The sequence below is a fragment of the Paenibacillus sp. J22P90 genome, from assembly GCF_059692195.1.
Genome location: NZ_JCAUAY010000007.1, coordinates 115,343 through 171,938 on the forward strand (window position 1 = coordinate 115,343; position 56,596 = coordinate 171,938).

Genomic DNA, 56,596 nt, shown 5'->3' on the forward strand with positions numbered 1-56,596 from the left:
TCTCGCACACAGCCCCCCACCAGATAGGCTTCATACCCTGCTTCTGTTAATTTTTCTAGAACCGCAGTCGCACCAGCATCATTGATCATTCGTTTACTTGCTTCCAATGTCGTTCTCCTAGCTAGCTCGCATCCTTATTGACAGGACGAGGCTGAAATACGATGTGATTCAGGGAGCTCTCTCCCCAACACACGGTAATAAATTTCTTCATATTGAACCGTTGTAATATCGTTACAGAACGTATACCGCGCACGATTCAAACAATTTTGGGCAACTTGCTCATATAAAACTTGATTACTTAGCAAATGAATCGCATGCTTCGCCATTTGATCCGTATCTCCCACATCTGCCAAATACCCAGTTTCACCGTGTGTGATTAGCTCAGGAATACCTCCTGCATTGGACCCGATTGTCGGTACGCCGCAAGCCATCGCTTCAAGCGCAACTAGTCCGAAGCTTTCTTTTTCAGAAGGAAGCAGCATGAGGTCTGCTAAGGAAATCACTTGCGCCACATCATCCTGTTTACCGCAGAATGTGACTTTATCCGAGAGTCCGAGTTCCTTCACCTTCGAAATCATTTTCGAAAGATCAGGACCTTCCCCTACAAATAACAGTCGGGATGGCACTTCCTTGCTAACCTTAGCGAAAATATCAACAACATCCTGCACGCGTTTCACAGGTCGGAAGTTGGAAATATGAATTAGAATTTTCTCATCCGGACGTGCGAATTCGCCTCTTAACTTCGATATATCGCGCGGGTAGTACACCCGTTTATCTACAAAGTTATAGGTCAGATCGATATCTCGATCAATAGCTAGTAATTCCCGTGTTTCTTTGATTAGATCCTTGGAAACGGCAGTAACGGCATCACTTTCATTAATCGCATAACGGATGAGATCTGAAATGGACTGGTCTTGCCCCAATACTGTAATATCGGTGCCGTGCAGCGTCGTAACTACCTTAAGGTTCGAACCCACCATCTGCTTGGCAAGCAATGCACAGACAGCATGGGGAATCGCATAGTGCACGTGCAGCAAATCAAGCTCTTCCATTTTGGCAACTTGAGCTAATTTACTTGCAAGTGAAAGATCATATGGCGGATAACGGAATACGTAATATTGACTAACTTCAACTTCGTGATAATAAATATTTTTGTGGAATTTACCCAAACGAAACGGCATGCTATGCGTAATAAAATGAACCTCATGTCCTTTTTCAGCCAGCAGCTTACCTAGCTCTGTAGCAACAACACCTGAACCGCCTAGGGTCGGGTAACAAGTAATACCAATCTTTAATTTGTCTTTCATTTTCACACCTCTTTCCGATCAATCAAAATGGTCTATCACCAAGGGGAGTTTGGAAACGAACCCTTCCGCGTACGTCAATTGACGCTTTTGACCCATGAGTCGGTCACGGGCTTCTACACGTTCGACATAACCTTGATTGAGTGGCGTCGCTACCGTATTTGCACCTGTTACGAATTGTGACCGGTACGCGCGCAGTGCTGCCATTTTTTTATCATACGTATCTGTTACATCTACAATTGCACTAGCTTCATACACATCATTAATAAAATAGAACAAGAACTGCTCCACATTCACTGCTTCTGAGTCCGGTAAGTATTTGCGCAGCTTCGCATTGAAAACAGCTTCCTGAACGAGCGTTGAACACGCAATATGATCGGGATGCCGATCTTGCCAATATGGGGCAAAAACAATTCTAGGACGAAATTTTCGTATCTCTTGCGTAATTCGTTCTATGTTAGCTGCGTTAACAAACAAACCGCGATCGGGTAAGCCAAGATTGGTGCGGGTCGCTACCCCAAGAATGCTCGCTGCCTCGGCTGCTTCTTCTAGTCTAGTTTCCACAGTCCCATTCGATGACATTTCGGCATACGTCAGCTCGCAAAGACCAACTCGAAGACCACGTTGTGTATGTTTGGCTATGGTTGCTCCCATGCCAATCTCAGCATCATCAGCATGGGCACCAAATATGAGAATATCCAGTTGTTCACTCATTGGAGTCAATTCCTGGCTTATATTTATGTACGAGTTCTCTCCAAGCAAAATCCCCGCGATCCAATGCCCTTACAAGCAACTCAGCCGTTGCAATATTCGTGGCACATGGAATTCCCTGCACGTCACAAAGACGCAGTAAAGCGATAATATCAGGCTCATGCGGTTGAGCCATTAATGGATCACGTAAGAAAATAATAAAATCCATTTCATTCTCTGCAACTAACGCACCGATCTGCTGATCTCCACCAAGTGGTCCTGACATAAATCGATGAATACTTAGTTTCGTATTTGCCATGATTCGCGTGCCTGTCGTACCCGTTGCATATAGTTTGTGACCTTCGAAAACAAGCTCATAAGCCGTTACGAAATTCACCATCTCATCTTTTTTCCGATCATGGGCAATAAGTGCGATGCTTAACATCTGACTTCCACTCTCCTAGGGGTCCTTAATCTATAAAATGCTCAAATCCATAAATCATTCCCGTGTAGGTCATGACTTTACGAACCGCAATCGCTACACCTGGCATGTAGGCAGCACGATCATAAGAGTCATGTCGAATTTTGAGCGCTTGGCCTTGCTCCGCCATAATCACTTCCTGTTGTGCAAATACACCTGGCAAACGGACACTATGTATTCTGAATCCATTGTAATACCCACCGCGTGAACCTTCAATTGTTTCTTCTTCTTTCGGATTGCCTTGCTTAATTTCTTCACGTACTTCGGAAATCAGCTCAGCCGTTTTCACAGCTGTACCTGATGGTGCATCAAGCTTCTGATCGCCATGATATTCGATAATTTCCAAATGCGGGAAATATTTCGAAGCCTGCGCAGCAAATCTCATCATGAGAATAGCGCCGATCGAGAAATTGGGGGCAATTAATCCGCCAATATTGTTATCTCGGCATAGCATGTCCAAATCAGCAATAGCCTGCGGCGTGAATCCCGTCGTCCCCATCACGGGACGAATTCCTAAGCGAATCGCTAGATTTGTATGTGAAACCGCCGTTTGCGGCCCTGTAAAATCAACTAAAACATCAGGCTTCGATTCGATAAGTATCTTCTCAATGTCGCTGCCCATGAGAACTCCGCATTCGTCCAGCCCAACCATTCTTCCTAGATCAATTGGGCCGGAGGTGCGGCTAACGCCTGCAACTAATTCCATATCGGGTTCGCGCAAAACGGTCTTGACGACCTCCCGCCCCATTCTTCCACTTGCTCCGATTACTGCTACTCGTATTCTACGCTCCATATTGTGATGATCTCCTTTATTTTTGTTTCGGGCCTATCTTTATTTCATCTTGTTCTGGTACATCGCAGCATGCTGCTTGGCAAGCTCATGATGCGGCTCTAAACGAACAGCCTCCATGATGGTTTGGTACGCTCTTGTATAATCTTTTCGCATAGCAAAGGCTTCGCCTAGAATCAAATACGCTTCAATCGCCAAGGGATCCAGAACAATCGCTTCTTTCAACAGGAAAATAGCGCGTTCCGCATGCTCCGACTGATTACTCAGTTCTTTTCTGGCTTGTTCAACCAGCTCTCGTGCATTCAACACCTGCAATTGAAAGCGATACGTCTCATTCGTCGGTTCAAGTTCTATAGCTCTTGACGCATGCTCCACCGCTTTACCCAGTTTATTACTTCTCGCGCAAGTTATGGATAGTTTGTGGTGATAGGCAGCATTGTTTGGTTCTTCGGCTATCGCTTTTTCAAACCATTCAATGGCCTTTTCAAAATCATGCCCAAGTATGGATTCGTATGCTTTCTGTATTGGATTTTCTTCATTCATCTGCCCATCCTCCTTTGCCATAAGCGGTTTTCCCGTTTAGTGGGGATGGTTTAGTTTATGAAGGTTAGGGAGTTTCGGTGTTAATTTTAGTCCAACGCCCCGCGTCGCGGGTATTAAACTTATGCATAATTTTGTCATGAGCTTCCGTTAAATCAATGCCTAAAGAATTCGCAAAACAGATCGTAATGAACAAAATGTCACCTAACTCCAGCTCAATTGAGTTATCCGCTTCTGTACTTTTTTTAGGCTTTTCACCGAAAGAATGATTCACCTCACGCGCCAATTCACCGACTTCTTCCGACATTCTCGCCAGCATCGACAGAGGACTGAAATATCCTTCCTTAAACTGGGAAATATAAGTATCAACCTCTTGTTGCAGGTCTTTAAGTGTACGCTCTGACATCAGCATCCTTCTTTCCATCTTCTTCACAAAGGTTATCCTCCTTATGTTAAACTAAACGAGAAAAGTTGACAAATTTTTTGTTATTCAGAAAGTAACTTAGGCTTGGAGGAATTGGCATGATTTTCAAAGAAAGGTTCGCTGATCAGTTTCTAAATGTGCTAGGAATTGGGATAGGAACCGCAATCTATGCGTTTGGTTTACATTATTTTGTCATTTCAAATGAGCTGATGGAAGGCGGATTAACAGGTATCTCCCTTTTGCTCAAATACGTACTCAATGTTCCCCCTTCTTACTCCACGCTGATCTTTAATATCCCATTGTTTTACTTAGGATGGCGTAATTTCGGTAAGGGTCCCATGTTATATACGATTTTCGGCGTAGTATGCCTCTCGTTTTTCCTATGGGTCATGGAATGGCTAATTCACATGGGGTGGTTAAGCCCGTTTCACACGACACAAGATTATTTCCTGGCTACGCTCTACGCTGGGATTACACTGGGAACAGGACTAGGGCTTGTTTTCCGCTTCGGTGGAACTACAGGCGGTTCTGATATACTAGCTCGCATTGGTCATAAAAAAAGAGGTTGGAGCGTCGGACAGGTTATCCTTATTATCGACGTCATCGTGATTGGCTCATCTTTCATCTATTTACCGAAAGAAAAAGTGCTCTACTCCCTCGTTGCCGTATTCGTCACATCACGAATTATTGATTACATATCGGAAGGCGCTTATGCCGCGAAAGCTTTCACGATTATTAGTGAACAACCCAGTGTCTTAGCCGAGACCATCACCACAGCACTAGATCGCGGAGTAACGCTTTTTCCTGCCAGAGGTGCCTACTCGGGTAATACCAAGGAAGTTGTCTATTGTGTCGTTTATCGACATGAAACAAGGCGGATGCGCGAGCTCATTCACGCCGTTGATCCGCGGGCTTTCATTATCGTTGGGGATGTGCATGAAGTCATTGGCGAGGGCTTTAAAACACATTAAGTTTGCAAAAAAAAGGGTTAAGCAGCTCAATCTGAGCTTGCTTAACCCTTTTTGCTTATCTGTTTTTACTTTCCTTGGCTTGCTTCACGGGGACGATATGTCGACCTGATTGGTACATCCGCCAGCCAACATAGCTTAGAACCCCTACAATGATGACACCCATGCTAAGCGACCAGATGATCGGCTGCTTCGGATCTGTGAAAGGCACGTAGGCCACTGCATCTTTGTGTTTCATAAAGAGCTCATCCAGCACTTGATTCAAAGTAACGATACCTGCTTCTAGCTGCTTTACAGGCATTGGTTTTGCATTCACATTTGTTCTAATAAAAGCAACTAATGAATCTAACTTCTCAACCGAAGACGCATCTCGGCTAATAATGAGTGAAGGATGAATAATGGCGATATGCTGTGACAGCTTACCGAATTCCTCTATAGCTTCCGGTTGTTTATTTGATTTAACTTGTTGGCTTAGTAATTGACTATCATTTTGCAGCACCTTGTAGTATTGCAACCACATCGGCTGGTTCTTATGCGTAAGCGCATCGGTGGCCAGACGAATTTTGGCGACTGCTATTTGTCCCTCTGCGGGTGAATAGTTGGCTGCATTATATACCCGCTTGGCCCCAGTCACGGTTTCTGTCAATGCATTCAAGCCCTCGACGGACGTAATTCCTTCGAACGAAATTTTCGGAATTTGATCAGATAGTTGAATCAGCTTATTTCTAGCTTCAACAACTTGTCCGGACATCGTCAACGTATACATTTCTTCCGCAATTTGATTCAAGAACGTGACCCGCTCAAGTTGGGCAGGATCTACGGGTTTACTAGCTTGTCCAACTGTGTGTCGTTCTGCACCGCAAGCCGCAAGTATACAAAGAACAACACCGAATACGATCGTAACGGCTGTCACTCTGATCGCTCTCTCTACTACAAACATGGGACATCCCCTCCTTCACATTCATCATATGGAGGTTTGTCCCTGTTTAGACCATCAAGCGCTCGGTTTCAGCTTACTTTTCTCTCTCACCATTAAACACGTAATGGCAATCCAGATGCCAATAATACTCATGCATATCGTGAAAAATTGAATCATTCCTAAGTAAGGATGAAGCTCACGCTGCAACCTTGGAAAGACACCTCTTTCATAGTCCATGAAATCGTTCCAGAACGTCCAGATCGCCACCAGTGCAATCGCAGGTAATCGGTAAGAAAACCAACGGACAAATAACAGCGCTTCCACTGCCATAGCCAAATGCGAAGCTGTTAGCATCCATCCATCCCATCCGACCTCAGCACCGAGCCCCGCTCCTGCCCAGATCATCGTAACAGCCCAAATCCCATACTTAAATGAGGTAATAAGTCCGAAAGCTTCAATAAAGCCACGAATCGCCTTACCCAGCTTGCTCGATGGTCCTTTTGAAGATTGATCCAAAATCAAATAAACTACTGAAAGTGTGAAAAACAAACTTGCGGTCGGGCTATCTGGTACAAAGAAGACATACCATATGGGACTCTCTGCCAGGGTATCTACCATTTGAAGCCAGTACCATTCATAGCCATACACGGTCCCTAGCAAATTGCTAATAAAAAGCAGCCATAACATCTTCTTATTGAGTAAGAAGTCTTTGCTCCACAAATAGGAAACGGACAACTCGGCCCCTCCTTTACAATCAATATTGAATCATACACATGCGAAAATTTCCAAAAAAAACCTGATCACTTTCGCGACCAGGTTCCGTTATTATTGAGTTTTTTGTTTGGATAACCAATCAGCCAATTTATCAATATCGGCATCAGTTAAACCTTTATCAATGTTAGGCTTATACATGGCAGGCATGTTGCCTTTACCATTTTTGATGATACCCATAATGTCTTCCTTCGTATGTGTATCGCCAGTTCCTAACAATGCTGGTACACCAGAAGCTGGCATCCCTTTAAGCTGTGCGCCATGGCAAGACAAGCAAGTTGCTTTCGCATAGATCGCAGCACCTGGATCATCTGCAGCAACGATTTCAGCAGCTTTTTTCGTTTCTTTCTTCGCGCCTTCTCCAGCCGCGCCACCTTTGTTAGCGTGCATTTCTTCTTCACGCTTGATGTGCTCTGGAATGATGTTTTTCTCTTTAAGCTCGAGTTGGTAATGTGCCCAAGACGTGTACGTAAGGTATGTACAAGCGATCAAAGATAGAATCATTAGGCTTGAAGCAATTGGTCTTCTATAGAAGCGACGCTCTTTGCCTGTATCCAAGAATGGAGCCAGCAACAAACCGCCAAATAGTAAACCTGGAACTACAACCGCACCAAGAACTACGTAATCACCCGATGTGTATGGATACTTCAGCAATTGATACATGAACAAGAAGTACCAGTCTGGCATCGGAATAAATGCCGTGTTCTTCGGATCCGCAGGATAACCAAGCGGAGCTGGGTCAGACATTACTAGAACTAACATACCAACCAGGACAACAACCCCAACCATCCACTCTTTCAACAAGAAGTTTGGAATGAATGCCTCAGACTTACCAGGGTAAGCCGAGTAATCTCTAGGTATGAGACGTTGCTCTGGAGTTTTTTTAATTACGCGGGAATCCCCTACGTAAACGATTTTTTCATCAGACTTATGACCATGCGCCACGCTACTCGCCCCTCCCTAAATTATAGCGGTCCGGAAATACCTTGTTTGCGAATCATGAAGAAGTGTCCGGCAAGCAAAGCTAGAAGAACGCCAGGCAGGAAGAACACATGAATAGCAAAGAATCGTGTTAGTGTTTGTGCACCAACAATGCTTCCGCCTTGCAGCAATGTTTCGATGTACGGACCTGCAAATGGTACCGCTGCTGCAATTTTCATACCTACTTGTGTTGCAAAGTAAGCTTTGTTATCCCATGGAAGCAGGTATCCCGTAAAACCAAGACCTAACATAACGAAGAAAATGAGCATGCCTACAACCCAGTTCATTTCACGTGGAGCTTTGTAAGATCCTGTGAAGAACACGCGCAGGGTATGTAAGAACATCATTACGATAACCAAACTAGCTCCCCAGTGGTGCATACCTCTGACGATAACACCGAAAGCTACTTTATGTTGTAGGTAATCAACACTTGCATAAGCGTTGATAATATCAGGTGTGTAATACATCGTTAGGAACATACCTGACAAAATTTGAATTACTGTGATGAAAAACGTCAATCCGCCAAAACAGTAAACGAACGCAGAAAAATGATGAGCAGGGTTAACGTGTTCAGGAACCTCGTGATCTGCTACATCTCTCCACATAGGCGTAATATCAAGACGTTCGTCAATCCAGTTGTATACGTTTTTAAACATCTGATCGTGACGCCCCCTTATACTCTAGTGTTAGCATGAAGTTGTCCAACATACACGAAACCATTCTCTACTTTTGTTGTGTATTCGTCTAGCGGTTTAGGTGCTACAGCAAGGTTCTTACCATCTTGCGTATAGTGCGCACCGTGACATGGACAGAAATACTGATCTTTGTAAGCAGGGTTATCGTTCCAGTTAACTGTACAACCAAGATGCTTACAAGTCGGATTTAACGCAAATATAGCACCTTTGCTGTCTTTGGAAATCCATGCTACCAGCTCAGCATCACTTTCGTACCAACCATCTACCTGATGGACTTGGAACGTAAACGCTTGTGGAACATTCGTAATTTTACTTTCTTCGACAACTTTAACCCAGTCCGATGCTGCTTTAGACTGAAGAACCGGATCAACGGCAAAGCGAATCATCGGAACCAAAATTCCTGCTGCCATGAATCCACCAGCGCCACCAAGGGTATAAGAAAGAAATTGTCGACGAGACATTTCGCGTTTGGTCCCGGGTTTCTTCCCATGCTGTTTTTCATTGTGATTGTTATGATCACTCATTCTCAGGTCTACCCTCCTACATTTGCCAAAGTCCGAACCCTCTCGAACTGCGGCTACCTCTATCACGTGTCGTTCGACATTACACTACATAACTAGGACATTTCTAATAATAGCCTACGACTACTAGGTCGTCAAGAATTCATAACTCCTTTTATTGGATTGAAATCTTCGCTTTCGGACAAATTTTAACGAAATTGTCACAACTTTTTGGAAGCCACATTCATCCATTACTAACCTTATCTTGCACATTTTTTTTCCATTAATACGCGACATCGCCAAAGTTAATCTACAGGGTACCACAGTTTCTGTACTTGTTTGGAAATACCTGTTTTTATCGCATCCGATTGTTGCGCCCATTGCTCTGTATCGACAACAATCAACAAGTCAGTCGTATCTGATTTCCAAGTGAGAGCTTCCCCATGTAACGTAAGCACAATTATGTATCGAAACCCTGATTGTTTCAGTCGAAGAGCGATCCCCTCCAATTGCTCGCCAGTCTCACCACCTGCTATGTAATGAAGTGCTGGATAGGTGACGACTCTTCCTTTATAAGGAATCTCAATAACTTCCATGACATCTCGGAGCTGCTCCAAGGCTGTAGTTACTTGCATCGGATTTTCATCACCAGTTAACCCTGTAACCGGCAGAAGACACGTATCCAAGTAGGGTTTCAACTCTGTCCATTCTTGCGAAGCAATATCATTAAACTTCAAGGTGTAGCGCCTCCCTATCATTTACCAAAACACTAACGGCTATGTAGCATACATTTAACTTGTACTTTAATCCGTCCGCTCTTAGCTGTCAATGAATCAAGACAGAGAAAAAGACATGGGATCGGCATCCTCATGTCTTCATCTTTACCTTGACTTGCTCATGCGCAGCTAATGATTACCCTAGTGATTGTAAAATCCTTAACTCAGAAGTTAGCGCTAAAAAGGATGTTTGATCTCCCTTTGCCAATGCGCTATCAATTTCTTTATAAAGATTTTCTTCTCTATATTTGCGTAATGCATTATCCCAAATCATTTCCGCGAAAAGTGCCAGCAGCGCATCGTTAGATACATTCATTTTTCCCATGAGACCTACCTCCAAATGTTGTCCGCGGTTTGTCAGGAGCTTCTTTTTCGCAAAAATATGTGTCTGCATTTTGGTGTACGCCAACCCGGTGTTTTGCTCCTAGTACATCATATTCACTAGCTATTTCAACGCTTCCTTCAAAAGCCCGTATCTACGGGAATGTGTTAATACCCAGTTTTCAGAAAAGTACAACTTTATCTTCCTCAGCAATTTTGATCCCTTGAATGACTTTGGCCCCAAGCTTTGTGACTTGAATGACCGCACCATACGTGTGATCTTCCCCAATTCGGATCAAGCCCATGTGCATCATCATTTGTATAATTCGCTGCTCGACGATGGATTCTGAGCTATCATAATAGAAAGGTTTCACTAATTGACTAAACAATTCTACAAGAGAGGCCATCGTCACCCATTGATCACAAAGTCGCCCCATCCAGACCGATAAACTTTGAATATTGGGTATCGGATTTTTGTACAGCCTAAGCCAGAATGTGTAGACGTCGGTAAGCGACTCTTTCTTCCCTTCCAGCAATCGCGCTTTGCCTGCCTCCGTTAGTCGAAGTACGAGATCATGTTCGCTTATAAACTGGTGGTAGTAGCAATAGTCGTAAATTAAGGAGAACCGATTAGGATATTCCTTAAACATACGTCCGTAGCCGAATCTCCACGTCCCTTTAGGCACCATAGCTTCTTGTACGGATAAAATACTAAGGAGCTGCCCGAGCTGTCTTTTGTACATAAAGCCTTCCGCTGTTAGTGGCATGTCCTGTTGTGCAACGGCGGTTAAGAAATGAAAGATGTCGTCGGCTAGAAGTAATTGTTCATCTCGGTAGACGCTAGGCTCCTCAGTTTTCACCAGAGCTTGTCTGAATTGATTCGCCAACACATCACCAAATCTTCGTTTTAAATCCGATGGTACGTGAAACAGGTACTTCGTTTGCTGCGAGTAACCGTTGAAAAGCCAGCCTAGTTTCTTGAATTTGAGGATCATATCCCGAGGATTCCAAGCTTCTGTCGACTCTTCCTTTTGAAAACGCGACTGCTGAACTCTAGCGATGAGCTCCTCCATACTAAACGCGTTGCGAGGATCGGAGAGCAAGGAATTGAGAAATCGAATATTCTCCATACTAAGACTTTGAATGTGCTTTTCGAAAATGTCTTTGCGCATGGCCGTGCTCAGGATTGATTGAATCAATTCATTCTTCGAATGACCATTACACTCACACTCGTAGGTATGTGCAATTCGGCCTAATTCATGGATATCGGCATAGCTGAGCATATCCGCTAGGTTCATTTCCATCCCTACAACTCCCATCTGGCGGAGCTTTCTACTCCGATGTTTCTAGTAACCATTATGGGAGTTTTTCCCGAAAATATTCCGTCGCAAACAAAAAAACATGACTCTTTTTGAGTCATGCTTTCATTTAAACCATCGTATCCGATGGGGTTTGTAGATGTGTTAGACAATTATACAATTGAAGCTCCCATTGCTCTCCGTGACGCAATAATAGAGTCAATGACGTATTTTGCAAAAATTCCTCTTGATTTAACTTCAATACACGCAGCACTTGAACAATAAAGCCGCCATGTGAGATAAGAAGTACTTTCTTGTTCGGGTAGTCGTTTAATAGCTCTGTCTCCAACGCCATCCATCTAGCCCAAAGCTCGCTATCCTTCTCCTGTCCCAAATCCTGAAGCTTCCAATCGCCCCCCCAGCGCTCTTCACGTTCAGCGACGGTAGTCCCTTCTACTAAACCATATTTGCGCTCTCTCAGGCGCTTATCTGTACGTAGAAGCGGAATACCGGACATGTCAGCGATGATCTGTGCCGTTTCATTTGCACGTTTAAGATCACTGCTGATGATCCCATCCCATTGTTCCTGTGCCAAACGCAGTCCAAGCAACCTCGCTTGCTCTCTGCCTTCGTCCGTTAGATCCGTATCCAATTGCCCCTGAAGCTTGCCAAGTTGATTCCATTCCGTGCTTCCATGACGTATAAATCCAATTGTTGTCATTCTTTGACCTCCAGCGCTAAAAATGAGAAAACCTCTATCGAAGCCATTCAATGATGAGCGACCGCGTTTAGAGGTAGGTTTTATCGCCAAATATAAAGACGTTTTCGAGTTCCGAAAACTTATACTTTCTATTGTGGTGAAAATGCTCCAAACGAAGCATTAGTTTTTCGTTCGTGATAACCAATTCATAATGATAATCGTTGATACTAACCCAAGTAAGGATACGACTAGTAAATAATGCGGATAGGAATGAATCGGCCCCACATGAAACCGCAAAGGCTCCATGAAGCTTGGGTTCAAGCTCGCTACAGCATCTCCAAGCTTGTGACCATTCAATGATCCTGTGTCACTAGATTTAAGCGCTTGAGGTGCTTCCAGGTCGTACAGTGAATTGTCCGCGGAAGCCAATGTTGACTGCGGCGAACCATCATATACGATGGCAAATAAGAAGCTAAACACAAAAAGTGCAAGACAAAAGGCAATAACAGCCGTCAAGTTACGTCTTAGTTTATACGAAATGGAATACATGCGTTCTGAAACTGGAATCCGCCATGATTCATCTTCATAAATACGACTCATCACTTTTGTTGAAACTACAGGCTCGAAATCCGTAAGCTCCTCGTCTGTTGCAGCAGTTCGAATCAGAATCATGCTTTCTTCCCATATTTGAAATTCCTCTCCACAGGAGTCGCACGTTTCTAAATGCTTATCCACTGCGGCACGACGCAGGTCATCATTCGGTAAATCCCAATAGACTCCAAATAATTCCTGGATCTCACTACACTTCATCGCTTGTCATCCCTTCGATTCTTCGAATATCGGTTCACTGAAATAAGGATCCAGATGCAATTTGACAGATGCTCTAGCTCTAAACAAGAGTGATTTCACAGAGCTGACCGTTTGACCTAAAATGTTGGCAATTTCCTGATAATCCATCTGATCATATTCACGTAAAATCAATGCCGATCGCTGCTTTTCAGGCAAGCTGTTGATTGCTTCGCGAACCATGGACACCTTTTCGTTTCTCAACATGGCCTGTTCAGGCATCGCGTCAAAGGAAGCATGCGGCGTAAGACCGCTCTGCTCCAATGACACCTGGACGCTTTTATTTTTGCGCAGCTCACTCAATACGGTATTTCGGGCAATCGTATATAACCACGTAGAAAAAGATGCCTCAATCTCACGGAAAGAATGCAAACTGCGATACGCTTTATAAAAAGTTTCGTTACACAAATCTTCTGCGATAGCTTCCATTTGTGTGCTCTTAAGCATGTGATAAATAAATGCAAGGATTTTACGCTCGTAACGACGCATAAGCTCGTCATAAAGCTGAACATTTCCATCCTTGATTTCTCTGATCAATTGGGAATCGGTCATTACGTGGCGACCCTCCTCGCGATTCCGGGTACCACTCCAACTGTTCATACATGTTTTACTATGGTTGGAGTGAAAAGTTGCGTTGTATTTGTAAAAAAAAATGTGAATGCCAAAACAGCAAATAAGTAGCCTATTATTATTTCTTGATAAAGTACGAAATTCCTGCTAGTTTCGACAATTTGTTGGATAATGTTCATATTTATAGCGTTACAGTTACTATCGACATTCTACCGCTTTCATTTCATATGTATTTTTAAACAAAAAAAGAAGGCAAAAAAAAAAACCGCCAAATTGGCGGCTGCACTTATGGTGCGATTATCGGATAGGAGTGGAGAGAAACCATACTGTACTTTTATTATATGTATACGGTTTCATTCTGTCAACACTTTTTTGAAAACGTTTACTAGGTCTTAAATAGGACTTTTTCCATAAAAGAAAAAAGGACTTCCTCGGCATTGGCAGCGACCAATGTGCAGGAAGCCTTACTATAGGGAATGTCGGAATTTATACATGAACCTTATATTCTGTGCTCAGCAGCGCTGAAGCCCGATCCGCTTCCTCTTGGCTGCGAAATGACAAGCGAAGAATGCCAGGAACATCTTCACGACTTTCGATAATTTGAATATTGCTTAAATTGATCCGCGCATTTCCAAGCATCGAGGTGATGGACCCGATGATCCCAGGATGGTCAGGAACGTCGACATAAATATCAAATAAAGAGATAAGAACGCCTTTTCGACGCTCCGGCAATTTGCTCCGGAATTCACCTGCGATTCGGAATTGCTCTGCAATCCCTTCGCCATCGCTTTGTTCGATCAGCTGTACGAATCGGGAAATCTCATCATTCCAATCTTTCAGCAATTTGAGTAACACATTCCGATTGTTAACGAGGATATCCCGCCAAATCGTCGGTTCACTTGAAGCAATCCGTGTAATATCTCGGAAGCCGCCAGCGGCCAAATTTTGATACAACGGATTGCTCTCGTTATACCCTCTTACTTGATTAACAAGCGCAACTGCGATGATATGCGGTAAATGTGAAATCGCACCGACAATATCATCATGTTCACGAGCGTCGACTTGTACGATTTGAGCTTTAGTATGACTCAGCAGGCTTGATAGACGGTCCACTTCAGCCTGTGGAGTACCTTCAGCTGGCGTTAACACGTAGAAAGCATTCTCATACAAGTGAGATGAAGCGGCTTCAACCCCATGGCGCTCAGAGCCTGCCATCGGATGGCCACCGATAAAAAAGTAACCTTCCTTCAGGTGCGCTGCTGCGCTCTCAGTGATGGAAGCCTTCGTGCTGCCCACATCCGTAATGATACAGCCAGGCTTCAAGGGCAGCTTCATCAGCTTTTGAACATACTCTTCTAAATTACCCACGGGTACACATAGAAAAATATAGTCCGCCCCATCCACAGCTTCTGCCATATCTGTCGTTGCAAAGTCGACGACATTCCGTTTCAAGAGCTTCTCAACGGAGTTCGGGTTAGGCGAATGACCGACAACGGTAAAGTCTGGCTTTCCTTTATAACATAAGGCTAGCGATCCACCGATCAGCCCTACGCCGAATATTGCTATTTTCGTCATGACAGGTATCAACCTTTATCCTCTGAATTAGGCTTGAACAGGAACCTCTGCAAGAACTTCCTTTAGAGCCGAGATGAATTTTGCATTCTGCTCGCTTGAACCAATGGTGACACGCAGAGAAGTTGGGAAGCCCAGCATATGTCCACCGCGAACAATTAATCCTCGGCGCAATAGGCCGTTGAATACATCTGCTGCTGGACGAGCTACGTCCACCATAATAAAGTTTCCATGAGCAGGAAACGATTTCAGTCCAAGTTGTTTGAATTGTTCTTCTAAGTATTTTAAACCAGCTGTATTTGCTTCACGGCAGCTCGCAATAAAGTCTTGATCTTGGATAGCAGCTAACGCAGCGGCTTGCGCGAAACGAGTCGTGTTAAACGGCTCACGCACTTGGTTAATCGAGCGGATGACATCTGGATGCCCGATGCCGTAACCGATACGAAGCGAAGCCAACCCATAGATTTTAGAGAAGGTGCGCAATGAAATCACATTTTTGTACTGTGCAATAAGCTCAATACTATCCGGGAACTCACCCGTTGTATTGTACTCGCAATAAGCTTCATCTAAAACAACGATGACACTTGCAGGAACTTTCGCTAAGAAAGCCTTAACTTCAGCGTCTGTGTTCATTGTTCCCGTTGGGTTGTTAGGATTGCAGATCCAAACAATTTTAGTACGATCCGTAATAGCCGCAGCCATCGCATCCAAATCATGCGTGCCATCTTTCAATGGAACCTCGATGGAGATTGCACCTTCGATTTCACAATTGTGCTTGTATTGCGGGAATGTGTGGGAAGCCATGACGGATTCATCACCAGGCACAAGGAACGCACGCGCCAACATCAGAATGACTTCATCCGAGCCTGCGCCAAAAATAAGTTGATTCGTCTCAACGCCCAATGAAGCTGCTACAGCTGCTGTAAGCTGAACAGCACCTCCATCCGGATATAGACTAATATTGGCTATTTCCGCTTCAATGGCTGCTTTTACGTTAGGAGAAGACCCGAAAGGATTTTCATTGGAAGCAAGCTTAATGACTTCGGTTAGCCCAAGCTCACGCTTCACTTCCTCGATCGGCTTCCCCGGTTGGTAGACTGGTAAATGTATAATCGTTTGTTTCGGTTGCATGAAGTCACCTCATCAATTATTTGTTCGAACGTTTTAACTGACCTACAAAGTTACCAATTTGCTTTAGTCCTTCAGGATGTGCGGCATCCGCTGTCAAATGCGGCAATGCATTCTCAATCGTACGAACGATCGCACTTCCGACAACGACACCATCGCATAGCTTCTCAAAGCGTTCAACCTGCTCGCGCGACGAAATCCCGAAGCCCACAACAATGGGCACAGATGCCGCTTCACGAACAGTGGATAGGAAATCCTCAATGCCGCCAAAAAATTCAGCGCGCTCCCCTGTAACACCAAGCGAAGAAACACAATAAATGAAGCCGCGAGCACCCGCTGCGATTCGTTGTACACGTTCATTCGAGGTTGGTGCCACGAGTGGAATCAAATGCACACCATAGTTCTCAGCTATCGCTCTAGTCTCACTATCTTCTTCTAACGGAAGATCAGGAATAATAATACCACTGATTTCATTCTCCGACATGATCTTGAAAATACGCTCAAGTCCAATCTGGAGTACCGGATTATAGTAAGTAAAAAGGATGAATGGCAGCTGTGAGCCACGATTTCTTGCTTGTTTGGCTACATCGATCACATCAAAGATGGAGATCTTGCGTTGTAAAGCGCGTTCCGAGGAACGCTGAATAACCGGACCATCCGCAAGTGGATCGGAGTAAGGTACACCAAGCTCGATCAAATCCGCGCCTGCACGTTCCATTTCTAAAATAAGCTCTAAAGAAGCCTCAATCGATGGGTCACCGATCGTTAAGAAGGGAATCATGGCAGTTTCACCACGCGCTTTGAGCTCTGCAAAACGACTGTCTATACGGTTCATCGCCTATTCCCCCTTGCCAAGATAACTAATAATGGATTCCACATCTTTATCTCCGCGCCCTGACAAGCTTACGATAATAATTTGATCCTTAGTCATCGTAGGTGCCAATTTCAACGTGTGCGCAATCGCATGAGCGCTCTCCAGAGCAGGAATAATGCCTTCCGTGCGGCTCAGCAATTGAAGCGCGTCCAATGCTTCTTGATCCGTGATTGGATAATAAGTAGCACGTTCTGCATCTTTAAGATAAGCATGCTCAGGCCCGATACCTGGGTAGTCAAGACCTGCTGAGATGGAATGCGCAGGCAATACTTGACCGTATTCATCCTGCAGCAAATAGCTTAACGAACCTTGGAAAACGCCCGGCGTACCTTTGGTCATCGTCGCTGCATGTTCCTCGGTGTCAACGCCGCGTCCCGCTGCTTCTACACCGATTAATTTCACGGATTCATCTTGAACGAATGGATAGAAAATCCCCATCGCATTACTGCCTCCGCCAACACAAGCAACAACCGCATCCGGGAGTCTGCCTTCAATTTCCAAGATTTGCTCACGGGATTCGTCCCCAATTACACGTTGGAAGTCACGAACCATCATCGGATACGGATGTGGACCGGTTACCGAACCAAGAATATAGTACGTATCTTGCACGTTACTAACCCAGTAACGCAAAGTTTCGTTACAGGCATCTTTTAAGGTACGTGTTCCTGACGTGACTGGAATGACTTCCGAGCCCAACAAATTCATACGAAATACGTTCAATTGCTGGCGCTTCGTGTCTTCTTCACCCATGAACACTTTACATTCAAAGCCCATTAAGGCAGCAACTGTAGCAGAGGCAACACCATGTTGACCTGCACCTGTTTCGGCGATAATTTTCTTTTTGCCCATCCGTTTAGCAAGAACCGCTTGTCCGATGGTGTTATTAATTTTGTGTGCGCCTGTATGGTTTAAATCTTCACGTTTCAAATAAATCTTAGCTCCGCCGAGAAGCTCGGATAAACGCTCAGCGAAGTATAACGGCGTAGGTCTACCGGAATACTGCTTTTGCAAATAACGAACCTCAGCAATAAATTCAGGATCATCCTTATATCGCTCATAAGCCTCTTCAAGCTCATGAAGTGCATTCATTAATGTCTCGGGCACATAACGGCCTCCGAACTTGCCAAATCTACCATGCTGATCAGGTACTTGTGTCACTTCCGGGTCACCCTTTCCACAAACGCGGTTATTTTCGCAATATCTTTCACGCCATCTGTCTCCACGCTGCTCGATACATCAACGCCATCTGGAGCATACACACTCACTAATTGATCCACATTATCATGTCGCAGTCCGCCAGCGACTAGCAGTTGAATACCAGCAGAACGTGCCCATGCTTGATACACAGGGATGCAATCCCATGCAAACGTAGTGCCCGAACCTCCACCATATATGGGATCGAACGTATCCAACAATATCGCATCAACAGTGCCGATATACGGATTCAGCTGAGCTTCCACATCGGCTAACGTTGGGACCTGATTGTCCGTTTTGTTAATCGATACCGTTTTAAATACCTGCACACCAAATTGCTCACGAACCCAGCTGCAAAACGCTGGCGTTTCTTGGCTATGAAGTTGCACGACATCCAAAGGAGCTGCAGCTAAGATCTCACTTAGTTGCTCCTTCGTTGGATTAACAAAAACACCGACAGTAAGCGGGACCGTCTGTCCATTCGCTGCTTCCGATTTCAAGTAAGCAATCAACTCCGCAGCCTTCTCCGGCGTGACCTGTCGTTTGCTTGGTGCAAAAACAATGCCGATATGAGCTATCGGCAAATGTACGATTGATTTTAACACTTCAACGCTTTGAAGTCCACAAATTTTTACCGTTGGAATCGTTCCTACAGCCATCAAATTCGCCTCTTTCTACACTGTAACTACGCCTTTTTGACCAGCTCGCCCATCAACTGATGAACCGCTTGCTCTACGACGGGTTGACGCATGAAATGCTCCCCAATCAGGACAGCTTGTGCACCTACCTTCTCCACATAAGCCATATCCGCTACGGAAGAAATGCCGCTTTCGCTAACGACTGTTTTACCTTTTGGCATCAAGTTTATCAATTCTTCTGTTGTGCCAAGATCGGTTACGAACGTCTTCAAGTTCCGGTTATTTACACCAATCATTTGAGTATCCAGTTCAAGCGCACGTTCCAGCTCTTCACGATCATGCACTTCGACGAGCGCATCCAAGCCAAGGTCCTTCGCGAGAGCCAAATATTGCTTCATTTGATCCGTTGTCAAAATGGCAGCAATCAGGAGAATCGCGTCTGCTCCTAATAATCTAGCTTCATAAATTTGCTTCGGGTCAATCGTGAAATCTTTGCGCAGCAACGGCACATTGACAGCTTTGCGCACAGCTTGCAAATAGTCATTGCTTCCTTGGAAATACGAAACATCGGTCAACACCGAAATGCAGTCTGCACCTGCTCGCTCATAGGCTTGAGCCAAACCAACAGGTTCGAAATCCTCGCGAATGAGACCTTTGGAAGGCGATGCTTTCTTCACTTCCGCAATGAGTCCCATGGAGCGATTCTTCCGTGTCGTCAACGCCTGCTCAAAGCCTAAGCAAGGCGGAAGCTGAGAAATCAATTTCTCAGCCTCCGCGATCGAAAAGCTGCTCATAGCTTCCACTTCTAACCGTTTTGTGGCAACAATTTTATCAAGAAACATGGCATAATTCTCCTGTGTATTGGATTAATTCAGACAACTTCTGTTCTGCTCGCCCTGAATCAATAACATCAGCAGCTAATTTAACACCTTGTTGCAGCGTGCCAACATGCCCCGTTACATAGAAGCAAGCAGCGGCATTCGCAAGTACGATGTCTCGATAAGGTCCTTTTTCACCAGCAAAAATATGACGAATAATTTCAGCGTTTAAGGCAGCATCTCCACCGGCCACATCTTTGATGCTGTGTGCTCGCAAGCCCAAATCGTCGGGAGAAACCATATACGTTTGAATGCTATCATTTTTCAACTCCGTTACTTTCGTTGGAGCCGAAATGCTGAATTCATCCAAACCATCTTCACTCGCTACAACAAGTGCACGCTTTAAGCCTAGCGCTTGAAGCGACTGAGCGATAAGCTCTGTTTTATTTCGATCATAGACACCTAACACTTGACGATCAGCGCCCGCAGGATTCGTTAATGGGCCTAGTAGGTTGAAAACCGTTCTGAAGCCAAGCTCACGTCGTGGTGCAGCGACATGCTTCATGGATTGGTGATACGCTTGTGCAAACATAAAGCAAATGCCCGTACGCTCCAAGCATTTAACTGCTTGCTCGCCGTTTAATGTAATTTTTACACCTAGCGCTTCCAACACATCAGCACTACCGCTCTTGCTCGACATCGCTCTATTCCCATGCTTAGCTACTCGAATATCGCCACCAGCAGCAACGATTGCCGCTGTCGTCGAGATGTTGAAAGTCTCCGCGCCATCTCCACCAGTTCCGCAGGTATCTAAAAGATCACTTTGCAAGACATTCATCTGAACGGCTTTATGACGCATCGTTTCCGCGAAACCCGTAATTTCTTCCAATGTCTCACCTTTAATGCACATAGCCGTCAACAAACTGCCGATCTGAGCAGGTGAAGCCGCACCGTCCATAATCTCAGACATAACGCCTCTTGCTTCATCCCTGGTTAAGTGACTGCCGCTGATCACTCTTTTTAGTGCTTGCTGAATTGTAATCGTTCCACTCATGTTCTCCATGCCCCTTTCGTCTTAAGAGTTAACAAAATAATCTTTGTTAATATCACTAACAGGTCTAGGCTCAGGACTGAACATGGCTTCTGCCATACGAATTGATTTCAGCAAAGCCGTCGCTTTGTTCACGGTTTCTTGATATTCACTCTCAGGTACAGAATCCCAAACGATTCCTGCTCCCGCTTGCACGTACGCCTTACCATTTTTGAAAACAATCGTACGAATTGTAATACATGTGTCCAAATTCCCAGAGAATCCAAGATAACCGATGGCTCCCGCGTAGGAACCACGTGATTCTGGCTCCAGTTCAGCAATAATTTCCATCGCTCTCAGCTTCGGTGCTCCAGACACCGTGCCAGCAGGCATACAGGAAAGGAAAGCATCAAAGAAATCTTTATCCTTGGCAATTTTACCAGACACGTTCGAAACAATATGCATGACGTGCGAATAGCGCTCAATGTCCATGAAGGTGTCGCATTTGACGGTACCAAATTCCGAAACTCGCCCGATATCGTTGCGTCCAAGATCAACTAGCATCAGATGCTCGGCACGCTCTTTCTCATCGGCAAGTAATTCAAGCTCAAGTGCGTGGTCTTCCTCCGGCGTTTTACCTCTGCGTCTTGTACCGGCAATCGGCCGTGTTTCCACTTTTTCTTCTTCAACACGAACCAACAACTCTGGTGACGTGCCCACGATAACCTCATCATCCATTTTCAGTACATACATATACGGAGAAGGATTCATCGTACGAAGCACACGATACACCTGTAACGGTGACACCGTTGTCTCCATTTCAAAACGCTGCGAAAGCACCACTTGGAAAATGTCGCCGGCGCGAATGTATTCCTTCGCTTTATTGACGTTGGCGATGTATTTTTCTTTCGTAATATTCGAGCGAATTTCACCTAGATCAGGTTCAGACACGATTGGATTATGCGTCATCGTATCGGAGCTTAGCGGCTTTTTGATTTTTTCAATCGTAGCATCGATCTTCTCACAAGTGGCTTGGTATGCCTTAGCAATGTCCGCATCCGTAGCAAATTGGGGAACATGTATGTTCGCAATCACTTTAATCTGCTGTTTGAAATGATCAAACACGATAACTTGATCACAGAACATGAATTGAATGTCATTCATTTGTAAATCATCAATCTGATGAGCTGGCAGCTTCTCATAGTACTGCAATAAATCATATCCGAAGAATCCGACGGCACCGCCTGTAAAGCGCGGAAGGTCCGGAAGCTGAGGGCTGGAGTAGGAACGCAGATAGGCTTTCAACACTTCGATTGGCTTCTCATCCGTGATTTTGTTTTCGGAGCCAGTCTCAACCACTGTTTTTCCATGCTTCGCCTTGATCATCAAGAAAGGATCGCTGCCGATGAAGGAATAACGGGCCCATTTCACTCCACCCTCTACGCTTTCTAGAAGAAATGCACGGGGTTCTTGATATAAATGCTGGAATACTCGGATTGGCGTCTCGGTATCCGCTAATAAATGACGTACAACTGGGATTAGATTATAATCTTGGGACAAACGAATGACTTCTTGCAATTCAGGTGTATACATGGAAACATCCCCTCTCAGCTTGTAAGCTGCTCGCTGGTCAGCGGCGCTCAAAACTCTATTCGAATACAAAAAAACCTCTACCTAGGGGTAGAGGTTGACTTTAGTTTCAGTAGACGATCAGGATGAATGTGAAAAAAGAATAATGGCAAGGTATGCGTAAATAGACGATCCCCTAAGGGAACGATCTCAAAATTACACATCAGCTATTTACTTTTTCTCATCTCAACTGGGCTCTGCTCTACTCGACTAAACTCTGCTCTACTAACCTAAACTCATCTATTTTCACTATACTACCGGGTAGCTTCATTTGTCAATTTAACAATATCAGGACGAAGTGCTTTCGCTTCTTTCAAATACACATGATTAATTTCTGCTTGGGTCTTGGTCGTGTTGACCTGCACCATCAAACGAATACATTTCGGCAGTGCATTCTCAACGGGCACTTCCAAGGAACACATCAATGGAACGAGCTCCCAGCCAACTAAAGTACGGATCGCTCTAGCCGGGAACGTTGCTGTAATATCCTCAGTAACCGTGATGAAAACTGACCCAATATCTTCTGGACGGAAATCATTCGCATCTACAATCGCTTGCAGAAGCTCACAGGTAGCCGCTAAGATTTCATCCGCATTATTTTGTTCAACCGTCGTTGCGCCACGAATTCCCCTTAAGTACATCGCTTATTTCTCCCCTTTTAGAAGGTCAACAATCTCTCTGACTTGCTGTGCTGTTACATCTTTACGAATCTCGACTTTGCCAATTTCGGTTGGGATGATATACACCATCGTACCTTCCTTGAACTTCTTATCGTGCATCATGGCACTCATAATGCGATCGGTGTCCAAGTGTGCTGGAATGCTCACTGGCAAGCCGTATTTCACGAACAAACCTTTGGTCACAGTATGAATGTCTTCACTATAGCCAAACTGTTGTGCAAGCTTCGCAGCGCCGACCATGCCGATGGCGATAGCCTCACCGTGCAGCAGCTCGCCGTAGCCAGCTACAGCTTCTAGTGCATGTCCAATCGTGTGACCTAGATTAAGGATCGCACGAAGATCATTCTCACGCTCATCCTGCGATACGACGATCGCTTTCACCTGACAACCTATGTAAAGCGCATAACTTAACGCTTCTGGATCTAAAGCTAACAGCTTGTCTGCGTTCTCTTCACACCACTGCGTGAAAGCCGCATCCCAGATCAATCCATGCTTGATCACTTCAGACAGGCCTGCCTTCACTTCACGCTCCGGTAACGTCAACAGCAGGTCGATGTCGAAGAGGACCAGCTCCGGCTGGTGAAACGCCCCGATGATGTTCTTCGCCATCGGGTGATTAACCGCCACCTTGCCGCCGACAGAGCTGTCGTGGGCAAGGATCGTAGTTGGGATCTGCACGAAGCGGATCCCGCGCATGAAGCTCGCCGCAGCGAAGCCGGCGAGATCGCCGACCACGCCTCCTCCGAGGGCAACGATCGCAGAATTGCGATCAAGGCCCGCCTGGAGGGCGGCGGTGACGATTCCCTCGAGCTGCGCGAGGGATTTGGACGTTTCGCCTGCGGGCACGACGCAGGCTGTCGCGGCGAAGCCGCCGTCCCGGAGCAGCGTCAGGACGCGCTCCAAGTGCAGTGCCGCCACTGAATCGTCAGTGACGATGAGCAGCGGCGACTTGCGGCTGAGCTTCGCGCGATCGAACAGTGCCGAGATATTGGTAAGAATGCCTTGGCCAATATGAATGGGATAAGACCTTTCTCCAAGCTCTACGGTAAGTTCTCTCATCTTAGTAGTTCTCCACTTGCTTTAGAAAGTTCGTCAAGTTCGTACGAATTTCTTCAATGGAGTCCCCGCCGAATTTATCCAAGAACGCATTTGCCACTTCCCAAGCGATCACATTTTCCATGATTACGCCTGCTGCTGGCACTGCACAAGTGTCGGAACGCTCAACCTGCGCAGTGAATACTTCTTTCGTATCAATATCAACGCTTTGCAGCGGTTTGTACAAGGTCGAGATCGGTTTCATGACACCGCGAACGATGATTTGCTCGCCTGTCGTCATACCGCCTTCGAATCCGCCTGCACGATTCGTTCTGCGTCTGAAGCCTTCTTCTTGCGTATATAGGATTTCGTCATGAACATTAGAGCCTCTGCGCTCTGCCGCTTCAAAACCGATTCCGAATTCAACGCCTTTGAACGCTTGAATGGAAAGCACGGCTTGTGCAATTTTCCCGTCCAATTTGCGGTCCCACTGCACATGGCTTCCAAGACCTACAGGTACGCCTTCGATGATAACTTCAACGATACCACCAAGTGTATCGCCATCTTCTTTGGCAGCGTCGATTGCAGCAATCATTTTCGCTTCTGCTTCTTTATCAACAACACGTACTGGCGATTCTTCGGTAATCCGAATAAGCTCATCCAGAGGAAGCTCTTGACGCTGTGCTTCCACATCGCCTATACGGATAACTTGTCCAGCCACTTTAATCCCGAACTCAGCAAGCAATTGACGTGCAACAGCCCCAGTAGCTACACGCATCGTTGTTTCACGAGCACTGGATCTTTCCAAAATATTACGCAAATCTTTTTGATTATATTTCAAACCGCCGTTCAAATCCGCATGTCCAGGACGAGGACGGTTTACGCGGCGCTTGCCTTCATTATCCTCTTCCACCGGCTCAATGCCCATAACCGAAGTCCAGTGCTTCCAGTCGTTATTCACGACAACTAAGGCTATAGGAGCTCCTGTCGTTTTACCGTGACGCACACCGCCAGCAATCGTTGCTGTATCTTTCTCAATTTGCATCCGACGACCCCGACCGTAGCCTTTTTGACGTCTATGTAATTGATGATTTAAGTCTTCAAAGTTAAGGTTTACATTACTTGGGAACCCTTCAATAATCGCAGTGAGCTGCGGGCCATGGGTTTCACCTGCTGTTAAGTATCTCACAATCCTTTACCCCCTAATAATTTTACGAAGAAAATCGAACTCCGTATATAAACATAATGTAGTATGGAAAAACCGAGCATATTGGCTTAGCGCCTTTTCGATTACATTCGACAGCACCAAGCACTTTAGCGCTTTGACGCGCGATTATCTGTTGTCATTATAGTATAGCTCCTCAGGTTTGGCAACAACACAAATGCAAAAACACGCTTCGCAGGTCAGGGACAAACCCTACCGCGTAAGCGTGTCATCATCAAGACAGGAGCTAGAATTACCCGTGCATAGGCTGCTTCTGGACGACCCTCAAAGGCTCACAAAGCTGAGGATCATTCATTAGACCCGTAATTTGTGAGGAATCGACTCCTAAAATTTGAGCACATTCTTGAATGGAAATCATTCCCCTGCGATAAGCGGTAATCACCTTGCGTTTGTCCATGATAGCCCCCTAAGCGTGTATGCATTGTTCAAAGCGATCTTCTGCCTCACTTTGCTCTGCTACATCTTAGTATTGGAAGATATGGTAGTTCTTATACTCCCTTTTTCCGATAAAAGAACGTTTCTGCCGCCTCAAGGTCATATTGCCCAGGGGAGAAAATTTGTTCGGTTGAGCCAACGAAAAGGAGTCCGCCCGGCTTCAAGGCTTTGGCGAATTTCTGATACAGGATATGCTTCGCTTCTTCCGTAAAATAGATAATAACATTGCGGCAAACAATGAGGTCGTAACCGCTATCAAAGGTATCTACAAGCAAATTTTGCTTTTGATATTTAATCGATTTTTTGAGTTCATCCGCAATATGATACATCACACCGTCTTGTTTAAAATATTTCTTCACATAGCTAGGCGGCACATCACGCACAGAACGATCTAAATACAACCCTTTGCGCGCTTTCTCCAACGCACCATCATCAATATCAGTCGCGTGTAGCATCGTCTCATTCAAGGCACCTTGCTCAGCTAAAATCATGGCTAGTGTATAAGGCTCTTCACCTGTAGAGCATGCTGCGCTCCAAATTTTCAGCCTGCGATTGCGTTTCAGCATCTCAGGTATAAATTTTTGCTCCACGAGCTCCCAGCGGTTCGGATTTCGCCAAAACTCGGATACATTGATCGTCATCCGATCTAAAAACTCATAAAATAATTCTTTATCTTTCATCATTGCATCGAAAAAAGCAACGAATGTATTGTAACCGCGCTTCATTCGCAATGTAGTTAATCGTCTCTTCATTTGCGCTTCTTTGTATTGCGCAAGATCAATGGACGTATGTTCCTTTATTTTTTTAATAAATAATAAAAAATCTTGATCTTCCATGCTGTCCACCCACCTCGATCGTTTTCTACCTTGATACATTCTGTGTAGATTTACCATAATCCTGCAAAATACAACAAAAAAAGAACCTGTATCTCTTCAGATAGCAGATTCTTTGCTTCAATGGTTTATATCCATGGCTGTATGTTCTTGTCATACGTGAAAATTTCATCCGGCTGAAAGAAATTATTAATTTCACGTTCAGCACTTTCAGGTGAATCCGACCCGTGGATCAGATTGAGACGCGTATGTACGGCATAGTCACCACGAATCGTGCCTGGTGCGGCTTCGAGCGCATTCGTTTTGCCAATCATCGTTCTGGATAGTGCAATCACTTGATCGCCGTGCCACACCATCGCAAACACAGGCCCAGATGTAATGAAATTCACTAGTAATTCGAAAAAGTCTTTTCCTTTATGCTCTGCATAATGAGTCTCGGCTTGTTCCCGCGTCATGACCGTCAGCTTGCTGCCAATCATTTGGAAACCTTTCTGTTCAAACCGTTTAACGATCTCGCCGACAAGTCCCCGTTGCACACCATCTGGTTTTACCATGAGAAACGTTTTTTCCATTGATAGACTACCTCCTAAAGTTTTCGTCAGTAAGTGTCCACTTCACATTCGAGTTAATACGATCGATTCCCGATAAAATGAGCGATTTCAATCAGATCCTTCTTCGCTTGGATATCAGGCAGCTTGTCCAAGGACGAAATTGCTTTATCAATATACACCTGAGAAAGACGATCGGCTTCCTTAATGCCAGCGCTGCCCCGGATTATTTCCAGGAATCGACTAACATCCGTTTGTCCATCCAGTTTATGTATTCGATCCAGTTCTGTCAATATCAGAGGCTTTAGATTAGGGTCCTGTATGGACAGCAGCACAGGCAAGGTAATATTCCCTTGCTTCACATCACTGCCAGGTGGTTTCCCGATTTGCTTCTCAGTCCCGATTAAATCTAGAATGTCGTCTCTAATTTGGAAGGCCATACCTACATTATATCCAAAATTATACAATTTAGTGCTCACCCAATCAGGAGCGCCTGATGCCATCGCCCCCAATTGGCAGGAGATCGCAATGAGAAGAGCCGTTTTGCGCCGAATGCGCAGTAAATAATCCCGAATCGTTTGTTCCGAATGAAAAAAGAAACGAATTTGTTCCATTTCTCCAATAGACATTTCAACAATGGCTTTGGACATAATCTGATGCACTTTCGGATTCGGAATATTCGTAATGACGCCTAAAGCTCGCGCAAAAATATAATCGCCTGTAAACATGGCAATCCGATTATCCCATTTCGATCTCACCGTCAATTGCCCTCGCCGCGTGTTGGCATCATCGATCACATCATCATGAACAAGAGAAGCCATGTGAATAAGCTCTAACGGCACGGCTACGTGCTTCATCGTTTGAAGTTGATACGTTCCAAATTCTCCAGAGAGCAGAACAAATACGGGTCTGATCCGCTTTCCACCAGCTTTCAGTAAATGGATGGACGTTTCTCTCAATAACGAGTGATCGTTATTCACACTTTCTTCCAGCTCTTTTTCAATGGCGGAAATATCTCTTCTTTTTCTGGAATAAATATCCATTAAATTTTTCATTCGGTCACCCGTGCCACTTTATTCTCGTTCCATATGCCTATTTGAACTGGTTTGGGCAAGAATCCTAGCTCGTAACAATACTGATAGTACGCATTAAGTCCTTCCCACTGCTCAGCCGCGAAATCATAACACAATGTATGAAAATAATGATGCCAATAGTCAGAGCTGCCGCCAACGGTAGCTTGGGCCTCTTCAATCATGTACTTCGGCTCACGATGCGCTTTGTCTTTACTTGCTTTAAATGCCTCATAGATGGAAGTTACAAGCTCTGGATATTTACGAATCGTATCCTTTCGAATTGCCCAGACGGCGAATGACATCCATTTCCCCGTCCATTTGGCCCATTCTTGACCGAGATCCGTAATCATATACTTTTCATTCCGCCAGCTTTCCTTGATCGCATCATCCCCAATGAGAAGCGCACCATCTGCTTCCTTCATCATTTCGTCCAGACTGGGCTTCGCATATTCATACGTTGTCTTACCATTATAAAATTTTTCTAAAATAATTTTAAGCAAATTAACGGAAGTAGCCGACGTCGTTGGAAGCATGATTTTCCCGTTCACGATTTCTCGCAGCGGTTTGTCATGAAACAACAGAATCGAATTCACTTCGCCGTAGGAGCTGACAGAGAGATCTGGAAAGAGCATATAATCCTCGAAATATTGTCCATATGAAAAGGATGAAATCGGCCCCATGTCAATACGGCCTTCAGCCATTGCTTGATTCAGTGAGGTAGGTACTTGCTCAATAATATCGACATCAGAGCTGTTCATCAGCTCCGGGAAATAATAATAGATCGGCCACACATTTGTATAATTGATTCGACCTATTCGGATTTTAGGGTCTAGGTTGCTCATCAATATCTCCCCATCTGCGGTACAAGGAATGTTCAATCTCCATGCTATCCATTACTTTACCTACCAAAAAATCAACCATCTCATCGATTGAGCGCGGACGATTATAGAAGGCTGGCATAGCCGGTATCATTCGCACACCCATTCTTGTTAGGGTTAGCATATTTTCTAAATGTATAGCATGCAGGGGTGTTTCCCTTGGGACCAAAATTAGTTTTCTTCCTTCTTTCAGCATGACATCCGCGGTACGTTCAAGTAAGTTATCGGACGAGCCATGCGCGATACCAGATAACGTGCCCATCGAGCACGGGATGACAACCATCCCTTTGGTTCGAAAAGAGCCGCTAGCAACGGTCGCTCCGATATTGGCTACTGGATGATATTCGTAAGAGCCTGCTCGGCCCCCGAAGTGCTTTTCTAGTACTTCTTGCCGTTTAGTAACATTCCAGTCATGCTCATCCTGCAGAACACGCCAGCCAGCATCCGTAATTATAAGATGCACATCTAAACCAAGATCCAACAGCACTTCACATAAACGTACGCCATAAATCGCGCCACTTGCGCCCGAAATGCCAATGACCCAATTCCCGTTGCTCATGAGTGCTTACTCACAATCACATCAAGTAGCGTAAAAGTAAACATGACCATACTGAGAACACCATTCATCGTAAAGAATGCGGTATTCAATTTGGACAAATCCTGCGCCGTAACGAGTCTGTGTTCTTTGAACAGCAATACATAAGCAATGACAAGCCCAATCAAGTAAAGCCAACTAAGATGCGTAATAAAGAATAAGGAGATTAATCCAACTGCAGTTAAGACATGCAGCACCTTAGCCGTTAGCAAAGAAGCTTTAATGCCGAATCTGCTTGGGAAGGAATGTAGCCCTTCATTGCGATCAAATTCTGCATCCTGACAAGCATAGATGAGATCGAAGCCAGCGCTCCAGCATGTAACCGTTAGGAATAAGATGATAGATGCCCAAGTGATTTCTCCTGTTACCGCAACCCAACCGCCAAGCGGAGCAAGCCCCAACGTGATACCAAGCACGAAATGGCATGCCCATGTAAATCTTTTGGTATACGAATAAATGACCAAAAAGAAGACGGCAATCGGCAACAGCTTCATGGCCAATGTGTTTAGATGATAGGTTGCCCAAAAGAGGACAGCAAAAGAGATAATGATATAGATAATGACTTGCGGAATGGAAATTAAACCTGCTGGAATCGCCCGATTGACTGTGCGTGGATTTCGTTTATCAATCGCTTGGTCAATGACACGATTCAAAGCCATCGCGGCCGTTCTCGCCCCGACCATTGCTAACGTAATCCAGCCGATCTGAGCCCAACTTGGCAGGTGTCCTTCTAAGACTACGGAGCCAAGAATCGCCCCCATGAACGCAAAGGGCAAGGCAAACACGCTGTGCTCGAACTTAATCATTTCAAGAAAGATTTTTAATTTAGTAAACATAATCTAGTTACACTCCTGAATTCTTCTGACCTTTAGTTCCTACATGCAACGCCGCGACGCCGCCAAAGAGCGGATGGGCTTGTACGTGATCTAATCCATTTTTCGCAAAAATAGCTGCTAACTGCTTATGATCTGGAAATGTAATTAATGATTCCGGCAACCACTTGTATTGCTCATATTTTTTCACAATTAATTTTCCGAGGAACGGCATGATATGCCTGAAATAGATGTAATAGATGGACTTAAACGGCTGCCACGTTGGTTTAGATAGCTCTAAAGACACAACTAGTCCCCCGGGCTTAACGACACGTTGCATTTCACGGATGACCTGCTCGAGATCGGGCACATTACGCAGGGCAAAACCGATGGTAGCAAAGTCAAAAGAATTGTCGTCAAACGGAAGACTCATCGCATTTCCTTGTATAAGCTCGATCTGTTGATCTAAGCGTAATTGCTTCACTTTCTCCGCACCGATGTCCAGCATATTTTGGCTGAAATCCAGTCCAACCATTTTACCTGTCCCACTTGCTTGAGCAAGGCTGATCGTCCAGTCACAGGTTCCACAGCATAAATCGATGGCCGTATTTCCTGGCTGCACATTCATCTTCTTCATAGCAAATTTGCGCCATGCTTTATGCCGATTAAAGCTAATGATATTGTTCATCAAGTCATATTTAGGTGCGATGCTTTCAAAAACACCATGTACAAACTCTTCTTTGCTCTTCGCTTTTTCTTTTCCACTATTATTCGTTTCACTTAAACTCATTGCCCAGGTCCCCTTAAATTTCTTCTAACACTTTGGGCTGCACTCCGGTAAAACGTATGAAGGGCTCTCCCATGTGAAAGAGTTCACTTTGTAGCTGATCCGATTTAAGCTCTTTAATTCGATCCTGCAATTGCTTCGTTTGCGCGTGGAGCAACTGATACAGTTGAGAAGAGATGTTGTATTTATGTAAAAGCGTACGAAACTTCGTTGTATCCGCTTCTTCAACTTGTAATTGCTTGCGCTCATCTCTTGTGCCGATCTGGTTAATATGCCAATATCCCCAGCTGCCTTTGAAATTTGCATTGGATTCTATGCGGAAAATTTCATCGAATAGAAATTCACATCTCACGTAGCCTCTCAAAATATCTGGCCACGCCTGTTTATAAGCTTCTGACATGACCTCTGAAAAAGACAAAAACAGCTGAGATTTGATTTCCACCGAATGGTGAATGTAATCTTCTGCCGTCAGTTTCAGCTGTTTCATTTTCATATAGCTGCTCATCTTTAAGCGATTTACTTCACAGATCGCACTGGAAAGCTGCTTGATCATCTCGATCTGTCCCATTTTAGCTAGTAGATGATAAAATCTGGCACTAAAATAGTCGCCTGCAAGAACTTTAAGCTGTCTTGACCTTGAAGCCTTATATTCCTTGACCTCATTGGACGCCGTCACCAGATCATGCGTATCAAGCCCTAATTGCACTAGCGCTGTCGCTAAGGTATATAACTCACTTAAGGAACTCTGTTTGTTATCTCCATTCAAGAATGCAAACAACAGACGTGTGCGCAACTCGGGAAAATCGGGCAAGTCTGTGTGAATTTGGATCATATCATACTCCGTGTATTGCTTAGCGATCTCAGGGATCCGATAAGAATTCATGCAAAAGCCTCCGTAACCGTATGCCAAATCTCTATTTCTGAAGTTCAAAGTCTCAATCCAAATTATTATAGCATAACCCGTTAATAGAAGCACAATTAATTATAGTGGATATTTTTGCTGCCATTTCGAGGTGTAGGTTAGGCGAAAGCGGTTCTGAAGCTCCTGTTCCAATTGAATTAAACTAAGGTCAGCGGGCTTCTTCTCCATATCTTTACCAAATTCACGCTGGGCTACCATGGCGAGGACCAATTGGGTTGACGTTGTTTCCGCTCCACCAGAATAATCAATGATGCGTACCCAGACTTGATCGACATTTTTTGTTTTCACCAACATCGTCTGTGCAATTGTATACAGATCACGATAGACGGCAATGGAATCCGCATTTTTAGGCAAACTCAAATCGAGTGACAAACGCGACGAGCTTAGCTCCACTTTTCGAATCCGTAGTTGAAGTGGAATCTGGACTAAGAGATCTGACAAGTTATTCTCGGTAAGCTGACCGCCGCGGTTGTTAGACCACGTGTATGCGGAACCTAAGCCTGAAGAAAGATCCATCTTCGGCAGCAAGGATAGACTGATCACAACCACAGCGGAAATACCTAGTGCCATCACGATACGTATTGACCATCTCACATTCAACACCTCCTAAGCATATGCAGGAGCCTAATAACCTACAGGTTATCCAAAGCAATAACAAGTCCTATACACCATTGTACATAGAAAAAAAGCAGGCTATGCCTGCTTTTGTCCACTTCTCCATTATTCTTCTGTATCGATCGTGCCAAACTTGGTCATAATCAATGCTTTGCCTCTGACCTTCACCGCGGAAGTATGCTCAGTGAACTGAGCAATCATCACTTCACCCTTGTCCAGCTTCTCTGTATGATGAAAACGTGTATCTTGTCCACGTGTTAATCCAATCACATGAACGCCATTGTCTTTCGCTTTAATTACGAAATACTCGTTACCGTTCGAGTTCGCGTTCGACTGATTCGTCTGATTTGATTTATTCGATTGTTCCATATCCATCCTCCGTTCTTCCCTATCGTTCATTCCTTTATCTAATGATGCCAAAAAAAGCAACCGGAAGTCAACATGTACTAGATTGATAATTCAGCAGAAGTCGATTTAGTGCGTTTCTGATAAAATTGTTTAAATTTCGCAGGCAACGCATGATTGGATCCTAGGCGAATTAGCAGATCAGTTAATTTAACCGTTCCATAGGCAAATAGCATACCCGCGATTACATCAATTACCCAGTGAATTTGCAAATACATCGTTGAGAAAATAATAGCGGAGCAATAAGTAACCATCATATATTTAAAAATGCGATCCTTTTCACGCAGCGCAAGCAGCAGCATGGCAAAGGAGATAGACGTATGCATACTTGGGAAGCAATTCATAACTGTCACTAATAAAGAGTTTTCATCTGCAAAAGTGCGGTGAAGCAAATCCGGCTGTTTATTTACATACCAAACCTCATGCAGCAGGATAAGATTATAAAAAGGCAATATGAGCGGAAATTGCAGCATATGACCGGAGAGCGCATAGGATAACATCTTTTTGATGCTGCGTGTCCAGAAGCTTCGAACTAGACAAATCCAAAGAGATAGCACGAAGCCATAGTTGTAAATCCACACCATCGCTCGGTCTAGGAAAGGAGTGGCTATCCATCTTGCCCATCCACCCGTGTTCAGCGGAATGGCGTTCATATAGCTGTCCCACCGCCAAGGGTGACGATTATTTTCGAACATCCAGTTCGCTACTTTCCACCAAAAACCATTGCCTGTCCCATAAAAATAATAAAAAACGCCCAAAAGTGGTATACCTATCAGAAAAAAGCGTTTCCAATCTACGTCAACCTGATCTTTCCGAACGCCTAACAAACAGAAAAGCAGCAAAATCCAACATTCCGTACTCCAATGTCCAACCGTACCTATTTGCCAAATTAAGAAAATCGAAGCAATGATTCCGAACATCGTCCAATCTAGTGACTTTACAGCCTCACTCAGTTTCAACTTATTCAACCTAGTACCTCCTACGTTTCCAAACATTCGATCCCATGTTTCATGACTTTCTTCTAAAAAGAAAAAGACATCGAGCACCGATGTCTTCCTCTTAATCGGAGTAACACGATTTGAACGTGCGACCTCACCCACCCCAAGGGTGCGCGCTACCGAGCTGCGCCATACCCCGTCAATCCCGTTTACAGTCCTAGAATAACCGCTTACACTTTTGTAATTATAGTAGGAGACTTTCAAATTGTAAAGCCAATTTAAGGCAAAACAAATAAAGCCGTTACCCGCAATCGCGGCCACGGCTTTATAATTATGTAACGTTCAATCCTATGTATAAATACAAATTATTGAATGCCATCTTTAAGTGCTTTACCAGGTTTGAAAGCTGGGATTTTGCTTGCTGGGATATCAATTTCTCCACCAGTCTGTGGATTACGTCCTTTACGAGCAGAACGTTCACGAACTTCGAAGTTACCAAACCCAACCAGTTGCACTTTATCTCCACCTTGCAATGCTTCAGAAATTGCATCAAAAACAGCGTCTACTGCTTTCGTTGCGTCTTTCTTGGAAAGCTCAGATGTTTCCGCAACTTTGTTGATCAATTCAGATTTATTCATGCCATTCACCTCCCCCCAAAATTTCTCACTTCCGTTACTTCCTGTTTTCACCGTTTTCTCAGAAATTATACATAAACCGCTGAAAAATCGTTGATATGCTAAGCAAAATGAACTTTGAAAGCAGACGAATAAATTCATAGTAATACACTCAGGAGTCAATTTCAAGTATCATTTTCCATTTTATGTGGGACTTTCCGCTAGAAAACGACAAAAAACACTCTTTTGAGTGTTTTTTGTACACAATTATCTACAAAATAATAGCGATCAGGCCACCTGAGCCTTCGTTGATAATACGTCCCAGCGTTTCCTGGAGTTTGTATCTTGCATTGTCCGGCATTTGGGCAAGTTTGCCTTGAATGCCTTCGCGGACAATCGAGTGCAGTGATCTTCCGAAGATATCGGACTCCCAGATCTTCAGCGGATTGTCTTCGAAATCCTGCATCAGATAGCGGACAAGCTCTTCACTTTGCTTCTCCGTTCCGATGATCGGCGAAAACTCGGATTCGACATCGACACGAATCATATGGATCGACGGCGCTGTAGCTCTCAAGCGAACACCGAATCTGGAGCCTTGGCGGATCAACTCCGGCTCATCTAACGCCATCTCAGCGAGCGTTGGCGGCGCGATACCATAGCCCGTTGTTTTGACCATTTCGAGCGCTTCCGCGAACTGATCATATTCCCGCTTCGCATGGGTGAAATCCTGCATCAGCTGGAGCAGATGATCCTTCCCGCGAATCTCGACGCCAACAACTTCAACGAGAATCCGATCATAGAGCTCATCTGGCGCAAATAGATCAATCTCTGCCACGCCCTGCCCCATATTCAGCCCCGCTAGCGCTGCTTTGTCAATAAACTCATATTCAGCAAATTGACTAACGACACGATCCACATCGCGTAAACGTCTAATATCCTGAACCGTATCACGAACCGATGCTTCAAACTGTGTGCGCAGCCAATGATTCTCATCCAGAACCATAACCCAGCTAGGCAAGTTTACATTCACTTCATGAACAGGGAACTCATACAGGACCTCACGAAGCACGGAGACCATTTCTTCTTCCCCAGCGCTTGCTACACTCATCGTGACCACTGGAACGTCGTAGCGGCTTTGCAGCTCGCTGCGCAGCTCTAATGCTGGCTCACTGTTTGGCTTTTGAGAGTTAATGATCACGATGAACGGTTTCCCGACCTCTTTGAGCTCATTAATCACTCTTTCCTCAGCTAACACATATGAAGAGCGAGGAATATCCGAAATCGTGCCATCGGTTGTCACCACGACACCTAACGTGGAGTGTTCCTGAATGACTTTCCGCGTTCCGATCTCAGCCGCTTCTTGGAAAGGAATCGGCTCATCGAACCATGGGGTATTAATCATCCGAGGTCCGTTCTCGTCTTCATAGCCTTTGGCGCCATCGACTGCATATCCAACACAATCAACCAGGCGAACGTTTACGTTCAGCCCCTCGGCCACAGAAATTTGAACCGCCGTATTCGGTACGAATTTCGGCTCCGTTGTCATAATCGTGCGGCCAGCAGCGCTCTGCGGGAGTTCATCGGTAGCCCGGATCCTATCCGCTTCGCTTTGAATGTTCGGAAGCACTACAGATTCCACAAAACGCTTAATAAAGGTTGATTTCCCTGTCCGGACTGCGCCGACAACCCCCAGGTAAATGTCCCCTCCCGTTCGTTCTGCAATGTCCTTAAAGATATCCACTTTCTCCAAGAGAATCCCTCCTACAGTTTGGTCGTCAACTGACGCTAGTGACGGTAACAATTGACTACTCGTACATTCATTTGGACTAGTAAAAATATATGTACTTTCGATAGAAATATGATAGATGCGTTCCAACTTTTTTTCGCTCATATTTTATGAAGCACATACGGCTTTCGAAAGAATATATGATGCGTCGGTTGCGCTTATTCTAGATAGACAAAAAAACCTCTTACACGAATGTAAGAGGTTCTGCTTATGGCTGAACTTGAGGTAATGGCTGATTATCTTTCCACGTATATGGAACACTCCGAATCGGCACGAAGTAGGATTTATCTACGAGAATCTGCCGTAAATCCTGATCTGGCTTTAACGAGCTTACTAACGCGTTGTTCTGAACAAACGTGTTGATATCCATCGCATAATCAATCGCGACTTCCCCGGTTTTCTTATTTAGGATATAGGTAATGGCATTTTTTCGGTTATACACCGATTTAATCTCGGGTTCTTTCATGCTAAGCACTTTGAAGTCCACATAAGCAAATGCGTCATTCTGCGAAACCCCTTGCGGCATATTCCCGCCATGCTTCACAATGTAATCATTCACTTTCTTCTGTACATCTTCTACACTTTGATAGGCAGCTAAATCCAGCAGTTTCACCACTGGCTTCGTTTCAGCATCCACGAGCACATAGTTAAACACACCGCCGCTTTCGAAAGCATTAGCAGGTACTGCGCTTAGCAGATTTGCTTTTTGAAGTTTAGGAAAATCGATCACATACTTCTCATAGAGCGGCGTCGTCATTTCGCTATTTTTGATAGGAAGAACGCCGGTTTTCTGATGATACGTATCGACAGCCTGTTGAACGACAGTAATAAATTCAGCCGGATTGATTTGATTCTCTTTCCTTAGCTCTTGCGGATAGGCACAGCCTGTAAGCAAAATAACCAAGATCAGCATGAGAAGCAAGCTTCTACCTTGGGTTCGTCCTTGTTTTCGTTCGATTAGCACTTTTACAACCATCCTATCTAGTCTAGATTGAACCATCGTCCTCCGCTTGTCTGGCAAGTTGAGCACGAATTGCTGCTTTTAAAGGATCTTCAGGAATGTTCACCTGGACGGCACCTGTGACTCGCGCTTGACAAGCAAGACGAATACCCTCGTCTACGAGTGAGCCCAGCTTCAAACGTTCATTCGTATTAGGCGGCGCAAGACCGCTTTGATCGTCAACCTTGACTTTACACATTAAACAGGCAGCCTTCGCACCACACCGTGTTCGGATATGCACCTTGGCTCTATTCCCTGCGTCCAAAAGGCTAGTCCCAGCCCTTACTTTAATTATTTTATCATCTGGCCAAAAACGTACCTCTAACACACTCATGATTGTCACCTTCTTATTGAACCATTTATCTACATTATCGTGATCAAGACCAATCTAGCAATTCCTTCATCTTCATCTCAAATTCATGCCCCCAGCGATTCCGCTGCAACAAATCTGTCAACGCGGGCATGTGCTTGTCAGGATCCTCTTTCATCTTCTTGAGAATCGGTTCATAGCGATCAGGACGGCTCCGAAGAATATTAAAGATTAACTCATGCGCGAGCGGCATCAACGGCACCTCATGCGCCTCACCTTCTACATAGTTTGCTCTTAGGTATTCAACCTCGACCTGATACAGCGACCCCAATGCTTTCACTTTAAAATCGCCAACAACCTCGACTGGGCAACCGTCAATGCGATAATGACTTAACATCGACGCATAAATAGGCGTCTCGCTATATTCAGGTGTATCAATTGCGTAAGGCTGGAGCAACGAATGCACCAAAGGGACATCCTGCAAATCTATATAAATGTCCAAGTCTCTCGGACTTCTTCCTATGTCGATGTTATGCATTAACAGCCCACAGCTTCCGCCAACAAGCCAACGCACATTATGATCTTGCTGTAACCTTGTATGAATAGTCGAAATCGACGGGAGTAGTGGCTCCAGCAGTTTCATCATGCCCACACCCTTCAGGCAGTAAATTTTAAAAATAAGGCTTATGCGTAACCGAAATAGTTCCTGCTTGCTTCACGACGCACTGACAGGCCAATCGGTAGCCTTGTTCAAGCTCCTCAGGCTCTAAACGATCCTCTTCCGCTTCAGATAACTCAGACAGCAGCTCGCGGCCTACAGCTACATAGCAGCGACACCGTGCGCAGGTTCCTCGTGTACAGGAGAAGCCCCAATCGATATCCGCTTTCAATGCATGATCTAGAATGGTTAATCCCGTATCTGGCGTAACTTGGATTTGTGTTTTGCGTGTTTTCAATTCTAACAAAATGAATTCCCCTCCGATCGGTTAAAACAAAGAAGATAGCATGAACAGTAAGATAGGAATAAACATCAAAAAAGCGATAATGGAAAGCACGCCTCGCCATAAACCGTTCGTTCTTGTCCGTGCATATGAAATTAAAAATGATGCAGCAACCATCAGCCCCATAGCTACAAATGAGGCCCACATTTTGTCTAAAGGTGTCATTCGTATAAACTCCTTATGTAATAATCAGTGAAATGAAACACATGTAAGTATAGCACAGAAAAAGAAAAAAGCATAAAGGGGATGAGTCTCCCCCTCATGCTATTTATTTCTTACCCATCATCATGCTCATTAATTGCTGCATGTTATTGGTATCCAGTTTACTGCTTTTAACGGCTTGAACGATATCATTAATGGTTTCTTCCGATACCTTGACGTTCACTAACCCTGAAACTTGCTTAATGAGCGCTCGTAATTGAGCTTCATTTTGCATCGTAGAAGGTTTCACACCGCTTGCAATTTTTTCGATATCTTTAGCTGTAACGGATTTGCCCGTCTTCTTCTTAACCACATTCAATACGTCCTTCGACATATCTTTATTCGACAATTGTGCCGCCTCCTATACCCTAAGCTGATGAGAACTGCTGATAGAGTATAGTATGAATGCGGAGAAGATCTGGTGTAGGCTATCTCCAACCTTTTGTTCATCTTGTCATCGGTAATTCTTCCATCTCATGCGTACGTACGCGGCCCATTAAGTCCCGCACGGCAAGCTGCGGCGATTTACCTTCAAAAAGAACGTTATGTAATTCATTCGTAATCGGCATAATGACATCATATTGGCGAGCAAGGTCATAAGCTGCTTTCGTCGTTTTCACGCCTTCTACAACCATGCCCATTTCTTTCAGCACCTCATCCAATGGAGTACCTTTCGCTAATTGATTGCCTGCCCGCCAATTACGACTATGTTGACTCGTACAAGTAGCAATTAAATCACCTATTCCGGCAAGCCCGGCAAACGTGAGCGGATTGGCTCCCATTGCAATGCCTAAGCGTGTAATTTCAGCTAAACCTCTAGTTACAAGTGCAGCTTTCGCATTATCGCCAAAATCGAGACCATCCGTGAGGCCCGCACCTAGACCGATAATATTCTTCAGCGCGCCACCCACTTCAACGCCTGTCACATCCGGATTCGTATAGACACGGAAATAGTTCGTAATGAACAAATCCTGCGCAGCCTCTGCCGCTTTCAGGTCTTGAGCTGCAACGACGACGGTTGTCGGCATTTTGCAAATGACTTCTTCCGCGTGACTTGGTCCTGAAAGGACGACAAACCGCTTCGGATCGAGCTCAGGCAGCTCATCTGCAAGTACTTCCGTCATTCGCTTCAGCGTGCCTGTTTCAAAGCCCTTGGTCGCGTGAATGACAAGCGCATCTTGCTTGATGAAAGGTCGAATACGCGAAGCGACATCTCGCATGCCTGAAGAGGGAACAACCATGATAATGGCATCCGCATCTTGCACAGCATCCTGTAAAGAGTTTGTTGCTATAATTGAAGACGACAACGATACATCCTTGAGAAACCGACTGTTCGTGTGCTTTTCATTGATTTCCACCACTTGCTCTTCGTTACGTGACCATAGAAGCACTTGATTCCCATTATCCGCCAGTACGGAGGCGAGCGCTGTCCCCCAGCTTCCAGCTACAAGGACCGATACTTTTTGTGTCATGGTTTGCCCTCCTATGCGTAGTTGTTCTTAGCACACTTTCGTTAGGCTCTTTTCTGGCCTAGCTTGTTTTCTTTCCCTTGAATTAGCTTAACAATGTTCGTCCGATGACGTAAGAAAGCGAAAGCACATAGCAAGATACTAATCCACAAAACAGGTAAAGGCCGGTCCATGCCCCAAATTAAAAAAGGTAAGAGTGCTGTAAGAATGAGGGAGCCCAGCGATACAAATCGTGTGACAGCAATGATGACTATGGCTGTTAAACCAGCGATCAACGTTGGAAGGAAACAAAGTGTCGCCATGACCCCGATGGTAGTCGCAATGCCTTTACCACCTCGAAAGCCAAAATAGACAGGCCAGTTATGCCCTACAATCGCTGCTAAACCACACAACACACGAATCCAGATGTCATCCGGTCCTGGGGCAGCCCACACCCCTAAAAGGACCGCAGCGACACCTTTCAAGCCATCCAGCAGCAGGACGAGGATCGCAGGTCCCTTCCCTAGTACGCGGAGGGTATTGGTTGCCCCCGCGTTCCCGCTGCCGTGCTTGCGGATATCAATGCCCTTAATCCATTTTCCGAATAAATAACTAAAGCTTATGGATCCTAGTAAATAGCCCACTACAATTGTTATTATCGAAAGCAATGTACAACATCTCCTATTCTTTGTCCGAAGTTTTTCTGCGGCTCAAGATGCGAATGGGCGTTCCTTCAAAGCCAAAGGCAGCGCGGATTTTATTATCCAAGTAACGTTCGTACGAAAAGTGCATGAGCTCAGGCTCATTCACGAAAAGAACGAAGACTGGCGGCTTCACAGCCACTTGTGTCACATAGTTAATCCGCAGGCGCTTACCTTTATCCGTTGGCGGCGGGTTATAAGCCACCGCGTCAGAAATAACATCATTGAGAAGATGCGTTTGTACACGCAATGCATGATTCTCAGCCACTTGCACGACGACAGGCAGCAATTTATGAAGACGCTGCGTAGTTTTAGCTGATACAAACACTATCGGCGCGTAGCTCAAGAACAAGAAATGATCACGAATTGTCGTTGTGAAATGCTGCATCGTTTTGTCATCTTTATCAACGATATCCCATTTATTTACGACAATGACAATCGCTTTTCCTGCTTCGTGCGCATACCCTGCGATGTGTTTATCTTGATCAATAATGCCTTCTTGTCCATCGATGACGACTAGGACTACATCGGCACGCTCGATCGCTTTCATGGCACGCATGACACTATATTTCTCGGTGTTTTCATACACCTTACCGCGCTTACGCATACCTGCGGTGTCAATAATAACGAACTTCTGACCATCACGTTCAAAAGGTGTATCGATCGCATCGCGCGTTGTTCCTGCAACGTCACTCACGATAACTCGCTCTTCCCCAAGAATCGCGTTCGTCATGGAGGATTTCCCTACGTTCGGACGGCCGATCAGGGCAAATTTCACGACTTCGTCGCCATATTCATCGTCCTTTTTATCTGGGAATAAATTACACACAACTTCAAGCAAATCGCCGATCCCAATCCCGTGAGAGCCGGAAATACCTACTGGATCACCGAAACCAAGAGAATAGAATTCATAAATATCGTCTTGACGCGCCAAATTATCCACTTTATTTACTGCAAGGACAACTGGCTTTTTGGAACGGAACAGGATTTGTGCCACTTCTTCATCCGACGGAGTTACCCCAGCCTTCGCATCTACCATGAAGACGATGACATCTGCTTCTTCGATCGCAAGCTCAGCTTGGACACGAACTGATTTCAGGATGACATCTTCGCCGTCGATTTCAATACCGCCTGTATCAATAACGCTGAAAGACGTGTTTAACCACTCACCAACACCATATAAACGATCCCGTGTAACACCTGGTTTATCTTCTACAATCGCCATGCGATCGCCTACGATTCGATTAAAAATGGTGGACTTGCCGACATTCGGTCGGCCTACAATTGCCAGTACGGGTCTAGCCAATTTCTATCACTCCTTCGGATTCCATGTACATACATGGAAAATTACGCAACTTACATCATAACAAAAAAGAGACGCCTTGGCTAATCTCTTTTGAGACTTCGTCTTAATAGCACACTGTTATGAAGATATTTTCGTTATTTCCATCTGCTTCCTCTACGACCGATCCAATTTCTCAAGACGTTCCGACAGCCGCTATAAGCAGCTTGTACGATAATCGTTACTGTTCTCGCAGTGAAAATGGAAAGCCACCATTGATCTTGAAACGTAGCCATCCCCAGTTGATGAAAGCCCCCTACCTTATGGATTCCCGCTTGGTACATATCCCCGATCAGATAGCCAATAGAAAGCGCTGCAATCTGCTCCCAAGCGTTGCGCTGTACAATAACAGCAACTAGGGCAAGCAGCAAAGCTGTCTGCCATTGCGAGTTTCGAATGATTAGGATAGGATCCATCTCGAGAAGCTGTTGAAATAGAAAATGGAGTGAACCGATCAATAAACCAATAGAAAGCAGATGAAGCTTATGTATAAAGCCTTGTGTTACAAATAGTATGATGCAGGAAATCGCAATGACGACAATATACACCAGCTGTATATGTGCATGTTGTATCGTAATGGTAATTCTCGTTCCAATCAGCCAAGAGACAAAAAAAAGAAGCATGCCCTTATGCGATACACTTCTGATGTACAGTTCCTTCCACCCGCTGGCAAGCAAAATCAACGTGATGCAAAGAAGAATTAGCGACAAATAACCGGCATTCATAATCAAACCACCCTAGCCTGCGCAGCAGCCAATGACAACCTATCGACATCGGTTTGCTAACGGATCTTCAGATTCCCCCTCAACGAATAAGGGAGATCTGCCTGATCCTTAGTATGGCAATATTTTGATTATTTACTCGGATTGGTTCGCCCTGCATATGAAGTTAAATCGATGCCTCTGGTACGGCACCACTCGGCCGTGCCCCCCATAATAACTACTGGACATTGGGTTAAAGCTTGAATGGAATTGGCGCCTAGCGCCGTCATAATTAAAATGAGTCCTTGATGTAGCTCTTCTGCATAAGCATGAAGGGCATCAACGCCTTCCGTACGCAATACTTTCAGGAATGCGCCAGCCATACCAACTGCAGAAGCACCTAATGTAAGTGCTTTGGCCGCTTCCAAAGCATTCGTAATTCCGCCTGATGCGATGACCGAACCCCATGGATAGACAGAAAGCACCTCAAGCAAAGTCATACTTGTCGGCGTACCCCAATCGTTTAACCACGATAAGGCAGCCGGTCTTCTCGCATTTTCAATCGCGGCAAAATTCGTTCCGCCTGAACCGCCAACATCGACAATGTGAACACCGATGTCTCGCAATTGCTTCGCGTTATCTCGTGAAATGCCAAAGCCTACCTCTTTCACGATAACCGGAACAGGGACATGAGCTACAATATCCTCTATGCGTCTAAGCATCCCTACGAAGCTGCGATCCCCTTCCGGCATGATTAGCTCTTGCATGACATTCAAATGAACTTGAAGCGCATTCGCTTCAATCATATCGATCGCGCGCAGCGCTTGATCTGTCGTAGCTTCGCTGCCCAAGTTAGCGAAAATCATACCGTTCGGATTCTCTCGCCGCACGATTTGATAGCTAGATGCCACTTCGCTATTCTTAATAGCTGACATCTGGGAACCGACTGCCATAGGCAAGCCTTTTTCCCTGGCCAAAATGGCTAATTCGCGATTAATGCTCTCTGTCTCGTGAGCGCCGCCGGTCATTGCATTAATTAAAATCGGCGAACTCATAATGAGATCGCCGATTGATGTTGTTAAAGCAATATGATCCGTCGAAGTCTCAGGAAGACAGTTATGCACAATCTTGATATCCATCAGCCCTTGCTGACGGGTTTGACCAAGCTCCAGCGCGTAATGGACATGCTCCATTTTGCGTGAGATGCGCATTGCTGTACCCTCCTAGAAATTGGATCTATTTATTTTTTGAATTTCGCTAGTTTTTCTCCGAAACGCTCACCAAGTGTCATGGACAAACCTTGATTGCTTAGGGATACGTTTTCGTTACCAGCGATTTCTTTTTGGTGGCTAGCGCTGTTGCCGCGGTCACGATCGCCGCGTGGTTGTCTTTCTCTTTCTGGTTTGCCAGCTGCCGGAGCTGCTGCACCAGCAGGTGCTTCAGGAGCATCTTCTGTGTCTTTAATGCTCAAGCTAACGCGTTTCTCAGCCAAGTTGATTTCCAAGACTTTCACTTGTACTTCTTGACCTTCTTTCAATACTTCATGCGGAGTACCGATGTGACGGTGTGCGATTTGGGAAATGTGCACAAGACCTTCAACACCAGGAGCCACTTCAACGAATGCACCGAAAGCTGCAAGGCGTTTAACTGTTCCAGTTACGATGTCGCCAGCTTTGAAGTCATTCTCAACGTTGGACCATGGACCCGCTTGTGTTGCTTTGATGCTTAGGCTGATTTTGTCGTTGGACGGATCAAGTTTAAGCACTTGAACTTTAACTTTGTCGCCTTCTTTAACAACATCAGATGCTTGTTCAACATGCTGCCATGCAAGCTCAGAAATGTGAACAAGTCCATCGATACCGCCGATATCAACAAATGCACCGAATTGTGTCAAACGTTGAACCGTACCGTCAAGCACTTGACCTACTTGTAGGCCTTCGATGATTTTCTTTTTATTAGCTTCGAACTCTTCATCCAAAATATCTTTTTGTGAAAGAATGACTTTGTTTTTCTCGCGATCGATTTCTTTCACACGAAGACGCAATGTGCGACCTTTGTAGGAGGAGAAATCTTCAACGAATTGACGCTCAACCATGGATGCAGGTACGAAACCACGTACACCAATATCCACAACAAGTCCGCCTTTAACAACTTCAGCAACGGAAGCTTCGATAATTTCTTTGCTTTCCAATTGACCTTGCAGTGTTTCCCAAGCTTTCTCGTTGTCTACAACACGTTTAGACAATACCAATGTTTCTTTCGCATCGTTGATAGAAACGATCTTCAATTCAACTTCTTGACCAAGCTCAACTGCTTGCGCTGCGTCATTCAAGCTAACGGATGAAAGCTCACGAACAGGGATGACTCCATCGTATTTGTAACCGATATCTACGAAAGCTTGATCAGCGTCTACTTTAACGATTTTACCTTTTACGGTAGCGCCTTTCTTCAGCACAGCAACGTTGTTAAGCGCGTGCTCTGCTTCTGCTTGTGATACGGCTGTTTCTTGAGCTTCCTGTGATTGATCTTCAACTTTTACTTCATCTGACATGAGATTAGCCTCCTCTATTTACAACCAACAAAAATAATTTATAAGTCACAAAGCAGCAGTCATGCTACTACTTTGTTTCAAACACGGGCAATAAGTTCAAATCACTGTAAGGTTAGTATAATTCCAAGCTTTCGATTCCATACATTTCTGCTTAGGCTTTACTATTAACTGTATGTAGACGGCGAATTTCTTTCATGATGGCTTCGGTCGCAAGCTCCAAATCTTCCGAGCTAGCTCCTGCATATGCACTCATATCAAGTGGCGCTCCATAGACGATCGTCATACGGCGAAAAAGTGAGTATGTACCCACGATGGCTACTGGAACGACGGCTGCACCGGCTTTCAGTGCAAGACTAGCTGCGCCTTTCTTCCCCATCCCGCCTGCATTACTTCTAGAGCCTTCTGGAAAAACGCCGAGCATGTTGCCATCACGAAGCAGCTGAACAGCCAATCGGATCGACTCTCTGCTAACGCCGCCGCGCTTTACAGGAAATGCGCCTACTTTCGAAATAATAGTCCCTAGCACAGTGATTTCGAAAAGCTCTGCTTTAGCCATAAAATGAACCTTGCGCCTAAGTGGCGTCCCCAAGAATGGGGGGTCCAAGAAGCTCGTATGATTACCGCACAGAACGACTGCTCCGTCTTTGGGAACATTCTCCATGCCAATGGCGCGCATACGGAAAAATACGGTAAAAATGAATCGAAATAAGGCTCTTCCGATGCGATATAGCATCTTTATTTGCCACCTCCGACTTTGTCCTTGCAAAGCCCAAGGATTTCGTCCACAACTTCTTCAATCGTCATTGTAGTGCTGTCCATTAACACGGCATCGTGCGCCCTGCGCAGCGGCGAAATTTCTCTCGCTTCATCGAATTGATCACGACGTGCAATATCTTGCTCCAGCTCGGAAAGCGTTAGTGTGTTTGTACCACTGCTCTCCAATTCCTTGAACCGGCGCTCAGCACGCTCTTTCACACTCGCTGTTAAGAAAACCTTGATTTCCGCATCTGGCATGACATGCGTTCCGATGTCACGGCCATCCATGACTACGCCTTTGGAAACGGTCATTTGCTGCTGTAAACCAACTAACAAATGGCGTACCGCACCATAACTGGCAATTTGCGAAACATGTGTCGTCACGTCCGCTGAACGAATCGCTTTCGTCACATCTACACCATCTACGAAGACCTGTTGTCCTTCTTCTCCAGGAATGAGCTCAATTTGCATGCGATTGGTGAGCGCAGCCACTTCTGTTTCTTGCTCAGGTAGCAGCCCTTCTTGCTGTACTTTCCACGTTACTGCTCGATACATGGCTCCTGTATCCACGTAAATGAATCCAAGCGCACCGGCTACTAGCCGTGCAATGGTACTTTTACCGGCTCCAGCAGGTCCATCTATGGCAATATTGAACTTTTCCAAGCTGCTGTTCCTCCTAACAATGCTTCACAGTACATTACGTACAAAAAAAGCAGGCACTTGCCTGCTAATTAATAGAAATTATAGCACACTACCTAGTCATATGCAAAACTTGGACGCCATCGGAATTTGCCATGATACGACTAAGATCGTTCTCTGGGATCATGTTTGGGCACGATATAAGGCTGTCCCTCTAGCGGCTCTACACGAGTGAAATGTTTACGGATGTAAGCATTTTGAAGCAGAGCTTGTACACAGACCAACACAATGATCGTAACTAGCACAGATCTTATTATAATCTTCTCTACTTTGGCAGAGAAACGTATAAATAACTGCTCATAAGGTTCACGCTCTTGCTCCTTCGACATGGGATCACGCTCCTGCCAGCATCCAATATGCATAGCAGTATACCCTTTGCGCCCCACTCTCAATCCTTAGCGTTTGCGAAAATCCATTTGTCTTTCAAAACAAAAACGAATCAGCTTCTGTCGCTCACGATCCGCAATCTCAGCGAATCTGATCATGACGAGCTGCTTGCCCGTCTCTGTCGTTTTTACGCGTACAACTTCCCCTGTGAAGGGAATATGCTCGATAGTACCATTCTTGAAAGGCGCCAGCACCCAACATGAAATAATCGCATTTAGACCGATCGGGAGATGTCCATCGCAAATAAACGAAATACCACCGCCGCCGACATCATCTGTCACGCCGATAAATTGTATCTGGTCATTCAATTTCACTGCGATTTCCAACTCTGCCAAAACCCGCAGGAAATTTCTTCGTTGAATTTGCGTGATCGCACTTAGCTCAGGGACTCGCAGCTCTACTAAGCGAATGACGTCCTCACGAAAGCCAATAACTTCCGTTGTGAAATAGTGTTTTACACCGCCTTGGGCTAAGAAATGAGCGCTAATCTCATCTCCTTGGTACATTTTCTTCAAACGTCCTGTCTTCTCATTAAGCGGAATTTCCATGACGATAGCGCTTTCGGTTACGTCAGCAATTCTCGACTTATATTCGATTTTTGACTCTTCTTCATCAATACTGTTCATTTGCATATGTAAAATCTGGTTAACCTTAGGAAGCAATATCCGCACCTCCGCGATGTAATATGCATTATTATATCATGCCATCACCATTTAGACAGATAAAAAAAGAAGCAGGATGCGATCCCGCTTCTTTTCCTCTAAGATTTTCCTTTTGCAGCTTCCACTTGATCCTGACGGATGGTTTCAATCTTCTCTTCCATGCCCACATCTGCATTCACATAAACGCGATAGATGTTGTTATTCAAGGTGCCGATAAATTCGTGGCAAAGCACCTCTTCATCAATATCATTCTTGATGATCGCTAGCGATTCGCCGGACACCTTCATCTTAGAATTCAAATGCTTACGCGCTTCTTCTACACTAATTTTCGGCTGACCGATCACGCGCTCTTTTTGTGAATAAATATAATTCGTTGCCTGCAGACCCGTCACTTCCAGGGTATCCAAGGCAACTTTAACCGTTAATTGCTCAGGGTAAATGGTAACATTTTTATCCTTCTTGGCAAATTGAATCGTCGCCGTATTTTGATACTGATCATAACTAATCGCACTTAAATCCTTATATTCGTGTTGATCCAAAAATTCGTTCGCAATATCTCTTGCTTGACGAAGATTAAATTTAGAAGTGGGAACATCCCGCGATTTCATAAAATAAATCAGGTGTCCGCCTTTTTTCGTATAATCCATTTGCGTATCATTTTTCGCAGCATCGCCGCTCGGTACGATGACACTATAGCTTTGAAATTCCGGTGCGCTTCCGCCGTTTTCGACGACTTTAATCCCCGCTGAATCTTGAATACCAAGGAACTCCGCAGCTTTCTTTTTAATTTGATCGGGTGTCATATCATTGCCTGACAGCATTTTGACATCTTTTTTGGATAACACATTGATGCCGCCCGTGCCCCAATTCAATTCTTCGTATCCGCCTACTTGTTTATCTACAATTTTAAAGCCATCAATAATCGCATTGTCATGCATTTCGTTCTCAGATGCTAGAGCAGTCTCAACATCCATCCATCTTAAATTGTTGGCAATGACTTTATCTTGCACGCCGCGAATTTCTTTCGTAATGTCGGCAGAATGTGCGTAAAGGGTGTTCAAGGTACTCATTTCCGCTTCCGTCAAGGGCTGCTTCGTCATATCACGAACAGACATCCTGTAAGAGAAATTAGCCATATTCGCTAAGAAATCCTCTGTTTTATTAAAAGGCAGCAGCATCAACGGCAATTGCGTGATGTCACTTTGCGCTTGACTCGTTAATCGCCAAACATTCACTAAACCTTTTCGATAGGAAGGCTCCGAGGCTGAGTTCACAGCCAATGTATTGCCTAGCTCTGTATGTAGCTTATCCATGTGAAAGGACAGATCATGAAACGCGCGTTGATACTGGTTCTCAGCTTTAATTAAGATCGTGTTCTTCTCTTGGTGCTCTAGATACCCCCACACAGAAGCCCCGATCAAGGCCAGCAATAGAAAAGGAAACATGACAATACTTAATCTTTTATACACAAAACTGCTCCTTTCATACCCAATCTTGCGCTTAGTTTTTACGCGTGGAGGCAGGTTTATGCAAATTTGACAACAAAATAAAAGAAGCCTATTCCAAAGAATGGCCTCTTGCTAACTCTCGGTCTCTATTTCAAAATCATGCTCGTTACTGCAGATGCATTGGCGAAATCCTGTTTCGATTTTGTCTTTTTCCTGTTTACCGCGCAATACGAATTTCTCACCGCATAATCGACATCGGATCTTCACTTTCACACGCGTCGTTACTGACATGTATACCCTCCCGGTCGTTCCCCATCCATGCAATGGAGTCACCAATTATACAGTCATTATGTCCCAATTCAACCCATTTTAATCTTCTCATCTACCGTTACTACCCGTAATGGTGATCGTGCGTTCGCACGATCAACACGCCAAATCGAACGAAGCCAGAGAAAAGTCATCAGCGGTATCATGATCCAAATCCAGCCCTTTGTGAAAATAAGCAAAATATAATCAAAAGCGCCATGCCACGCAATCGGCAATAGGAGCGATATCCATAAATATCTCGATTGCTTGTTAGGCGTGAATTTGGCTTTGCCCATATAATAACCCATCATGACACCAAATAAGGCGTGTCCTGATACAGGCAGGAGCGCGCGAAGCATCAAAGCAGAGAAAGAAGATGCGTGCAGGAAGGCGTAAATGATATTCTCCAACGTTGCGAAGCCGAGACTCACAGCCACCGCATAAACAATCCCGTCGTAAGGCTCATCGAACGCTTCATGCCGAAATATGAGGTGATATAAGATCAGCCATTTCAGAAACTCTTCAACACCACCAGAAAGGAAAAAGGAAGTGACGATAATGCCGTTGCCGAATTCCTGAATGAGCGCGTTTTGAAGCACCATCGTTGGGTATACTAGTAACACGCCGAATAGAAACATTCGTATCACTAAATGTATAGGCTCCGTTTCATACCGATCCTTCAAATAAAAGTAAGCAAGTAACGAGAGACCTGGCGCTATGGCTGCCAACAAAATAGGCACGATATGCATGTTCCAGCTCCCCTCTTTTAGTGAAATATATACGTCTATTATAGACGTTCTCTCCAGACATATCTACGTATTACATCAGATACCCCTGTAACGTATTAATGGAAAACAAAACAAGCATCCTCAAAAACGGTTGTTTTTGGAGATGCTTGTTTCATTCTAAGGCAGAAGGACATGAGTCCCTGTTTATTTGAAATGGCGGCAAAGCACCTTAACAGCATCATCAGCAATAATCGTTTTTCCATATTCCTCAAGAACAGCAACAGTGATTGACGAAGCTTCACCGAACTCGGACAGGACAGCGATTAGCGCTTGATACTTGGTTTCTTCAAGCTCAACAGGCTCTAGCTGTAAAATATATTTCCCTTTGTATGAATACAGGGTACCGCCTTCCATCAGAAGGGGATTAATTACTTTGGAAACGCGCAGCAGATCTTCAAAATCACGGAAAGCATAGGAGATCAAATCGCTTTGCTCAAGCGTTACTTCCATTTCGTACACTTCTTCAGCTTCATGATCATCATATGCATCAGCACTTGCATACAAGTCAAGCTTGCCTCTGGTCACAATTACAACCATACCTTGCGCTGGGAGTGCGAACACCTCAACAGCAAGCGGACCGGACGGGTCAAATCCGAGCTCCGAATAAGCTTGATCCATCATTTCACTAAACAACTCGTGTACTTTCGGAATTTCTCTCCACATGTCGTCTTTTTGAATTCCACGTTCAGTTAAGTCATCGAATGTTAGGAAAATCCGTATCTTATCCTGACTTAAGCGTTCTATTTTCATGATAGGATCCTCCTTTGAGCTCTCCAATTGGAAAGCTTGCATCGAAAGCATGGTCACCTTATTTCAATCAGAATATGTTAGAAAACCGAAAAGGTGAACCACTAATCAATAAATGGACATGCATCCATCTATTGTTTTCACCTATCATGTTAACACTAAATCTGAGCAAATGCACGCTTAAGTTATGTATAAAAAGAAAAAGCACAGCCGGCCCCGTGGGTATGCCAGACTGCGCTAAGCGCTTATATTTATTGAATTGTTGCGGTGCTCACCTTATTATCTTGCAAAATTTCATTGACCGTTGCCTTCAAATGCGGGTCCTCTTTCACTATTTTTTCAACCTGATTTAGCCCGGTTGTACTCGCGGAGGAGAAACTTTTGGCCACTGAATCTCCAAATGATTTATTCTCAAAGGTGTCTTTCGCCTTGTCCATCATTTTTCCCATCGAGTCACTTGATGAACTAAATGCCGAGAAGAGCAAGGATTTACTTTTACGATTGAGATAAATAACAGCAGCTGCACCAGCTATTCCACCGAGCATAAACGTTCCTAATTTCATTGGATCTCCCTCCATGATCGTTAGTATGAATCCTTTCTAGCTTGTGCGAGTTTAGAAGTGGACATACGCCAGCCAAGAAGGAAAACATAGGAGAATGGACATCTGCGAATTGCGCGCGTAATTGTGGTACTATAAATGTTAACCACCATGTATGGATCTGAGGAGAAGACGAATTATGAAAAAGAAAGCAAGTACACTGCTCTTAACAGGTATGCTTCTAATGACTGCCTGCAGTGCCGATCAAACCGAAACAAGCCCTGCCGCTACCACGAGTTTAGCGCCAACTGCGCAAGCAACAGCAAGCCCGAGTCCGACTCCAGTACCTACCGCGGCACCTACACCATCGCCTTCACCAACACCGACAGCGCCAGTACAGGAAGTAGTTCAGAAGACCTATCATATGAATAAAAATTATGATATCGTGCCGAACGACCCCAATGGCAATAAAAAAGTCGTCCTTTTAACCTTTGACGATGGTCCCAAAGAACAAGGTATGAATCAATCGCTTATTGATATTTTGAACAAACATAAGGCCAAAGCGATTTTCTTTATGAACGGTTATCGGATTAAGCAGAAGCCTGAGCTCGTTAAGCTTGTCCATGATAGCGGTAATATCATTGGCAACCATGCTTGGGATCATGACAATCTGAAAGACATGGCAAATGAGAAAATTGATAAACAAGTCGATGATGTTCAACAGATCGTGAAAGAGATCATCGGTCATGCTCCTGTGTTTTTCCGCCCGCCGTTTGGTTCAGGCAATGATTATTTGAAAACAAAGGTGAAAAACAACAAAATGCTCTACATGACTTGGTCAAACGGTTCCCTAGACTGGGACATGACGAATAAAAATAACGATTCAAATAAAGTTATCGAAAATGTCTTGCAGCAGCTGCATAGTGGCAGTAATATTCTTATGCATGAGCTTCCTTGGACGGTGAGTGCCCTAGATACCCTGCTTACTAAGCTTGAGGAAAAAGGGTATTCCTTTGTGGATCCGAATGCGATCGAATTGGAAATGAGATAAAAATATAAGAGCCATACGACTGCCACGCTTTCGTGGAATCGTATGGCTCGTTTTATTTTCAAATCATAATTTAGAGTACTTAATCCCCCAAACCGTTAAACTCACCACAAGCGCGATGAACAACCAAAGCAGCGTCATATAAAAAAGATTCGTCCATTTACCCTGTTCTGAAGGATGTACAGCTCTACGCGGCGGTAAATAGGTATCATCCTCCTGTTTCTCCTCCATACCTGGATTCGACCTCGAAGCTACTCTTTCCCCTAGACTCATGAACCTTGATCTTCCTCCTTGCTGAACCGTAGAATGCAACCCATCACCATATCAATCATAAAGTGAGCAATTATCGGTGTCCATAGGCTTCCCGTATGAAGGTAAATCCAACCTAAGCCATAGCTGATACAGAAAACCATCCCTGTCATGAGCCAGTGCTGTAAATAGCGAACATGTATCGCCGCGAACAAAATACTGGTCCAATAGGGTCCCCAAGCATGTTGAATCGCGCCGCGGAATAGGACTTCTTCACAGACAGATACGATAAAGGAAATAAGTGCAATATGCCAAATGGCTCTATTTCCAAAAAGCATTTGATTAATGCCGCCGTCGTCTGATACTTCTTTGGGCACCCACCTAGAAATCAGCAAATCTACACCAAGTACAACTACTGCAAATAAACATCCCCAAATAACAACTCGCAGGCCGCCATGAAACGATAGTGCGGAAAGAATCTTTGAATTGCTCTGAAAAAACAAGATGATAATTCCGATAATAAGCGTAAGCAGTTGTGTGATATAAAGATTCAGTAATAAAGTACTATCATTAAGTTCACTAATATCGACTTTCCCTATACGAAGATTCTTAAAATCGAATTTTTTCAAAGGAAGCAACCCTCATTTCCTCATATTATTCCTTTTTACAGCTGTATGACCTATACTAAAACAAATATAAAAGACAACAAGGAGCTAGATTTATGGAGAAGCGTCTTACCCGCACTGATTATTTATTTGCCCTCATGTTTATATTTATGCTGGTCTGCATCCTTGGCGCTTTTTTCTACGGTTTGCGATTAGGACAATCGAAATCAGAGTTAAAATACAATAAAATGATGCACGCTGAACAAGCGGCCGCTCCCGAGATCGGGGCGTATGACCAACAAGTTCTGGTCTCATATTACCATACCATCTTTTTACCCTTTAGGGAATTTCAGAATAAATGGTTTGAATTATTAGGCCAAATTGAAATGGACAATGCAACCGTCGATGCTGCGGCAGTTCTGAAAGAGCTCAGTAAAATCGCAGCTGATAAATACAGTACGCTTCAAGCGAAAAACATGCCTGCCTCATCGCCCTTGCTCGTACAATCGCACCAAGGCTATCTTAAGAGCTTAAAGCTGTTCTCTGATACACTGAGCGCTTATCAGTCTAAAGCCAACGCGCAAAGCCATGCGCAGCTGCTAGAGGCCATTCAGAAGGATGCGTACTTCCTTGAAGCCAAGACACAAGCACTAACGGCTCAGAAAAATTATTTCGACTCGATTCTCGTCTGGAACGGCACGATAGATCCGGACATCGAATATTTCGATTCGAATAATACAGCGAATTTGGATCAATGGCGAGCTATGAACTTCAATGTAAAGAATGTATATATAACTGCTAAGCTGCTGAAAAATAAAGCATTCTCGCCGTTTTATCCGCAGGATTTAACGATCCGAATTGATGAATTCATCGCTTCTGGACAAGCCAAGAAACTAAATGTGAACGATGTCAACCAAACTATGGAATTATTGTTAAGCACAAATGCCGTTCGCACTGGCGATTTTGTGAAAGGCAAATCGAAGTGGTACACCAATGAAACACTGCCGCAACTGCCATTTTTCTCAGATGTAAATTAAAAAAGCGAATGATTGGTCAAATTTTTTGATCAATCATTCGCTTTTTTCAATTAATCGTATTGGAAGCCGCGGAACATCGCGATGGCCGCCATACCGCCATCCACATTAATGACACGATCGAAGCCATTCTCTTGCAAATATTCGGCTACACGCATACTTCGCATGCCATGAGCACATACAATATAAATGTCTTCATCTTCTGGGAGCTCTCCCATACGAAGAGGAATTTGCTGCATGGGAATCAGCTGCGCCTCCTCCATATGATAGTAATCCCATTCATGTGGCTCTCTTACATCAATAATGACACTATTTCCTAGTGTTTTCTGTTCCACAGCTTGAAGAAAAATTTGCGGATAAATGCGTTTAACTTCCATTTACATACACACTCCTGAACACCATACTTTAATTTCCTATATTAACTGTACCATACACGAATATTCGGCTCAAATATTCGCAAATTAGCATTGCTTTTCGAACATTGTTACTATAAAATAAAACAAAATGCTTCTAAATCTTTGTCAATCCGAACAATTATGTCGATAATGCAAAAATCGTTCGACATGTATTGACACGATTTCGAACGCATGGTAATCTAGTAAAAATTCTATATTACAGTACAGCGTTGACGGAGCCAAGCAAATAAAGTAGCTTTCAGAGAACCGATGGTTGGTGAGAATCGGTAGCGAACATGTTGCGGAGCACTCCAGAGTTATTGCATTGAATTTAAGTAGATGCAATCGGGTTAGGGACACGTTACAGTTCCAGGTCGCAAGACCAAATGAGGCTTCTCATGCGAATGGGCAGCGAACTAGGGTGGTACCACGAAAGCAATCTCTCGTCCCTTTGGCTACAGGCTAACTGTCTGTGTCCGAGGGCTGGGAGTTTTTTTATGTTCAAATCTAAGGAGGAAACGAATTATGTTCAAAGTTCTAGTATCCGATCCAATTAGTGACATGGGAATTCAAATGCTTTATGATGCAGCTGATGTTGAAGTGGTTAAGCAATCTGGTCTATCCGAAGACGAACTTATTGCCATTATCGGTGAGTACGATGCCCTCTTAGTTCGTAGCCAAACAAAAGTAACAGAAAAAATCATGACTGCCGGCACGAAGTTGAAAGTAATCGGTCGCGCTGGTGTCGGTGTCGACAATATCGATTTGGAAGCAGCAACAAAACGCGGAATTATCGTTATCAACGCACCTGACGGTAACACAATCGCAACTTGCGAGCTTACATTCGCTATGATGATGGCAACGGCTCGTATGATTCCACAAGCGTACAAGAAAACAGTTGGCGGCGAGTGGGATCGTAAATTCATCGGCGTTGAGCTTCGTAACAAGACACTAGGTATTCTCGGAATGGGACGTATCGGTAGTGAAGTTGCGAAACGCGCGAAAGTATTCGGCATGGAAGTTATCGGGTATGACCCATT

General features: G+C 44.6%; 71 protein-coding genes, 1 tRNA gene and 1 other annotated feature (2 of these 73 cut by a window edge). Of the genes, 4 read left to right on the plus strand and 68 right to left on the minus strand.

From position 1 onward, the window contains the following. The 7 genes from AC58UX_RS22350 to AC58UX_RS22380 form a co-directional block, all read right to left on the minus strand. On the minus strand, positions 1-107 hold the 5' end (the start) of the coding sequence (locus AC58UX_RS22350) for a CCA tRNA nucleotidyltransferase (protein WP_497256792.1). It extends 1,183 nt beyond the left edge of the window; only the first 107 of its 1,290 coding nucleotides appear in the window; its start codon is at positions 105-107; its stop codon lies off the left edge, out of view. 27 nt (positions 108-134) lie between these two features. Further along, entirely contained in the window at positions 135-1,307 is a 1,173-nt protein-coding gene (gene bshA / locus AC58UX_RS22355; RefSeq protein WP_497256794.1) for an N-acetyl-alpha-D-glucosaminyl L-malate synthase BshA, read from the minus strand. A gap of 18 nt (positions 1,308-1,325) precedes the next feature. Beyond that, the gene (gene bshB1, locus AC58UX_RS22360; RefSeq protein WP_497256796.1) at positions 1,326-2,018 is read right to left on the minus strand and encodes a bacillithiol biosynthesis deacetylase BshB1; all 693 of its coding nucleotides are present in this window, start codon (positions 2,016-2,018) and stop codon (positions 1,326-1,328) included. Beyond that, positions 2,011-2,439 carry a methylglyoxal synthase gene (locus AC58UX_RS22365; RefSeq protein ID WP_497256798.1) on the minus strand — a complete coding sequence of 143 codons (429 nt, stop codon included), beginning with the start codon at positions 2,437-2,439 and terminating at the stop codon, positions 2,011-2,013. The genes bshB1 and AC58UX_RS22365 overlap by 8 nt, the downstream gene beginning before the upstream one ends. Positions 2,440-2,464: 25 nt before the next feature. After that, the gene (gene dapB / locus AC58UX_RS22370; RefSeq protein WP_497256800.1) at positions 2,465-3,268 is read right to left on the minus strand and encodes a 4-hydroxy-tetrahydrodipicolinate reductase; all 804 of its coding nucleotides are present in this window, start codon (positions 3,266-3,268) and stop codon (positions 2,465-2,467) included. 39 nt (positions 3,269-3,307) lie between these two features. Then, positions 3,308-3,808 carry a tetratricopeptide repeat protein gene (locus tag AC58UX_RS22375; RefSeq protein WP_497256802.1) on the minus strand — a complete coding sequence of 167 codons (501 nt, stop codon included), beginning with the start codon at positions 3,806-3,808 and terminating at the stop codon, positions 3,308-3,310. A 64-nt stretch (positions 3,809-3,872) separates the two neighbouring features. Then, a complete protein-coding gene (locus AC58UX_RS22380) occupies positions 3,873-4,211 on the minus strand; it encodes a nucleotide pyrophosphohydrolase (RefSeq protein WP_497257256.1) in 339 nt (112 codons plus the stop codon). Positions 4,212-4,327: 116 nt separating this feature from the next. Here AC58UX_RS22380 and AC58UX_RS22385 point away from each other — a divergent pair, with 116 nt between their 5' ends. Continuing rightward, on the plus strand, positions 4,328-5,200 hold the full coding sequence (locus AC58UX_RS22385) for a YitT family protein (protein ID WP_497256804.1): 873 nt from the start codon (positions 4,328-4,330) through the stop codon (positions 5,198-5,200). A gap of 55 nt (positions 5,201-5,255) precedes the next feature. On the opposite strand, the gene AC58UX_RS22390 is transcribed toward AC58UX_RS22385, so the two are convergent. The 58 genes from AC58UX_RS22390 to AC58UX_RS22675 all read right to left on the minus strand — a co-directional run bounded on the left by AC58UX_RS22390 (position 5,256) and on the right by AC58UX_RS22675 (position 52,249). Next, positions 5,256-6,137 carry a sporulation protein YpjB gene (locus AC58UX_RS22390; protein ID WP_497256806.1) on the minus strand — a complete coding sequence of 294 codons (882 nt, stop codon included), beginning with the start codon at positions 6,135-6,137 and terminating at the stop codon, positions 5,256-5,258. A 54-nt stretch (positions 6,138-6,191) separates the two neighbouring features. After that, the gene (locus AC58UX_RS22395) at positions 6,192-6,851 is read right to left on the minus strand and encodes a DUF1405 domain-containing protein (RefSeq protein ID WP_497256808.1); all 660 of its coding nucleotides are present in this window, start codon (positions 6,849-6,851) and stop codon (positions 6,192-6,194) included. Between the two features lie 90 nt (positions 6,852-6,941). Beyond that, positions 6,942-7,832: a c-type cytochrome gene (locus tag AC58UX_RS22400; RefSeq protein ID WP_497256810.1), complete on the minus strand. Its 891-nt coding sequence runs from the start codon at positions 7,830-7,832 to the stop codon at positions 6,942-6,944. Positions 7,833-7,852: 20 nt separating this feature from the next. Further along, positions 7,853-8,524 (minus strand): menaquinol-cytochrome c reductase cytochrome b subunit, encoded by a 672-nt coding sequence (gene qcrB, locus AC58UX_RS22405; RefSeq protein WP_029193037.1) that lies wholly within the window; start codon positions 8,522-8,524, stop codon positions 7,853-7,855. A gap of 17 nt (positions 8,525-8,541) precedes the next feature. Beyond that, entirely contained in the window at positions 8,542-9,087 is a 546-nt protein-coding gene (locus tag AC58UX_RS22410; RefSeq protein ID WP_497256813.1) for a QcrA and Rieske domain-containing protein, read from the minus strand. Between the two features lie 281 nt (positions 9,088-9,368). Then, complete coding sequence (locus AC58UX_RS22415) at positions 9,369-9,800, minus strand: DUF2487 family protein (RefSeq protein WP_497256815.1); 432 nt, start codon at positions 9,798-9,800, stop codon at positions 9,369-9,371. A gap of 175 nt (positions 9,801-9,975) precedes the next feature. Continuing rightward, positions 9,976-10,164 carry an IDEAL domain-containing protein gene (locus AC58UX_RS22420; protein ID WP_056616951.1) on the minus strand — a complete coding sequence of 63 codons (189 nt, stop codon included), beginning with the start codon at positions 10,162-10,164 and terminating at the stop codon, positions 9,976-9,978. Between the two features lie 178 nt (positions 10,165-10,342). Beyond that, positions 10,343-11,458: a hypothetical protein gene (locus AC58UX_RS22425; protein WP_497257258.1), complete on the minus strand. Its 1,116-nt coding sequence runs from the start codon at positions 11,456-11,458 to the stop codon at positions 10,343-10,345. A gap of 130 nt (positions 11,459-11,588) precedes the next feature. Continuing rightward, entirely contained in the window at positions 11,589-12,179 is a 591-nt protein-coding gene (locus AC58UX_RS22430; protein WP_497256818.1) for a histidine phosphatase family protein, read from the minus strand. 159 nt (positions 12,180-12,338) lie between these two features. After that, entirely contained in the window at positions 12,339-12,968 is a 630-nt protein-coding gene (locus AC58UX_RS22435) for an anti-sigma factor family protein (protein ID WP_497256820.1), read from the minus strand. A 6-nt stretch (positions 12,969-12,974) separates the two neighbouring features. After that, positions 12,975-13,556 (minus strand): RNA polymerase sigma factor, encoded by a 582-nt coding sequence (locus AC58UX_RS22440; protein ID WP_497256822.1) that lies wholly within the window; start codon positions 13,554-13,556, stop codon positions 12,975-12,977. Positions 13,557-14,060: 504 nt separating this feature from the next. Further along, entirely contained in the window at positions 14,061-15,149 is a 1,089-nt protein-coding gene (locus tag AC58UX_RS22445) for a prephenate dehydrogenase (protein WP_497256824.1), read from the minus strand. Between the two features lie 27 nt (positions 15,150-15,176). Continuing rightward, positions 15,177-16,277, minus strand: coding sequence for a histidinol-phosphate transaminase (gene hisC, locus AC58UX_RS22450; protein ID WP_497256826.1), 1,101 nt, complete (start codon positions 16,275-16,277; stop codon positions 15,177-15,179). A gap of 16 nt (positions 16,278-16,293) precedes the next feature. After that, on the minus strand, positions 16,294-17,109 hold the full coding sequence (trpA, locus tag AC58UX_RS22455; RefSeq protein ID WP_497256828.1) for a tryptophan synthase subunit alpha: 816 nt from the start codon (positions 17,107-17,109) through the stop codon (positions 16,294-16,296). Positions 17,110-17,112: 3 nt separating this feature from the next. Further along, positions 17,113-18,306: a tryptophan synthase subunit beta gene (gene trpB / locus AC58UX_RS22460; RefSeq protein WP_497256830.1), complete on the minus strand. Its 1,194-nt coding sequence runs from the start codon at positions 18,304-18,306 to the stop codon at positions 17,113-17,115. Next, positions 18,303-19,001, minus strand: coding sequence for a phosphoribosylanthranilate isomerase (locus AC58UX_RS22465; RefSeq protein ID WP_497256832.1), 699 nt, complete (start codon positions 18,999-19,001; stop codon positions 18,303-18,305). Before AC58UX_RS22465 ends, trpB begins: the two co-directional genes overlap by 4 nt. A 26-nt stretch (positions 19,002-19,027) precedes the next feature. After that, positions 19,028-19,822, minus strand: coding sequence for an indole-3-glycerol phosphate synthase TrpC (gene trpC / locus AC58UX_RS22470; RefSeq protein ID WP_497256834.1), 795 nt, complete (start codon positions 19,820-19,822; stop codon positions 19,028-19,030). Further along, positions 19,812-20,852, minus strand: a complete 1,041-nt coding sequence (gene trpD / locus AC58UX_RS22475) for an anthranilate phosphoribosyltransferase (RefSeq protein WP_497256836.1) — start codon at positions 20,850-20,852, stop codon at positions 19,812-19,814. The genes trpC and trpD overlap by 11 nt, the downstream gene beginning before the upstream one ends. A 21-nt stretch (positions 20,853-20,873) precedes the next feature. Beyond that, positions 20,874-22,421, minus strand: a complete 1,548-nt coding sequence (gene trpE, locus AC58UX_RS22480; RefSeq protein WP_497257260.1) for an anthranilate synthase component I — start codon at positions 22,419-22,421, stop codon at positions 20,874-20,876. 290 nt (positions 22,422-22,711) lie between these two features. After that, positions 22,712-23,098: a chorismate mutase gene (gene aroH / locus AC58UX_RS22485; RefSeq protein ID WP_497256838.1), complete on the minus strand. Its 387-nt coding sequence runs from the start codon at positions 23,096-23,098 to the stop codon at positions 22,712-22,714. 3 nt (positions 23,099-23,101) lie between these two features. Beyond that, positions 23,102-24,196 carry a 3-dehydroquinate synthase gene (gene aroB, locus AC58UX_RS22490; protein WP_497256840.1) on the minus strand — a complete coding sequence of 365 codons (1,095 nt, stop codon included), beginning with the start codon at positions 24,194-24,196 and terminating at the stop codon, positions 23,102-23,104. A 1-nt stretch (position 24,197) separates the two neighbouring features. Continuing rightward, positions 24,198-25,361, minus strand: coding sequence for a chorismate synthase (gene aroC / locus AC58UX_RS22495; protein ID WP_497256842.1), 1,164 nt, complete (start codon positions 25,359-25,361; stop codon positions 24,198-24,200). Between the two features lie 268 nt (positions 25,362-25,629). Continuing rightward, a complete protein-coding gene (locus AC58UX_RS22500) occupies positions 25,630-25,794 on the minus strand; it encodes a hypothetical protein (RefSeq protein WP_497256844.1) in 165 nt (54 codons plus the stop codon). Positions 25,795-25,885: 91 nt separating this feature from the next. Next, on the minus strand, positions 25,886-26,668 hold the full coding sequence (locus AC58UX_RS22505) for a CheR family methyltransferase (RefSeq protein WP_497256846.1): 783 nt from the start codon (positions 26,666-26,668) through the stop codon (positions 25,886-25,888). A 125-nt stretch (positions 26,669-26,793) separates the two neighbouring features. Further along, positions 26,794-27,237 carry a nucleoside-diphosphate kinase gene (gene ndk / locus AC58UX_RS22510; RefSeq protein ID WP_497256848.1) on the minus strand — a complete coding sequence of 148 codons (444 nt, stop codon included), beginning with the start codon at positions 27,235-27,237 and terminating at the stop codon, positions 26,794-26,796. Positions 27,238-27,290: 53 nt separating this feature from the next. After that, positions 27,291-28,268, minus strand: coding sequence for a polyprenyl synthetase family protein (locus tag AC58UX_RS22515; protein WP_497256850.1), 978 nt, complete (start codon positions 28,266-28,268; stop codon positions 27,291-27,293). Continuing rightward, entirely contained in the window at positions 28,265-29,128 is an 864-nt protein-coding gene (locus AC58UX_RS22520) for a menaquinone biosynthetic enzyme MqnA/MqnD family protein (protein WP_497256852.1), read from the minus strand. The genes AC58UX_RS22515 and AC58UX_RS22520 overlap by 4 nt, the downstream gene beginning before the upstream one ends. Continuing rightward, on the minus strand, positions 29,109-29,723 hold the full coding sequence (locus tag AC58UX_RS22525) for a UbiX family flavin prenyltransferase (protein WP_497256854.1): 615 nt from the start codon (positions 29,721-29,723) through the stop codon (positions 29,109-29,111). Before AC58UX_RS22525 ends, AC58UX_RS22520 begins: the two co-directional genes overlap by 20 nt. Beyond that, complete coding sequence (locus AC58UX_RS22530) at positions 29,720-30,595, minus strand: UbiA-like polyprenyltransferase (RefSeq protein WP_497256856.1); 876 nt, start codon at positions 30,593-30,595, stop codon at positions 29,720-29,722. Before AC58UX_RS22530 ends, AC58UX_RS22525 begins: the two co-directional genes overlap by 4 nt. A gap of 7 nt (positions 30,596-30,602) precedes the next feature. Next, positions 30,603-31,361 (minus strand): demethylmenaquinone methyltransferase, encoded by a 759-nt coding sequence (locus tag AC58UX_RS22535; RefSeq protein ID WP_497256858.1) that lies wholly within the window; start codon positions 31,359-31,361, stop codon positions 30,603-30,605. Positions 31,362-31,374: 13 nt separating this feature from the next. Next, positions 31,375-32,241: a heptaprenyl diphosphate synthase component 1 gene (locus AC58UX_RS22540; RefSeq protein ID WP_497256860.1), complete on the minus strand. Its 867-nt coding sequence runs from the start codon at positions 32,239-32,241 to the stop codon at positions 31,375-31,377. 99 nt (positions 32,242-32,340) lie between these two features. After that, complete coding sequence (locus AC58UX_RS22545) at positions 32,341-32,874, minus strand: hypothetical protein (RefSeq protein WP_497256862.1); 534 nt, start codon at positions 32,872-32,874, stop codon at positions 32,341-32,343. Between the two features lie 126 nt (positions 32,875-33,000). Next, entirely contained in the window at positions 33,001-33,264 is a 264-nt protein-coding gene (mtrB, locus tag AC58UX_RS22550) for a trp RNA-binding attenuation protein MtrB (RefSeq protein WP_497256864.1), read from the minus strand. A gap of 77 nt (positions 33,265-33,341) precedes the next feature. Continuing rightward, positions 33,342-34,268: a phosphatase PAP2 family protein gene (locus AC58UX_RS22555; protein WP_497256866.1), complete on the minus strand. Its 927-nt coding sequence runs from the start codon at positions 34,266-34,268 to the stop codon at positions 33,342-33,344. Between the two features lie 95 nt (positions 34,269-34,363). Continuing rightward, a tRNA-Pro gene (locus AC58UX_RS22560) sits at positions 34,364-34,437 on the minus strand. Positions 34,438-34,603: 166 nt separating this feature from the next. Next, on the minus strand, positions 34,604-34,876 hold the full coding sequence (locus AC58UX_RS22565) for an HU family DNA-binding protein (RefSeq protein WP_056614405.1): 273 nt from the start codon (positions 34,874-34,876) through the stop codon (positions 34,604-34,606). Between the two features lie 247 nt (positions 34,877-35,123). Beyond that, positions 35,124-36,602 (minus strand): stage IV sporulation protein A, encoded by a 1,479-nt coding sequence (gene spoIVA / locus AC58UX_RS22570; RefSeq protein WP_056614411.1) that lies wholly within the window; start codon positions 36,600-36,602, stop codon positions 35,124-35,126. Positions 36,603-36,846: 244 nt separating this feature from the next. Continuing rightward, positions 36,847-37,638 (minus strand): YphF family lipoprotein, encoded by a 792-nt coding sequence (locus AC58UX_RS22575; protein ID WP_497256869.1) that lies wholly within the window; start codon positions 37,636-37,638, stop codon positions 36,847-36,849. Then, positions 37,625-37,972: a 2Fe-2S iron-sulfur cluster-binding protein gene (locus AC58UX_RS22580; protein WP_497256871.1), complete on the minus strand. Its 348-nt coding sequence runs from the start codon at positions 37,970-37,972 to the stop codon at positions 37,625-37,627. Before AC58UX_RS22580 ends, AC58UX_RS22575 begins: the two co-directional genes overlap by 14 nt. Positions 37,973-38,015: 43 nt before the next feature. Further along, a complete protein-coding gene (locus AC58UX_RS22585) occupies positions 38,016-38,594 on the minus strand; it encodes a nucleotidyltransferase domain-containing protein (protein WP_497256873.1) in 579 nt (192 codons plus the stop codon). 25 nt (positions 38,595-38,619) lie between these two features. After that, entirely contained in the window at positions 38,620-38,913 is a 294-nt protein-coding gene (locus AC58UX_RS22590) for a 2Fe-2S iron-sulfur cluster-binding protein (protein ID WP_497256875.1), read from the minus strand. 21 nt (positions 38,914-38,934) lie between these two features. Then, the gene (locus tag AC58UX_RS22595) at positions 38,935-39,114 is read right to left on the minus strand and encodes a DUF2768 family protein (RefSeq protein WP_497256877.1); all 180 of its coding nucleotides are present in this window, start codon (positions 39,112-39,114) and stop codon (positions 38,935-38,937) included. Positions 39,115-39,217: 103 nt separating this feature from the next. Next, entirely contained in the window at positions 39,218-39,484 is a 267-nt protein-coding gene (locus tag AC58UX_RS22600; protein WP_497257262.1) for a stage VI sporulation protein F, read from the minus strand. A gap of 112 nt (positions 39,485-39,596) precedes the next feature. Continuing rightward, positions 39,597-40,622, minus strand: coding sequence for an NAD(P)H-dependent glycerol-3-phosphate dehydrogenase (locus tag AC58UX_RS22605; protein ID WP_497256879.1), 1,026 nt, complete (start codon positions 40,620-40,622; stop codon positions 39,597-39,599). Positions 40,623-40,663: 41 nt separating this feature from the next. Further along, positions 40,664-41,266, minus strand: a complete 603-nt coding sequence (plsY, locus tag AC58UX_RS22610) for a glycerol-3-phosphate 1-O-acyltransferase PlsY (RefSeq protein WP_497256881.1) — start codon at positions 41,264-41,266, stop codon at positions 40,664-40,666. Positions 41,267-41,279: 13 nt separating this feature from the next. Then, positions 41,280-42,605, minus strand: a complete 1,326-nt coding sequence (gene der, locus AC58UX_RS22615) for a ribosome biogenesis GTPase Der (RefSeq protein ID WP_497256883.1) — start codon at positions 42,603-42,605, stop codon at positions 41,280-41,282. Positions 42,606-42,739: 134 nt separating this feature from the next. After that, complete coding sequence (locus AC58UX_RS22620) at positions 42,740-43,366, minus strand: YphA family membrane protein (protein WP_497256885.1); 627 nt, start codon at positions 43,364-43,366, stop codon at positions 42,740-42,742. Between the two features lie 128 nt (positions 43,367-43,494). Continuing rightward, on the minus strand, positions 43,495-44,553 hold the full coding sequence (gene fni, locus AC58UX_RS22625; protein WP_497256887.1) for a type 2 isopentenyl-diphosphate Delta-isomerase: 1,059 nt from the start codon (positions 44,551-44,553) through the stop codon (positions 43,495-43,497). 29 nt (positions 44,554-44,582) lie between these two features. Further along, entirely contained in the window at positions 44,583-45,893 is a 1,311-nt protein-coding gene (rpsA, locus tag AC58UX_RS22630) for a 30S ribosomal protein S1 (RefSeq protein ID WP_497256889.1), read from the minus strand. 151 nt (positions 45,894-46,044) lie between these two features. Further along, positions 46,045-46,626 (minus strand): lysophospholipid acyltransferase family protein, encoded by a 582-nt coding sequence (locus AC58UX_RS22635; protein WP_497256891.1) that lies wholly within the window; start codon positions 46,624-46,626, stop codon positions 46,045-46,047. A 2-nt stretch (positions 46,627-46,628) separates the two neighbouring features. Then, entirely contained in the window at positions 46,629-47,312 is a 684-nt protein-coding gene (cmk, locus tag AC58UX_RS22640; protein WP_497256893.1) for a (d)CMP kinase, read from the minus strand. A gap of 140 nt (positions 47,313-47,452) precedes the next feature. Continuing rightward, a complete protein-coding gene (locus tag AC58UX_RS22645; protein ID WP_497256895.1) occupies positions 47,453-47,677 on the minus strand; it encodes a hypothetical protein in 225 nt (74 codons plus the stop codon). Positions 47,678-47,743: 66 nt separating this feature from the next. Continuing rightward, a complete protein-coding gene (locus AC58UX_RS22650) occupies positions 47,744-48,397 on the minus strand; it encodes a flagellar brake protein (protein ID WP_497256897.1) in 654 nt (217 codons plus the stop codon). 98 nt (positions 48,398-48,495) lie between these two features. Continuing rightward, positions 48,496-49,866, minus strand: coding sequence for a germination protein YpeB (ypeB, locus tag AC58UX_RS22655; protein WP_497256899.1), 1,371 nt, complete (start codon positions 49,864-49,866; stop codon positions 48,496-48,498). A gap of 111 nt (positions 49,867-49,977) precedes the next feature. Then, positions 49,978-50,136, minus strand: a complete 159-nt coding sequence (locus tag AC58UX_RS22660; protein WP_497256901.1) for a hypothetical protein — start codon at positions 50,134-50,136, stop codon at positions 49,978-49,980. A 68-nt stretch (positions 50,137-50,204) separates the two neighbouring features. Further along, positions 50,205-50,900 carry a glutamic-type intramembrane protease PrsW gene (gene prsW / locus AC58UX_RS22665; protein WP_497256903.1) on the minus strand — a complete coding sequence of 232 codons (696 nt, stop codon included), beginning with the start codon at positions 50,898-50,900 and terminating at the stop codon, positions 50,205-50,207. 183 nt (positions 50,901-51,083) lie between these two features. After that, a complete protein-coding gene (locus tag AC58UX_RS22670; RefSeq protein WP_497256905.1) occupies positions 51,084-51,689 on the minus strand; it encodes a genetic competence negative regulator in 606 nt (201 codons plus the stop codon). Between the two features lie 248 nt (positions 51,690-51,937). Beyond that, positions 51,938-52,249, minus strand: coding sequence for a hypothetical protein (locus tag AC58UX_RS22675; protein ID WP_497256907.1), 312 nt, complete (start codon positions 52,247-52,249; stop codon positions 51,938-51,940). 175 nt (positions 52,250-52,424) lie between these two features. Between AC58UX_RS22675 and AC58UX_RS22680 the strand changes: the two genes are divergently transcribed. Beyond that, complete coding sequence (locus AC58UX_RS22680; protein ID WP_497256909.1) at positions 52,425-53,276, plus strand: polysaccharide deacetylase family protein; 852 nt, start codon at positions 52,425-52,427, stop codon at positions 53,274-53,276. A 63-nt stretch (positions 53,277-53,339) separates the two neighbouring features. On the opposite strand, the gene AC58UX_RS22685 is transcribed toward AC58UX_RS22680, so the two are convergent. Both AC58UX_RS22685 and AC58UX_RS22690 read right to left on the minus strand, forming a co-directional pair. After that, on the minus strand, positions 53,340-53,546 hold the full coding sequence (locus AC58UX_RS22685) for a hypothetical protein (RefSeq protein WP_497256911.1): 207 nt from the start codon (positions 53,544-53,546) through the stop codon (positions 53,340-53,342). After that, on the minus strand, positions 53,543-54,151 hold the full coding sequence (locus tag AC58UX_RS22690; RefSeq protein ID WP_497256913.1) for a CPBP family intramembrane glutamic endopeptidase: 609 nt from the start codon (positions 54,149-54,151) through the stop codon (positions 53,543-53,545). Before AC58UX_RS22690 ends, AC58UX_RS22685 begins: the two co-directional genes overlap by 4 nt. 92 nt (positions 54,152-54,243) lie before the next feature. On the opposite strand from AC58UX_RS22690, the gene AC58UX_RS22695 reads away from it, so the two are divergent. Further along, positions 54,244-55,164 (plus strand): hypothetical protein, encoded by a 921-nt coding sequence (locus AC58UX_RS22695; protein WP_497256915.1) that lies wholly within the window; start codon positions 54,244-54,246, stop codon positions 55,162-55,164. A 50-nt stretch (positions 55,165-55,214) separates the two neighbouring features. Here the strand turns inward: AC58UX_RS22695 and AC58UX_RS22700 are convergent, their stop codons facing one another. After that, on the minus strand, positions 55,215-55,538 hold the full coding sequence (locus AC58UX_RS22700; RefSeq protein ID WP_497256917.1) for a rhodanese-like domain-containing protein: 324 nt from the start codon (positions 55,536-55,538) through the stop codon (positions 55,215-55,217). A gap of 239 nt (positions 55,539-55,777) precedes the next feature. Further along, positions 55,778-56,010, plus strand: a binding site (T-box leader). Between the two features lie 71 nt (positions 56,011-56,081). Between AC58UX_RS22700 and serA the strand changes: the two genes are divergently transcribed. Continuing rightward, positions 56,082-56,596: the start of a phosphoglycerate dehydrogenase gene (gene serA, locus AC58UX_RS22705; RefSeq protein WP_497256919.1), read on the plus strand. It continues 1,066 nt past the right edge of the window; only the first 515 of its 1,581 coding nucleotides appear in the window; the start codon lies at positions 56,082-56,084; its stop codon lies beyond the right edge, outside the window.

Coding starts and splice junctions, on each gene's coding strand:
- bshA (WP_497256794.1), bottom strand. CDS start 1,307: ATGAAAGACAAATTAAAGATTGGTATTACTTGTTACCCGACCCTAGGC.
- bshB1 (WP_497256796.1), bottom strand. CDS start 2,018: ATGAGTGAACAACTGGATATTCTCATATTTGGTGCCCATGCTGATGAT.
- AC58UX_RS22365 (WP_497256798.1), bottom strand. CDS start 2,439: ATGTTAAGCATCGCACTTATTGCCCATGATCGGAAAAAAGATGAGATG.
- dapB (WP_497256800.1), bottom strand. CDS start 3,268: ATGGAGCGTAGAATACGAGTAGCAGTAATCGGAGCAAGTGGAAGAATG.
- AC58UX_RS22375 (WP_497256802.1), bottom strand. CDS start 3,808: ATGAATGAAGAAAATCCAATACAGAAAGCATACGAATCCATACTTGGG.
- AC58UX_RS22380 (WP_497257256.1), bottom strand. CDS start 4,211: ATGTCAGAGCGTACACTTAAAGACCTGCAACAAGAGGTTGATACTTAT.
- AC58UX_RS22385 (WP_497256804.1), top strand. CDS start 4,328: ATGATTTTCAAAGAAAGGTTCGCTGATCAGTTTCTAAATGTGCTAGGA.
- AC58UX_RS22390 (WP_497256806.1), bottom strand. CDS start 6,137: ATGTTTGTAGTAGAGAGAGCGATCAGAGTGACAGCCGTTACGATCGTA.
- qcrB (WP_029193037.1), bottom strand. CDS start 8,524: ATGTTTAAAAACGTATACAACTGGATTGACGAACGTCTTGATATTACG.
- AC58UX_RS22410 (WP_497256813.1), bottom strand. CDS start 9,087: ATGAGTGATCATAACAATCACAATGAAAAACAGCATGGGAAGAAACCC.
- AC58UX_RS22420 (WP_056616951.1), bottom strand. CDS start 10,164: ATGGGAAAAATGAATGTATCTAACGATGCGCTGCTGGCACTTTTCGCG.
- AC58UX_RS22425 (WP_497257258.1), bottom strand. CDS start 11,458: ATGAACCTAGCGGATATGCTCAGCTATGCCGATATCCATGAATTAGGC.
- AC58UX_RS22430 (WP_497256818.1), bottom strand. CDS start 12,179: ATGACAACAATTGGATTTATACGTCATGGAAGCACGGAATGGAATCAA.
- AC58UX_RS22435 (WP_497256820.1), bottom strand. CDS start 12,968: ATGAAGTGTAGTGAGATCCAGGAATTATTTGGAGTCTATTGGGATTTA.
- AC58UX_RS22440 (WP_497256822.1), bottom strand. CDS start 13,556: ATGACCGATTCCCAATTGATCAGAGAAATCAAGGATGGAAATGTTCAG.
- AC58UX_RS22445 (WP_497256824.1), bottom strand. CDS start 15,149: ATGACGAAAATAGCAATATTCGGCGTAGGGCTGATCGGTGGATCGCTA.
- hisC (WP_497256826.1), bottom strand. CDS start 16,277: ATGCAACCGAAACAAACGATTATACATTTACCAGTCTACCAACCGGGG.
- trpA (WP_497256828.1), bottom strand. CDS start 17,109: ATGAACCGTATAGACAGTCGTTTTGCAGAGCTCAAAGCGCGTGGTGAA.
- AC58UX_RS22465 (WP_497256832.1), bottom strand. CDS start 19,001: ATGGCTGTAGGAACGATTCCAACGGTAAAAATTTGTGGACTTCAAAGC.
- trpC (WP_497256834.1), bottom strand. CDS start 19,822: ATGTTTCTTGATAAAATTGTTGCCACAAAACGGTTAGAAGTGGAAGCT.
- trpD (WP_497256836.1), bottom strand. CDS start 20,852: ATGAGTGGAACGATTACAATTCAGCAAGCACTAAAAAGAGTGATCAGC.
- trpE (WP_497257260.1), bottom strand. CDS start 22,421: ATGTATACACCTGAATTGCAAGAAGTCATTCGTTTGTCCCAAGATTAT.
- aroH (WP_497256838.1), bottom strand. CDS start 23,098: ATGTACTTAAGGGGAATTCGTGGCGCAACGACGGTTGAACAAAATAAT.
- aroB (WP_497256840.1), bottom strand. CDS start 24,196: ATGAGAGAACTTACCGTAGAGCTTGGAGAAAGGTCTTATCCCATTCAT.
- AC58UX_RS22500 (WP_497256844.1), bottom strand. CDS start 25,794: ATGGACAAACGCAAGGTGATTACCGCTTATCGCAGGGGAATGATTTCC.
- AC58UX_RS22505 (WP_497256846.1), bottom strand. CDS start 26,668: ATGGAAGATCAAGATTTTTTATTATTTATTAAAAAAATAAAGGAACAT.
- ndk (WP_497256848.1), bottom strand. CDS start 27,237: ATGGAAAAAACGTTTCTCATGGTAAAACCAGATGGTGTGCAACGGGGA.
- AC58UX_RS22515 (WP_497256850.1), bottom strand. CDS start 28,268: ATGAAAAATTTAATGGATATTTATTCCAGAAAAAGAAGAGATATTTCC.
- AC58UX_RS22520 (WP_497256852.1), bottom strand. CDS start 29,128: ATGAGCAACCTAGACCCTAAAATCCGAATAGGTCGAATCAATTATACA.
- AC58UX_RS22525 (WP_497256854.1), bottom strand. CDS start 29,723: ATGAGCAACGGGAATTGGGTCATTGGCATTTCGGGCGCAAGTGGCGCG.
- AC58UX_RS22530 (WP_497256856.1), bottom strand. CDS start 30,595: ATGTTTACTAAATTAAAAATCTTTCTTGAAATGATTAAGTTCGAGCAC.
- AC58UX_RS22535 (WP_497256858.1), bottom strand. CDS start 31,361: ATGAGTTTAAGTGAAACGAATAATAGTGGAAAAGAAAAAGCGAAGAGC.
- AC58UX_RS22540 (WP_497256860.1), bottom strand. CDS start 32,241: ATGAATTCTTATCGGATCCCTGAGATCGCTAAGCAATACACGGAGTAT.
- mtrB (WP_497256864.1), bottom strand. CDS start 33,264: ATGGAACAATCGAATAAATCAAATCAGACGAATCAGTCGAACGCGAAC.
- AC58UX_RS22565 (WP_056614405.1), bottom strand. CDS start 34,876: ATGAATAAATCTGAATTGATCAACAAAGTTGCGGAAACATCTGAGCTT.
- AC58UX_RS22575 (WP_497256869.1), bottom strand. CDS start 37,638: ATGGTTCAATCTAGACTAGATAGGATGGTTGTAAAAGTGCTAATCGAA.
- AC58UX_RS22580 (WP_497256871.1), bottom strand. CDS start 37,972: ATGAGTGTGTTAGAGGTACGTTTTTGGCCAGATGATAAAATAATTAAA.
- AC58UX_RS22585 (WP_497256873.1), bottom strand. CDS start 38,594: ATGATGAAACTGCTGGAGCCACTACTCCCGTCGATTTCGACTATTCAT.
- AC58UX_RS22595 (WP_497256877.1), bottom strand. CDS start 39,114: ATGACACCTTTAGACAAAATGTGGGCCTCATTTGTAGCTATGGGGCTG.
- AC58UX_RS22600 (WP_497257262.1), bottom strand. CDS start 39,484: ATGTCGAAGGACGTATTGAATGTGGTTAAGAAGAAGACGGGCAAATCC.
- AC58UX_RS22605 (WP_497256879.1), bottom strand. CDS start 40,622: ATGACACAAAAAGTATCGGTCCTTGTAGCTGGAAGCTGGGGGACAGCG.
- AC58UX_RS22620 (WP_497256885.1), bottom strand. CDS start 43,366: ATGAATGCCGGTTATTTGTCGCTAATTCTTCTTTGCATCACGTTGATT.
- fni (WP_497256887.1), bottom strand. CDS start 44,553: ATGCGCATCTCACGCAAAATGGAGCATGTCCATTACGCGCTGGAGCTT.
- rpsA (WP_497256889.1), bottom strand. CDS start 45,893: ATGTCAGATGAAGTAAAAGTTGAAGATCAATCACAGGAAGCTCAAGAA.
- AC58UX_RS22635 (WP_497256891.1), bottom strand. CDS start 46,626: ATGCTATATCGCATCGGAAGAGCCTTATTTCGATTCATTTTTACCGTA.
- AC58UX_RS22645 (WP_497256895.1), bottom strand. CDS start 47,677: ATGTCGAAGGAGCAAGAGCGTGAACCTTATGAGCAGTTATTTATACGT.
- AC58UX_RS22660 (WP_497256901.1), bottom strand. CDS start 50,136: ATGTCAGTAACGACGCGTGTGAAAGTGAAGATCCGATGTCGATTATGC.
- prsW (WP_497256903.1), bottom strand. CDS start 50,900: ATGCATATCGTGCCTATTTTGTTGGCAGCCATAGCGCCAGGTCTCTCG.
- AC58UX_RS22670 (WP_497256905.1), bottom strand. CDS start 51,689: ATGAAAATAGAACGCTTAAGTCAGGATAAGATACGGATTTTCCTAACA.
- AC58UX_RS22675 (WP_497256907.1), bottom strand. CDS start 52,249: ATGAAATTAGGAACGTTTATGCTCGGTGGAATAGCTGGTGCAGCTGCT.
- AC58UX_RS22680 (WP_497256909.1), top strand. CDS start 52,425: ATGAAAAAGAAAGCAAGTACACTGCTCTTAACAGGTATGCTTCTAATG.
- AC58UX_RS22685 (WP_497256911.1), bottom strand. CDS start 53,546: ATGAGTCTAGGGGAAAGAGTAGCTTCGAGGTCGAATCCAGGTATGGAG.
- AC58UX_RS22695 (WP_497256915.1), top strand. CDS start 54,244: ATGGAGAAGCGTCTTACCCGCACTGATTATTTATTTGCCCTCATGTTT.
- AC58UX_RS22700 (WP_497256917.1), bottom strand. CDS start 55,538: ATGGAAGTTAAACGCATTTATCCGCAAATTTTTCTTCAAGCTGTGGAA.